The 55,649-nt window shown below is 61.2% G+C and carries 52 protein-coding genes (1 of these 52 running past the window's edge); 29 read left to right on the plus strand and 23 right to left on the minus strand.

Annotated features, from left to right (window positions below; genetic code table 11):
• The 4 genes from AC1RTQ_RS21125 to AC1RTQ_RS21140 all read left to right on the plus strand — a co-directional run.
• Nucleotides 1-105: hypothetical protein (locus tag AC1RTQ_RS21125; RefSeq protein ID WP_492878810.1), on the plus strand; the 105-nt coding region annotated here is incomplete at its 5' end.
• A gap of 322 nt (nt 106-427) precedes the next feature.
• Nucleotides 428-1,645: a porin gene (locus AC1RTQ_RS21130; protein WP_492878628.1), complete on the plus strand. Its 1,218-nt coding sequence runs from the start codon at nt 428-430 to the stop codon at nt 1,643-1,645.
• 202 nt (nt 1,646-1,847) lie between these two features.
• Entirely contained in the window at nt 1,848-3,134 is a 1,287-nt protein-coding gene (locus AC1RTQ_RS21135; RefSeq protein WP_492878630.1) for an MFS transporter, read from the plus strand.
• A 114-nt stretch (nt 3,135-3,248) separates the two neighbouring features.
• On the plus strand, nt 3,249-4,223 hold the full coding sequence (locus AC1RTQ_RS21140; RefSeq protein ID WP_492878632.1) for a Bug family tripartite tricarboxylate transporter substrate binding protein: 975 nt from the start codon (nt 3,249-3,251) through the stop codon (nt 4,221-4,223).
• A 97-nt stretch (nt 4,224-4,320) separates the two neighbouring features.
• Here AC1RTQ_RS21140 and AC1RTQ_RS21145 read toward each other — a convergent pair whose 3' ends face one another.
• Nucleotides 4,321-5,304 carry an AraC family transcriptional regulator gene (locus tag AC1RTQ_RS21145; protein WP_492878634.1) on the minus strand — a complete coding sequence of 328 codons (984 nt, stop codon included), beginning with the start codon at nt 5,302-5,304 and terminating at the stop codon, nt 4,321-4,323.
• Between the two features lie 145 nt (nt 5,305-5,449).
• Between AC1RTQ_RS21145 and AC1RTQ_RS21150 the strand changes: the two genes are divergently transcribed.
• The 3 genes from AC1RTQ_RS21150 (at nt 5,450) to kce (ending at nt 8,491) form a co-directional block, all read left to right on the plus strand.
• On the plus strand, nt 5,450-6,508 hold the full coding sequence (locus AC1RTQ_RS21150) for a beta-keto acid cleavage family enzyme (protein ID WP_492878637.1): 1,059 nt from the start codon (nt 5,450-5,452) through the stop codon (nt 6,506-6,508).
• A 196-nt stretch (nt 6,509-6,704) separates the two neighbouring features.
• The gene (locus AC1RTQ_RS21155) at nt 6,705-7,463 is read left to right on the plus strand and encodes an SDR family NAD(P)-dependent oxidoreductase (protein WP_492878640.1); all 759 of its coding nucleotides are present in this window, start codon (nt 6,705-6,707) and stop codon (nt 7,461-7,463) included.
• Nucleotides 7,464-7,555: 92 nt separating this feature from the next.
• Nucleotides 7,556-8,491, plus strand: coding sequence for a 3,5-dioxohexanoate:acetyl-CoA acetone transferase (gene kce / locus AC1RTQ_RS21160; protein ID WP_492878642.1), 936 nt, complete (start codon nt 7,556-7,558; stop codon nt 8,489-8,491).
• Nucleotides 8,492-9,230: 739 nt separating this feature from the next.
• Here kce and AC1RTQ_RS21165 read toward each other — a convergent pair.
• On the minus strand, nt 9,231-10,169 hold the full coding sequence (locus AC1RTQ_RS21165; RefSeq protein ID WP_492878644.1) for a LysR family transcriptional regulator: 939 nt from the start codon (nt 10,167-10,169) through the stop codon (nt 9,231-9,233).
• A 150-nt stretch (nt 10,170-10,319) separates the two neighbouring features.
• On the opposite strand from AC1RTQ_RS21165, the gene AC1RTQ_RS21170 reads away from it, so the two are divergent.
• Together AC1RTQ_RS21170 and AC1RTQ_RS21175 are read left to right on the plus strand one after the other, a co-directional pair.
• The gene (locus AC1RTQ_RS21170) at nt 10,320-10,784 is read left to right on the plus strand and encodes a (2Fe-2S)-binding protein (RefSeq protein ID WP_492878647.1); all 465 of its coding nucleotides are present in this window, start codon (nt 10,320-10,322) and stop codon (nt 10,782-10,784) included.
• 19 nt (nt 10,785-10,803) lie between these two features.
• Nucleotides 10,804-13,065, plus strand: coding sequence for a xanthine dehydrogenase family protein molybdopterin-binding subunit (locus AC1RTQ_RS21175; RefSeq protein ID WP_492878649.1), 2,262 nt, complete (start codon nt 10,804-10,806; stop codon nt 13,063-13,065).
• 18 nt (nt 13,066-13,083) lie between these two features.
• Here AC1RTQ_RS21175 and AC1RTQ_RS21180 read toward each other — a convergent pair whose 3' ends face one another.
• Nucleotides 13,084-15,471, minus strand: coding sequence for a DNA polymerase II (locus AC1RTQ_RS21180; protein WP_492878651.1), 2,388 nt, complete (start codon nt 15,469-15,471; stop codon nt 13,084-13,086).
• 457 nt (nt 15,472-15,928) lie between these two features.
• Here AC1RTQ_RS21180 and AC1RTQ_RS21185 point away from each other — a divergent pair, with 457 nt between their 5' ends.
• Nucleotides 15,929-16,189, plus strand: a complete 261-nt coding sequence (locus tag AC1RTQ_RS21185; protein WP_492878653.1) for a hypothetical protein — start codon at nt 15,929-15,931, stop codon at nt 16,187-16,189.
• 163 nt (nt 16,190-16,352) lie between these two features.
• Here the strand turns inward: AC1RTQ_RS21185 and AC1RTQ_RS21190 are convergent, their stop codons facing one another.
• Entirely contained in the window at nt 16,353-17,609 is a 1,257-nt protein-coding gene (locus AC1RTQ_RS21190) for a hydantoinase/carbamoylase family amidase (RefSeq protein WP_492878655.1), read from the minus strand.
• Nucleotides 17,606-18,277, minus strand: coding sequence for an orotate phosphoribosyltransferase (locus AC1RTQ_RS21195; protein WP_492878657.1), 672 nt, complete (start codon nt 18,275-18,277; stop codon nt 17,606-17,608). The genes AC1RTQ_RS21190 and AC1RTQ_RS21195 overlap by 4 nt, the downstream gene beginning before the upstream one ends.
• Before the next feature lie 177 nt (nt 18,278-18,454).
• On the opposite strand from AC1RTQ_RS21195, the gene AC1RTQ_RS21200 reads away from it, so the two are divergent.
• On the plus strand, nt 18,455-19,375 hold the full coding sequence (locus AC1RTQ_RS21200) for a LysR family transcriptional regulator (protein WP_302091110.1): 921 nt from the start codon (nt 18,455-18,457) through the stop codon (nt 19,373-19,375).
• Nucleotides 19,376-19,560: 185 nt separating this feature from the next.
• Here the strand turns inward: AC1RTQ_RS21200 and AC1RTQ_RS21205 are convergent, their stop codons facing one another.
• The 3 genes from AC1RTQ_RS21205 to AC1RTQ_RS21215 are packed head-to-tail and all read right to left on the minus strand — an operon-like array spanning nt 19,561 to nt 20,783.
• On the minus strand, nt 19,561-19,980 hold the full coding sequence (locus tag AC1RTQ_RS21205; RefSeq protein ID WP_492878658.1) for a DUF6691 family protein: 420 nt from the start codon (nt 19,978-19,980) through the stop codon (nt 19,561-19,563).
• An 18-nt stretch (nt 19,981-19,998) separates the two neighbouring features.
• Nucleotides 19,999-20,442, minus strand: a complete 444-nt coding sequence (locus tag AC1RTQ_RS21210) for a YeeE/YedE family protein (RefSeq protein ID WP_304349335.1) — start codon at nt 20,440-20,442, stop codon at nt 19,999-20,001.
• Entirely contained in the window at nt 20,439-20,783 is a 345-nt protein-coding gene (locus tag AC1RTQ_RS21215) for an ArsR/SmtB family transcription factor (RefSeq protein ID WP_492878661.1), read from the minus strand. The genes AC1RTQ_RS21210 and AC1RTQ_RS21215 overlap by 4 nt, the downstream gene beginning before the upstream one ends.
• A gap of 94 nt (nt 20,784-20,877) precedes the next feature.
• Here AC1RTQ_RS21215 and AC1RTQ_RS21220 point away from each other — a divergent pair, with 94 nt between their 5' ends.
• Nucleotides 20,878-21,783, plus strand: a complete 906-nt coding sequence (locus tag AC1RTQ_RS21220; protein ID WP_492878663.1) for an MBL fold metallo-hydrolase — start codon at nt 20,878-20,880, stop codon at nt 21,781-21,783.
• On the opposite strand, the gene AC1RTQ_RS21225 is transcribed toward AC1RTQ_RS21220, so the two are convergent.
• From AC1RTQ_RS21225 to AC1RTQ_RS21240, 4 genes are all read right to left on the minus strand, one after another.
• Nucleotides 21,784-23,271, minus strand: coding sequence for an MBL fold metallo-hydrolase (locus tag AC1RTQ_RS21225; protein ID WP_492878665.1), 1,488 nt, complete (start codon nt 23,269-23,271; stop codon nt 21,784-21,786).
• Between the two features lie 17 nt (nt 23,272-23,288).
• Nucleotides 23,289-24,686, minus strand: coding sequence for a DUF1254 domain-containing protein (locus tag AC1RTQ_RS21230; RefSeq protein WP_492878667.1), 1,398 nt, complete (start codon nt 24,684-24,686; stop codon nt 23,289-23,291).
• 124 nt (nt 24,687-24,810) lie between these two features.
• Nucleotides 24,811-26,196 (minus strand): DUF1329 domain-containing protein, encoded by a 1,386-nt coding sequence (locus AC1RTQ_RS21235; protein ID WP_492878669.1) that lies wholly within the window; start codon nt 26,194-26,196, stop codon nt 24,811-24,813.
• Nucleotides 26,197-26,616: 420 nt separating this feature from the next.
• Nucleotides 26,617-27,027, minus strand: a complete 411-nt coding sequence (locus AC1RTQ_RS21240) for a hypothetical protein (RefSeq protein WP_492878812.1) — start codon at nt 27,025-27,027, stop codon at nt 26,617-26,619.
• 328 nt (nt 27,028-27,355) lie between these two features.
• On the opposite strand from AC1RTQ_RS21240, the gene AC1RTQ_RS21245 reads away from it, so the two are divergent.
• The 4 genes from AC1RTQ_RS21245 (at nt 27,356) to AC1RTQ_RS21260 (ending at nt 30,529) form a co-directional block, all read left to right on the plus strand.
• Nucleotides 27,356-28,402, plus strand: a complete 1,047-nt coding sequence (locus AC1RTQ_RS21245) for a methionine ABC transporter ATP-binding protein (protein WP_492878671.1) — start codon at nt 27,356-27,358, stop codon at nt 28,400-28,402.
• A 5-nt stretch (nt 28,403-28,407) separates the two neighbouring features.
• Nucleotides 28,408-29,073, plus strand: a complete 666-nt coding sequence (locus AC1RTQ_RS21250) for a methionine ABC transporter permease (protein WP_003055731.1) — start codon at nt 28,408-28,410, stop codon at nt 29,071-29,073.
• A 143-nt stretch (nt 29,074-29,216) separates the two neighbouring features.
• A complete protein-coding gene (locus AC1RTQ_RS21255) occupies nt 29,217-29,525 on the plus strand; it encodes a single stranded DNA-binding domain-containing protein (protein WP_012838140.1) in 309 nt (102 codons plus the stop codon).
• A 203-nt stretch (nt 29,526-29,728) separates the two neighbouring features.
• Nucleotides 29,729-30,529: a MetQ/NlpA family ABC transporter substrate-binding protein gene (locus tag AC1RTQ_RS21260; RefSeq protein WP_492878674.1), complete on the plus strand. Its 801-nt coding sequence runs from the start codon at nt 29,729-29,731 to the stop codon at nt 30,527-30,529.
• Between the two features lie 302 nt (nt 30,530-30,831).
• Here AC1RTQ_RS21260 and AC1RTQ_RS21265 read toward each other — a convergent pair whose 3' ends face one another.
• From AC1RTQ_RS21265 to AC1RTQ_RS21295, 7 genes are all read right to left on the minus strand, one after another.
• Nucleotides 30,832-31,545, minus strand: coding sequence for a nitroreductase (locus AC1RTQ_RS21265; protein ID WP_492878676.1), 714 nt, complete (start codon nt 31,543-31,545; stop codon nt 30,832-30,834).
• A gap of 25 nt (nt 31,546-31,570) precedes the next feature.
• Nucleotides 31,571-32,794, minus strand: coding sequence for a thiolase family protein (locus AC1RTQ_RS21270; RefSeq protein WP_492878678.1), 1,224 nt, complete (start codon nt 32,792-32,794; stop codon nt 31,571-31,573).
• A gap of 5 nt (nt 32,795-32,799) precedes the next feature.
• Complete coding sequence (locus AC1RTQ_RS21275; protein ID WP_492878680.1) at nt 32,800-34,311, minus strand: AMP-binding protein; 1,512 nt, start codon at nt 34,309-34,311, stop codon at nt 32,800-32,802.
• Nucleotides 34,308-34,901, minus strand: a complete 594-nt coding sequence (locus tag AC1RTQ_RS21280) for a biotin transporter BioY (protein WP_302091097.1) — start codon at nt 34,899-34,901, stop codon at nt 34,308-34,310. The genes AC1RTQ_RS21275 and AC1RTQ_RS21280 overlap by 4 nt, the downstream gene beginning before the upstream one ends.
• A gap of 10 nt (nt 34,902-34,911) precedes the next feature.
• Nucleotides 34,912-35,505, minus strand: a complete 594-nt coding sequence (locus tag AC1RTQ_RS21285) for an energy-coupling factor transporter transmembrane component T family protein (RefSeq protein WP_492878682.1) — start codon at nt 35,503-35,505, stop codon at nt 34,912-34,914.
• Entirely contained in the window at nt 35,498-36,247 is a 750-nt protein-coding gene (locus tag AC1RTQ_RS21290; protein ID WP_492878684.1) for an energy-coupling factor ABC transporter ATP-binding protein, read from the minus strand. Before AC1RTQ_RS21290 ends, AC1RTQ_RS21285 begins: the two co-directional genes overlap by 8 nt.
• A 617-nt stretch (nt 36,248-36,864) precedes the next feature.
• A complete protein-coding gene (locus AC1RTQ_RS21295; protein ID WP_492878686.1) occupies nt 36,865-38,994 on the minus strand; it encodes a TonB-dependent receptor family protein in 2,130 nt (709 codons plus the stop codon).
• A 473-nt stretch (nt 38,995-39,467) separates the two neighbouring features.
• On the opposite strand from AC1RTQ_RS21295, the gene AC1RTQ_RS21300 reads away from it, so the two are divergent.
• From AC1RTQ_RS21300 to AC1RTQ_RS21325, 6 genes are all read left to right on the plus strand, one after another.
• Nucleotides 39,468-40,562 (plus strand): LuxE/PaaK family acyltransferase, encoded by a 1,095-nt coding sequence (locus AC1RTQ_RS21300; protein ID WP_492878688.1) that lies wholly within the window; start codon nt 39,468-39,470, stop codon nt 40,560-40,562.
• Nucleotides 40,559-42,025, plus strand: coding sequence for an acyl-CoA reductase (locus AC1RTQ_RS21305; protein WP_492878690.1), 1,467 nt, complete (start codon nt 40,559-40,561; stop codon nt 42,023-42,025). Before AC1RTQ_RS21300 ends, AC1RTQ_RS21305 begins: the two co-directional genes overlap by 4 nt.
• Before the next feature lie 25 nt (nt 42,026-42,050).
• Nucleotides 42,051-42,788 carry an ABC transporter ATP-binding protein gene (locus AC1RTQ_RS21310; protein WP_492878814.1) on the plus strand — a complete coding sequence of 246 codons (738 nt, stop codon included), beginning with the start codon at nt 42,051-42,053 and terminating at the stop codon, nt 42,786-42,788.
• Nucleotides 42,785-43,573, plus strand: a complete 789-nt coding sequence (locus tag AC1RTQ_RS21315) for an ABC transporter permease (protein WP_492878692.1) — start codon at nt 42,785-42,787, stop codon at nt 43,571-43,573. The genes AC1RTQ_RS21310 and AC1RTQ_RS21315 overlap by 4 nt, the downstream gene beginning before the upstream one ends.
• A gap of 22 nt (nt 43,574-43,595) precedes the next feature.
• Nucleotides 43,596-44,594, plus strand: a complete 999-nt coding sequence (locus AC1RTQ_RS21320; RefSeq protein WP_492878694.1) for an ABC transporter substrate-binding protein — start codon at nt 43,596-43,598, stop codon at nt 44,592-44,594.
• Nucleotides 44,595-44,779: 185 nt separating this feature from the next.
• Complete coding sequence (locus AC1RTQ_RS21325; RefSeq protein WP_492878816.1) at nt 44,780-45,559, plus strand: SDR family oxidoreductase; 780 nt, start codon at nt 44,780-44,782, stop codon at nt 45,557-45,559.
• Nucleotides 45,560-45,601: 42 nt separating this feature from the next.
• Here AC1RTQ_RS21325 and AC1RTQ_RS21330 read toward each other — a convergent pair whose 3' ends face one another.
• The gene (locus tag AC1RTQ_RS21330; protein ID WP_492878696.1) at nt 45,602-46,003 is read right to left on the minus strand and encodes a hypothetical protein; all 402 of its coding nucleotides are present in this window, start codon (nt 46,001-46,003) and stop codon (nt 45,602-45,604) included.
• A 231-nt stretch (nt 46,004-46,234) separates the two neighbouring features.
• Nucleotides 46,235-46,852 (minus strand): FMN-dependent NADH-azoreductase, encoded by a 618-nt coding sequence (locus tag AC1RTQ_RS21335; protein WP_302091087.1) that lies wholly within the window; start codon nt 46,850-46,852, stop codon nt 46,235-46,237.
• Between the two features lie 194 nt (nt 46,853-47,046).
• On the opposite strand from AC1RTQ_RS21335, the gene AC1RTQ_RS21340 reads away from it, so the two are divergent.
• The 7 genes from AC1RTQ_RS21340 (at nt 47,047) to AC1RTQ_RS21370 (ending at nt 53,826) form a co-directional block, all read left to right on the plus strand.
• A complete protein-coding gene (locus AC1RTQ_RS21340; RefSeq protein ID WP_492878698.1) occupies nt 47,047-47,988 on the plus strand; it encodes a LysR family transcriptional regulator in 942 nt (313 codons plus the stop codon).
• A 141-nt stretch (nt 47,989-48,129) separates the two neighbouring features.
• On the plus strand, nt 48,130-48,717 hold the full coding sequence (locus tag AC1RTQ_RS21345; protein WP_302091085.1) for an RBBP9/YdeN family alpha/beta hydrolase: 588 nt from the start codon (nt 48,130-48,132) through the stop codon (nt 48,715-48,717).
• Nucleotides 48,718-48,934: 217 nt separating this feature from the next.
• Nucleotides 48,935-49,936 carry a sulfate ABC transporter substrate-binding protein gene (locus AC1RTQ_RS21350; protein ID WP_034369780.1) on the plus strand — a complete coding sequence of 334 codons (1,002 nt, stop codon included), beginning with the start codon at nt 48,935-48,937 and terminating at the stop codon, nt 49,934-49,936.
• Nucleotides 49,937-50,093: 157 nt separating this feature from the next.
• The gene (gene cysT, locus AC1RTQ_RS21355; RefSeq protein ID WP_492878818.1) at nt 50,094-50,951 is read left to right on the plus strand and encodes a sulfate ABC transporter permease subunit CysT; all 858 of its coding nucleotides are present in this window, start codon (nt 50,094-50,096) and stop codon (nt 50,949-50,951) included.
• A 1-nt stretch (nt 50,952) separates the two neighbouring features.
• The gene (gene cysW, locus AC1RTQ_RS21360) at nt 50,953-51,993 is read left to right on the plus strand and encodes a sulfate ABC transporter permease subunit CysW (RefSeq protein WP_492878700.1); all 1,041 of its coding nucleotides are present in this window, start codon (nt 50,953-50,955) and stop codon (nt 51,991-51,993) included.
• A 29-nt stretch (nt 51,994-52,022) separates the two neighbouring features.
• Complete coding sequence (locus AC1RTQ_RS21365; protein ID WP_034369785.1) at nt 52,023-53,150, plus strand: sulfate/molybdate ABC transporter ATP-binding protein; 1,128 nt, start codon at nt 52,023-52,025, stop codon at nt 53,148-53,150.
• A gap of 175 nt (nt 53,151-53,325) precedes the next feature.
• Entirely contained in the window at nt 53,326-53,826 is a 501-nt protein-coding gene (locus AC1RTQ_RS21370; protein WP_437439072.1) for a disulfide bond formation protein B, read from the plus strand.
• 118 nt (nt 53,827-53,944) lie between these two features.
• Here the strand turns inward: AC1RTQ_RS21370 and AC1RTQ_RS21375 are convergent, their stop codons facing one another.
• Both AC1RTQ_RS21375 and AC1RTQ_RS21380 read right to left on the minus strand, forming a co-directional pair.
• Nucleotides 53,945-54,661, minus strand: coding sequence for a glutathione S-transferase (locus AC1RTQ_RS21375; RefSeq protein ID WP_492878702.1), 717 nt, complete (start codon nt 54,659-54,661; stop codon nt 53,945-53,947).
• Between the two features lie 138 nt (nt 54,662-54,799).
• A protein-coding gene (locus tag AC1RTQ_RS21380; RefSeq protein ID WP_492878704.1) for a LysR family transcriptional regulator crosses the window boundary here: on the minus strand, nt 54,800-55,649 show its 3' portion. 14 nt of this gene lie beyond the right edge of the window; the window shows 850 of its 864 coding nt (coding positions 15-864); its start codon lies off the right edge, out of view; the stop codon is at nt 54,800-54,802.

Raw genomic sequence — 55,649 nt, forward strand, 5'->3', positions numbered from 1 at the left:
ACCAAGGCGCTCTACGAGCTGCAGCGCACCGGCGGCCGCTATGCGCTGGTGACCATGTGCATCGGCGGCGGCCAGGGTATTGCAGCGATTTTTGAGCGTGTGTAAGTAAGTCCGCCGCTTAAGCGGTAACACCCAACGAAAAAGCCTGCCGGGTTCCATCCGGCAGGCTTTTTTCATTAGCGCGACCTGCTTGACGAGTAGGTATTTCAAGCTGCCAAGAAACCCGATTATCGGTATCCCCTAGCTGTCATGAATAGAGAAATCTATGGCGTCAGATGAGGAAAGTTATTGCGTTGGCGCAAGGACACTGCATTGCGTTGTGCGATAGCGCATGCGCATGACAAAAAACCTCGGATTTACAGACTCGCCACAGACGAAATCTGTAATAGACACAGCTAAAAAAACGAGAGAAATGGCAGGAGACAACTTGAAAATTTTGAACCGTCATCGACTTACCGCCATGCTGTCCTTGAGCATTGCGGCCCCTGTGTTTGCACAAAGCTCAGTAACGCTTTACGGCACTCTGGATACAGGCGTTTTGTATATGTCCAACTACAGCAGCGGTGTGGGCTATCTGCCATCGCCTGCCAATTCTGGCGCTGGATTTCGGGTCAAAGATGGCGGCTTGGGTGCCAGCCATTGGGGCGTGAAAGGCAGCGAAGATTTGGGTGGTGGTCTGCGCACAGTGTTCCAGTTGCAAGGCAACGTCAACAGCGTCAATGGCGGAACGGGCGGTGCCAACAGCAGCGGTCAGACTTCGTTTTTCAACCAAATGTCTACCGTGGGTTTGGCTGGCAATTTTGGTGAGCTGAAGATCGGTCGTCAGTTCTCACCCGCAGCTTGGGCTATGCAGCACACCGATGTGCGCGGTATGCGCTACTTTGGCTCAACGCTCACGGCCTTGGTCGGCATGAATAGCGCCAGCAAGGCTTGGATTGGTAACAATTCCAATACGGCTTACGGCACCATCTATAACGACAACGCCATTCGCTACACCACGCCCACTTTTGGCAATGTGACGCTGGACTTTTCCTACGCCTTTGGCGAAGGCGGTGGCAAGGCCAACTCGCAGCAAGCGGTGACGGCCTTGTACAGTGCCAATGGCCTCAAATTGTCTGCGCTGATCTACAACGGCTACGGAAACAACTACGGCACGGCCGTGGCGCTGGGCACAGCGGCAGCCGGTGGCAATCCAACAGCCGGTGCTGCGGTGGCTGGAAATATGGGCTTCTCGACCAAGGCAAACACCAACCGTCTGTACTCGGTTGGTGCGATGTACACCTTTGGCGCCTACACCGTCGGCGGCCAGTACTTCATGGCCCGTAACCCCGATAAGGTGCTTGTCCCCGGTGGTTCAGACAGTCTGGATATGTGGGACTTGGGCGCTGCGTGGAAAGTCTCGCCAGCGGTCAATTTGAGCGCGGCTTACTACCAGATTAAAGACAACCGCAACGAGGGTCACAAGTCCACGCAGTTTGTGATGGGCATGGAGTATTTCTTGTCCAAACGCTCGTGGTTGTATCTGCAAAGTGCTTGGGTGACTAACAAGGGTGGCAACATGGCCCTGAGTCCTATGTACGCGACCCCTGTAGCAGCTAATAAGAATGTTCGTGCTGTGATGGCCGGTATTCGACACAGCTTCTAAGCGTCGTTCACAGCCATTGTCGTGATGGCTGGTTTTTTTGAGCCATGGAGCCGTCTCGCTATCTGCAAAAGCCTAGCGAGACAGCTCCAGAACGTGGATAGGCTAGCGCCTAAAGCTGCAAATGATTACCGCAGAAAACAATAACTCGAATGCTCCGCAGGACTTCTGCGTTAGCCGGGGGCGTGCTTGGTTTGGCTTTGGAATGATTTTTTTACTGATGATGTGTGATTACATCGACAGACAAATCATCGTCTCGCTGTTTCCGCATCTGAAGGAAGAGTGGAATCTGTCCGATAAGCAACTAGGTGCGCTGGTGTCGGTGATCTCGATTGTGGTGGCACTGGGCAGTATTCCTGTGGCCATCATGGCAGACCGATTTGGTCGCGTGAAAAGCATTTTTGCGATGGCCACGATCTGGAGCATAGCCACCATCTCCTGCATGTTCACCCGCAATTACTCGCAACTGTTTGCCGCGCGTGCCGTGGTGGGTTTTGGTGAAACCGGTTACGGCTCGGTCGGTGCGGCGTTGATCAGCGCCTTGTTTCCCAAGCGTATGCATGCCACCTTGCTGGGTGCCTTTTTTGGTGCCAGCTCTATTGGCGCCGTGTTGGGCGTGGTGCTGGGCGGTGTGATTGCCGAGCATTGGGGCTGGCGCGCCGCGTTTGGTGCAGTGGGCTTTCCCGGCTTGGTGATGGCGCTGATGTTCTTGCTGGTGCCTGATTACAAGAACGTGATCGTGAAGATTGCGTCTAGGCTCAACAGCAAAGGCCCGGTGGCGCACCTTAAAAGCATGCTCAAAACTTTGAGCTGCGGCTCCACCCTGTGGGTGTTGTGCATTGCTGGCTCTTTTCAGATGGTTGTGGTGTCCACTATCTGGGCGTGGATGCCTAGCTTTTTGAATCGCTACCACGGCCTGAGCGTGGCCGATGCCGCCAAGCAAGCCGCCGTGTTGGTGCTGCTGGGCGCAGCAGGCGCTTTGTTCTGGGGCTGGGTGGCTGACCGCTTGGGTCGCTGCCGCCTGTCTTACAAACTGCTGCTGCTGTGCGCTATCACTGCGGTGGATGCGCTGCTGTTCATCTTTGGCTTTACCGCCCCCTTGTCTGCCCAAGTGCAGTATTACGTGGTGCTTGGCGGCGGCTTCTTGCTGACCTGCACCGTGGGCGTATCGGTCAGTGCCGTGATGGATGTGACGCATCCGGGCCTGCGTTCAACCGGCGCTGCAGTGCATGCGTTTGCCATCAATCTGTTTGGTCTGGCCGTGGGCCCGTTCCTGGGTGGCCTGCTCTCTGATCTCTGGAGCCTGAAGGCGGCGATGGCGGTGATTCCTTCGGTGGGCTTTCTGGCATCGATCTTCTACTGGAAGGCTTCGCGCACCTATGAGACGGATGCAGAGACCGCGGCACAGCTGGTCAAGGACGGAGAGGTGTCTGAAGCCGGAAGAAGCGCTTCCGGGCGGTCTGTGAATTTGTCAGAGATGCGCACGGCCTGAAGCAATGGTTTTCCTCCCGGAGTAACGGGAGCCGGGCAATCGCGCCGCGCAATGGCATCGCGCAACTGCGCCGAACAATTGAAGCAAGGTTACACAAGAAGCAAGGAACACTCTATGAATCTGAAGCGCATGGCGATTGTTTTTCCGATGACTCTGGCCGCTCTGTTTGGCGCAGGCAGCGCTCTGGCTTTTTCCGACAAGCCGGTCAAGCTGATCGTGCCAGCACCACCTGGCGGAACCATCGATGTCTTTGCACGCATCATCGGCGACCAGCTGGCGCAAGAGATCAAGCAACCTGTGCTGGTGGAAAACCGCCCCGGCGCGGGTGGCGCCCTGGCCGTGAAATACATGCTGTCGCAGCCTGCCGATGGCTCCACGCTGCTGGTGACGGTGACCAATACCTTCACCGAGGTGCCGCATGTGCTGAAAGTCGGGTTTGATGCCATGCATGACGTCAAACCCGTATCTCAGATGTCGCGTTCGCTGCTGGTTCTGATCTCCTCGCCTCAGTTCCCGGCCAAGGATGCCAAGGAGGCCATCAGCTACATCAAGGCACATCCAGGGCAAGTCTCGTTTGCCTCCTACAGCACCGGTACTGCATCGCACTATGCGGGAGCCATTCTCAATCAAAAGGCGGGCCTTGATATGCAGCACGTGGCCTTTCCCGGCTCCGCACCGGCACTGGCGCAGGTCATGGGCAACCAGATTCCGCTGATGTTCGATGGCTCGGTCACTTCCAAGCCTTTGATCCCCAGCGGCAAGGTGAAGCTGCTGGCGGTGGGCTACAAGAACCGCTGGTCCGAGTATCCCAACGTCCCGACGCTGGCCGAACTCGGTTATCCAGAGGTGGATTTCAGCAACTGGACGGGGGTGTTTGCATCCGCAAAAATGCCTCAACCGCTGATGGAGAAAATCCATGTATCCCTGCAAAAAATCAATGCCAATGCCACCGTGCAGGCACGTTACCTTGCCACGGGCTTTGAGCCTATTCAAAGGCAGCGCTCGCTGGATCAGCTGTCCACCGAGTTGCAGACCGAATTCAACCGCAATGCCGAGATCGTCAAGAATTTTGGCATCAAGCTCAACTAAGACTTTGGGACTCCTACATCAGATGCATGACAGGGGTGATAGCGGTTGAAGTAACACGGGCAAGGGGCTGACACAAGTGTCGGCCCCTTTTTTGCATTTATTCCTGATTTTCAGAACGGATCGATTTGTTCTTGCTCCTCCAGCGTGAAAACGCGCTCAGGCTGTTGAAGCCAAGCAATGGCGCAATATCGGTCAGCTTTCTGTCGCCATACAAGAGCAGGCGCTGGGCCTGTTCCTGGCGGATAGCGTCAAGCAATTGCATGAAATTGGCCCCCTGTGCAGCCAGCCGGCGGTGCACGGTGCGCCGGTCCACCCCTAGATGCATGGCGACCTGATCGGCACTGCAGCGGCCTGTGGGCAGCAAGGCCATGATGAGCTGCGCCACTTCATCCTTGTCCGACAGGGGGCTGCTGCCGAGGTTTTTGTCCATCAGCTGATGGACTTGTTGGCGCATGACCGGGTCCGCTGTGCGCAGCGGAGCGTCCATGTCGGCGGCTGTCAGCGCAATGCCGTTGTAGTCCTGCGAAAACCGCAGCTGACTGCCCAGAATGCTTCTGTGCCAGCGCAGATTGCTGGGTGCGGGGTGCATGAAGCTGATGTAACGCGGCTGCCACTCAGGCCCTAGCGCCAGGCACAGCGTGTGATAGAGCGCGCCCAGCGTCAGCTCGACCGATTGCCGTTGGGCACTGACCGAGGGCAGAAAGACCTGCTCGATGACCGCAACCTCTCCCAGCTCATGGATATGCGTCGTAAGGCTCTCGTTGTGCAGATAGAGATAGCGCGTCAGGGTGCCCAGCACCTGGCGCAGCGTGGGCTCGTCTCGCGCCAGCATGCCGACCATTCCGAACGAGGACAGGCGCCGCGTAACCGACAGGCGCAGGCCAAAGGCCTGCTCGCCCGAGCGCTCGCCTGACAGCTCCATCAGGCGCATGACGGAGGCCGCAGGGATACGGATTTCAGAGCTATCCAGGCAAGTGCGTGGCAGGCCCACGGCAGCCAGCATCTCCAGCGGGTCCAGGCCCACGCTGCGGGCCATGTCGGCGTAGTGCGCCAAGCTTGCGCTGCGCATGAGTGCGGTCATAGAGGTATTCCCTTAATGTCCCGGAATGATAAATCACTGTCCCAGATCGTCAAACATTGAAGAGCCTCTGGTTCTACATTGCTTCTCAGGCGCACGGCAAAAGCGGTGCATCTCTTTCCACAACGATTGAACCCAAAGGTCTCACATGAACTTTCTCGACGGCCATCTGATGCCCGAAAATCAGCAGCCTCTGATCATCACTGCGGCTCCTTATGCTCCCTCGTGGATGCCTGGCGATTTCCCCGGCGAGATCCCTGTCACGATGGAGGAGCAGATTCAAAAGGCCGTGGATTGCTACAACGCCGGCGCCCAGGTGCTGCACCTGCATGTGCGCGAGCTCGACGGCCGCGGCAGCAAGCGTTTGTCCAAGTTCAACGAGCTGATCGCCGGTGTGCGTGCACGTGTGCCGGACATGATCATTCAGGTGGGTGGCTCGATCAGCTTTGCCCCCGAGACCGATGGCGCGGCCGCCAAGTGGCTGTCCGACGATACCCGGCATATGCTGGCCGAGCTGGATCCTAAGCCCGATCAAGTGACGGTGACGATCAACACCTCGCAGATGAACATCCTGGAGCAGTTCGATGCACGCGATTACGCTGGCACCTCGATGGACGACCCTGCCGTGTTCAACGCCTACAAGGAAATGACCGTGCCCGCACAGCCGGGCTGGGCCGAGGAGCATATCCGCCGCCTGTCGGCCGCTGGCATCCAGAGCGCCTTCCAGTGCTACAACCTCAACAGCTTTGAATCGGTGGAGCGCCTGATGCGCCGCGGCATCTACAAGGGCCCGCTGGTCATGAACTGGGTGGCCATTGGCGGCGGCATGGATTCGCCCAGCGTCTACAGCCTGGCCAACTTCATGCGAGCCGTTCCCGATGGCGCCATCGTCACCGTGGAAAGCTCGGTGCTCAATGTGCTGCCCGTGAACCTGATGGGCATTGCCATGGGCCTGCATGTGCGCTGCGGCACCGAAGACAACTTGTGGAACCAGACACGCACCAAGAAGATGGGCACCGTGGAGCAGATCGAGCAGCTGGTGCGTATTGCCAAGGAATGCAGCCGCCCCGTGGCGACCGCCCAGCAAGCCCGCGAGATGTGCCAGGTCGGCGTGTTCTACGACACCGTCGAAGAGTCGCTGGAAAAGAACGGCTTTGCTCCCAATCGCAACGGCGGCCAGCAAGGCTATTTGCGCAAGGCTGCGTAAGCCGTATCAGCGGCGCTTGAAACCATACAAGCTCAGCTGGACATCGGGAATATCCAGAAAGTCGGTGTCCAGCCTGTCAAGCTAGCTGTCTTTCAAGACCAGTCCGCAGCTGTACGGATTGATTTTTTGATTAAAAAATCTTTTAGCGCCCTAGCTAAAAGCAATCATTGCTATTAAAAAAGAAGAGAGACAGAGCATGAACAAACAATTTGCAGACCAGGTTGTTCTGGTAACCGGAGCCACTGCCGGTATTGGCTACGCTACGGCGCTGGCCTTTGCCAGAGAGGGTGCTCGCCTGGTTGTCTCTGGCCGCAATGTGGCGGCCGGCAAAAAGCTCGAAGATACCTTGCTGAGCATGGGCGCAGAGGCTCTGTTTGTGCAGACCGACATCAGCGACGAAGCCCAGGTCACCCAGCTGATCGATGCCTGCGTGGCACGCTTTGGCCGCATCGACATCGCGGTCAACAGCGCCGGTCTGGAAGGCCAGCGCGGCTCTATCATGGCGCAGACGGTGGAGAGCTACACCGCAGCTTTCAATGCCAATGCGCTGGGCACCTTCCTGTGTCTCAAGCATGAGATGCGCGTGATGTCGGCTCAAAAAGCAGGCTCGATCGTGAACCTGTCCTCCACCATGGGCAGCCGCGGCAACCCCATGGCTCCTATGTATGTAGCAAGCAAGCACGCCATCGAAGGCCTGACCAAATCCGTGGCTCTTGAAGCCTGCCAGTACAACGTGCGCGTGAACGCCGTGGCCCCCGGCCCCATCGCCACCGAAATGCTGGACCGCATTGCCGGTGGCGCTCAGAACGTGGCCGCCGTGGCAACTACCATCCCAGCTGGCCGCGTGGGCCAGCCCGATGAAGTGGCCGATGCCATCATGTTCATGGCCTCGTCTCGCGCCAGTTACATCACCGGCCAGATCCTGCAAGTCAACGGTGGTAAGACGGCGATGTAAATCGCTGAGTACTGCAACTCTTGCTCCCCTGAAATCGCGCGCCCGCCATGACTGCGGGCGCTTTTCCCTAGACCAAGACAGGAAAGCTCAACATGGCCGCTCCGCAGAAAAAAGTGATCGTCACCTGTGCCATCACCGGTGGGATTCACACGCCGTCGATGTCCCCCTATCTGCCCATCACCCCCAAGCAGATTGAAGACGAAGCCGTGGCCGCTGCCGAGGCTGGCGCTTCCATCGTGCACTTGCATGCGCGCGATCCCGAAAATGGCCGCCCTTCGCAGGATCCGGCACTGTTTCGCCAGTTTCTGCCTCAGATTGCCCAGCGCTCTGACGCCATCATCAACCTGACCACTGGCGGTGCGCCCAATATGCTGGTGGAAGAGCGACTGCAACCGGCCCTGGCGCTCAAGCCCGAGGTCGCCTCGTTGAACATGGGTTCGATGAATTTTGGCCTGTACCCCATGCTGACTCGTCAGAAGAGCTTCAAGTATGACTGGGAGCAACCTTATCTTGAAGGCTCGGAGGACCGCGTCTTCCGTAACACCTTCAAGGAAATCCGCTACATCCTCGAATCCTGCGCGGACAACGGCACTCGCTTCGAGATCGAGTGCTATGACACCAGTCACCTCTACACGGCCGCGCATTTCATCGATCGCGGCATCCTGAAGCCACCGTTCTTCATCCAGTCCGTCTTTGGCCTGCTGGGCGGCATTGGCACCCATCCCGAAGATGTGTTGCATATGCGCCGCACTGCAGAGCGCCTGTTCGGCAATGACTACTACTGGTCGGTACTAGGCGCAGGGCGCAGCCAAATGCCGCTGGCCACTATGTCAGCTACGCAGGGCGGTAATGTGCGTGTTGGACTTGAGGATTCGTTGTGGGATGGCCCAGGCAAGTTGGCCACCAGCAATGCCACGCAGGTACAGCGCATTGTCAGAATGCTCAGCACACTCAATCTCGAAGTGGCTAGCTCCGCTGAAACCCGCGATATGTTGCAACTCAAGGGTAAGGATCAGGTCGCCTTCTGAGCGATAGAGTACGCGGTGCTAAATGGAGGCTCGATCTTTCGAGAGATTCGGGACCAAGTAGTTCATTGCGCCGGTTGTACAGCGTCTCGCGACATACGCCTGCGCCGTCAGAAATGGCCTTGGCTGCTCCTTGACGTGCGCACAGTGCAAGCACCGCAGCAGCGTGCTGAGCACGCTTTTGACCTGCGTGTCGTCACGGATCTTGGCCGTCCTATACGAGAGCCATGGCTGAATGGCAGGTCTTGAAAGTGCAGCAGTCACTTGGTCCGCGAACAGGCGAATGACCGGTGCCGGCGGCAACGGTCGTTGGGCCAACAAAACCGAACGGCAGCAGCCAGCCTGGACCTGCCCTTCGTTTCCTCACTCAGTCGGTCACGACCAGCAGACTGGTCAGCCTCAACCGGCACAGGCGGTCAATCCAACCGGAATACGCACGTCGCGCAGGATCTGCTCTTGCTTGGATTGAACGGCAGCCTGGGGTCTTCAGTGCTTGTTCCTGAGCTGTGATAGCGGACTTCAAGCAAATCATCGGGCCGGAGCTGGCATTCATTGTCGCCTGCTTGCCAGAAACCTGCGTTGACCGTTCGCTCGCGATGCGGACATGAGTAGCAACTATCGTTGCCACGCTACCGCAGGGGGATTTCCGTCCTTTGAAGAATATCCGGCGACGGGACATCAGACTTAAACGTATAAATGACGAGAAGTCACCGATTAAGAAATACACCAGAAAAAGCCACGGTCAGGGTCTCATGTGCCCGCGGGGTGTTTCGGACAAGCCATTGCGCTGCACATGCTGGACCAGAAAATCAAGAAATATCCGGGTCTTGAGAGGCAGGTGTGTGCGGTGGGGGTAATAGGCATAAAAGCCCGGGAAGCTTGCCCAATAGGGTTTCAGCACTTCAACCAACTGGCCTGTGTTGAATGCATCGGTCATGGATTCGCGCCAGCCGGTAATCACGCCGATGCCATCCAGGGCCGCGCGCATGGCAGTGTCGCTATGGTTGACTGTCAGTGGCCCGCTCACGGAGCGCTCGCTCAGTTTACCGTCGATATTGAATTCCCATTTGTAGACTGCACCGCTGCTGCTCATGCGGTAGTTGATGCATAGATGCTGCCCCAGCTCATCGGGGTGCTCGGGTGTGCCGTGCGTTCTGAGGTAAGCAGGAGATGCACCGAAACACATGGTCAGATCCTGTGTGAGTGGCACGGCAACCATATCGCCCTCCAGTGACTCTCCATTGCGTATGCCGACGTCAAATCCTTCTCGCACGATGTCCACAAAGCCGTCGTCATAGACCAGCTCGACGTGAATGTGCGGATGCAGTGCAAAGAACTCGGCGAGCATGGGCTCAACGAGCACCTGGCCTGCAGGATGAGAGATGGTGAGGCGCAGCGTGCCGCCTTCGACGCCCGCTTGGAGTTGAAGATCTTCGGTTGCTTCGCGCAGGTTGGTGAGAGCCGGGGAAATGCGCTCCAGATAGATTCTTCCGGCTTCTGTCAGGTTGAGGCTGCGCGTTGTTCGATCGAACAGGCGTACATCAAGACGGGTTTCCAGTTTCTTGATCGTCTGGGACAGTGCGGCCGGTGTGACCCCGATGGCGTGGGCGGCATAGGTCAGACTGCGATGCTGAGCTACCTGTTCAAAGGCAGCCAGATAGGCGAGTATTTCGGGCTTCATGGCTTCTATTTTTAAGTAAAACTTAATAACTTAAATAGATTGCTTGGCTTTTTCTTTTGCATTGCCTGGCGCACACTGCCTCTGCTTCGCGCGACGCATGTGCTCGTGCGGCAGCTCCTGTGTTGAAAAGCAAATAAGAAAGCACTCCCCATGCCTGTCAAATTCACTCTCAACGGCAAGCCCGCATCGGCCGATGTGGATCCTTCAACACCCATTCTCTGGACCTTGCGTGACACGCTGGGTATGACAGGGACCAAATTTGGTTGCGGCATGGCCATGTGTGGAGCATGCACTGTGCATCTGAATGGCCAGGCCATCCGTTCTTGCATTACGCCCATATCGGCGGCGCAAGGGCAAAAAATCGACACCATCGAAGCGCAGGCTGCCGACAAGGTGGGAAAGGCTGTCGAGGATGCGTGGGTTCGCAACGATGTGGCGCAATGCGGCTACTGCCAAAGTGGGCAAATCATGAGTGCGACGGCATTGCTCAAAAGCAATCGTCAACCCAGCGATGCAGATATCGATGCAGCCATGGCGGGCAATATCTGCCGCTGCGGAACTTATGCACGCATCCGTGCTGCCATCCACGATGCTGCCAAAAACCTGTCGGCCTAAGAGAGAAGGAGCACATCCCATGCCTATACCCAACCATTTTCTTGCAGACATGCCCAAAGGTCTGCGTGCGCTGGCGGCTGACACGATAGATGCAGGCGCCAAGCTCGAGCGACGCGATTTCCTCAAGCTGGCGACGGCCTCCGGTTTTGCATTGGGCGTATTTCCCCCCGCCGCACTGGCACAGGCGAAGGGTAACGAGCAGGTCTCGGCAAACGTACTCAAGCCCACCCAGCAGCCGTCGGCTTTTGTGAAGATTGATCGTGATGGCACGGTGACGGTAACGATCAACCGTCTGGAGTTCGGTCAAGGTGTGCAAACCGGCCTGCCCATGGTTCTGGCCGAAGAGCTGGACGCCGATTGGTCCAAGATGAATAGCGTGCACGGCAATGCCGATCCCGCTTATGTGGATCCAGTCATGGGAATGCATCTCACGGGCGGCTCCACTGCCATCAAGAACTCGTATGTCCAGTATCGTGAACTGGGGGCGCGTACCCGCTCCATGCTGCTGGCCACGGCTGCCAAACGCTGGGGTGTGGACCCTCAGTCCTTGCGCACTCAGGCAGGGCAGGTGATCGGGCCTCGAGGCAAGAAGCTGGGCTACGGCGAGTTGGCGGATGAGGCCATGAAGATGCCTGTTCCGCAGCAGGTGAGGCTCAAGGACGTCAAAGACTTTCGCATCATTGGTCATGCCACGGGGCGGCTTGACGCACGCACCAAGTCCAGCGGCAGACAGTCCTATGGCATTGACATGCATTTGCCGGGAATGTTGACCGCACTTGTGGCACATCCGCCAGTGTATGGAAGCAAGATTCAATCGGTGGACGATTCGGCAGCCAAAGCCATCAAGGGCGTGCGTGCGGTGCTTCGTGTGCCCAGCGTATGGGGTGGCGAGCTGGTTGCTGTGCTGGCCGATGGTTACTGGCCAGCCAAGCAGGGACGCGATGCCCTGAAAATTCAGTGGGACAGCAGCGCGGTTGGCAAAGTCGATTCTGCTCGGCAACTGGCGCAGTATCGTGAACTGGCCAAAAAGCCGGGCGCGCTCAAGTTTGATGCCGATGTTTCGGCACTCAACGGTGCTGTTCACAAAATCAGTGCCGAGTATGTATTCCCCTACCTTGCCCATACGCCGATGGAGCCGCTGAATTGCACAGTGCGTGTGACAGGTGCAGGCAAGGATGCCAAGGTTGAACTTTGGTTGGGCACACAGGCTCCGGGCTGGGAAGTTGCAACTGCGGCGCGCGTTCTTGGCGTGGCTCCTCAGAATGTTCGAGTCAATGTTCAGATGGCAGGGGGCGGTTTCGGTCGCCGTGCCAACCCGCGCAGTGACTACGTGGCCGAAGCCTGCGAAATTGCCAAGGCCGCTAGAACATCTGGTCTTGATGCCCCGGTGCGCATGGTCTGGAGTCGCGAGGACGATGTCAAAGGAGGCTATTACCGACCTATGCATGTGCATCGCGCCGAGATAGGTTTTGACGGTAGCGGAAAGGTGATCGCCTGGGACCATGTGATCGTAGGCCAGTCGCTTGCCAAAGGCACGGCGTTTGAAGGCTTCATGGTCAAGAACGGAGTGGACACCACGACGGTTGAAGGAATGAAAGAGCCGTACGACTTACCGATGCGACTGTCGGTGTATCACCCCGAACTCAATGCGCCGGTTCTCTGGTGGCGCAGCGTGGGCTCCACACATACCGCTTATGTGATGGAGACCTTGATGGACGAAATCGCCCGAGCGGTAAAGCAAGATCCTGTCGCATACAGGCTGCAACAGTTCGGCGACAGGCATCCGCGTCACAAGGCCGCGTTGCAACTGGCAGTCGAAAAGTCGGGCTACGGAAAGCGCCAACTGGCCGAAGGCAGAGCCTGGGGCGTGGCCGTCCATCAGTCTTTTGACTCGGTGGTTGCCTATGTGGTCGAAGCATCGATGAAGGACGGCGCTCCCAAGCTGCATGCGGTTACAGCTGGCGTGCATTGCAATCTGGCGGTGAACCCTCGAAGTGTCGAGGCTCAGGTGCAGGGTGGTGCCTTGATGGGTCTCGGCATGTGCTTGCCTGGAGCGGCCATCACATTCAAAGATGGGCAAGTGGAGCAAGGTAACTTCAATGATTACACTGTGGCCCGCTTGACCGATATGCCCGCGATCAGCGTGCATATCGTGCCGAGTGCTGATGCACCCACAGGTATGGGTGAGCCGGGTGTGCCGCCATTGGCCCCCGCTTTTGCCAACGCCATCGCCAAGCTGAGCGGCCATACGCCACGCGAGCTGCCTTTCCTGAAGGCGTGAGAGCATGAGCCTGGATCGCTAGAAAAGCTCCTGTTGAGAAGACGTCAGAGTGACGAAATCTGCTCCGAGGGGGATCAAGATCGAGTCGGCAATCGGTTTGATCTGTTTCGCCAGATAGTGCTCGTAGTCGATGCGTGAACGGCGGCTTTCCAAAGGCTCAGGACCATTCCTGGTCATGACGTATTGGATCCAGCCGCCGTTCTGGTACTGCCTGGGTCGCTCCATGCGATCGTTGTACTCATCGGCAATGCGAGCGGCTCGGACCTGTGGCGGCACATTGGCCACGTAGGCATCCAGGCGATGTCGCAGGCGCTTGCGGTAGATGAGCAGATCATCCTTCTTGCCCGCCAGCGTCGAATGGGCGTACTCGATGATGAACTCGCGGTAGGGGGCGCCTTGGAAGACGCGCGAGAGCAAGCCCTCCTGGAACTGCCGTGCCAGCGGTGTCCAGTCGCTTCGCGCCATTTCAAGGCCGCGGTAGATCATCGATTCGTTTCCGGCGGCATCTACACTCAAGCCGGCATAGCGCTTCTTGCTGCCGACGTCCGAGCCGCGAATGGTGGGCATGAAGAACTTCTTGTAGTACGTGTCGAACTCGATCTCAAGAAAGCTCTGCAGGCCTTGCTCTTGGTGCAGGGTTTGAGTCCACCACGCGTTGATGTCCTGGGCCAGCTTGGCGGCCACGGCATATGCCTCTGCGGTGGTATGGGTCCTCTTGAGCCAAATAAAGATGGAGTCCGTGTCTCCATAAATAACTTCGTATCCGCGCTCTTCGACCAGATCCCTTGTGAGCTTCACCATTTCGTGGCCACGTAAGGTAATGGCTGAGATCAAATCCGGATTGAAGAATCTGCATTCCGACGCGCCCAGCACCCCAGCGAACGAGTTCATCACCAGCTTGAGCGCTTGCGACAGTGGTTCGTTCCTGGCGCGTTTGGCCTCATCCCGGGCCTGCCAGAGGGTGGTCACGATTTCCGGAAGACAGTGTTTCTCGCGAGAAAATAGCGTGCCCCTCGGGCCTTTGATCAAAAGCTCGGAAGAGCCCGCATGTCGACCCTCTACCAAACCCACAGGGTCAACGAGGAAGGTGCGGATGATTGATGGATAGAGACTCTTGTAGTCCAGAACCACGACGGAGTCGTAGAAGCCAGGCTTGGAGTCCATGACGTAGCCGCCGGGGGAGGACTTTCCTTGAACATCGCCCACGTTGGGCGCGACATACCCCATGCGGTGCATGCGTGGCAAATAGTGATGGCTGAATGCAGCAATGGAGCCACCGAACTGGTCGAGCTGCAGGCCCGTGGTGTGGGCGCGCTCCATCGCAAACTGCAGCAGCTTCGCCTTTTCGAAGATTCGTAGCACCAGCTCGCAGTCGCGTATGTTGTAGGCTGCAAGAGCGGGCTTGTCTAGCTGGTAGCGCCGCTCGATTTCCGCCATCTTGTCGTACTCGTCTCTGATGTCTTTGCCTTCGCCCAGAAGCTCTTGCGCGACGTTCTCGAGGCTGAACGACGGGAAGCTCCAGGCGGCGGCCCTGAGCGCTTCGATCCCGTCAACGACAACTCGTCCTGGCATGGGCGCAAACAGGTAGCCTTGTTTGCCGGGATGAGTTCGCCATGCAATGGGCTTGCGCTCGCGCCCCAGGAGTAGCGGTGTTGCACATTCGTCTGCAGTTTTTTGCAGCACACGAAGGTCGAACTGAATGACATTCCATCCAATGATGACGTCCGGATCATTGCGTGCAAACCAGTCGTTGAGCTTGTCGATCATGGCTTTGCGTGTTGTGCAATGAATCAGCTCGAAACCAGGCGTCTTTACGGGTTTGGCAGGAGGCTCACCCAGCATGAAAACGACGCGCTTCACCATGCCATCCAATGCGATCGAATAAAGATCTTGGTGCTGACTGGTCTCGATGTCCAATGACACGACCTTCAGAATCGGCCGGAAATCGGGGGCAGGAACGAGCTTGCAGTTCACCAGCGCCGCATGTTCTGTCCGGCCGCCTTGCAGTGTGACGCCCGCCGTAATGAAGCGCTCCATCAAGTAGCGCTCATGTGGACGAACATCGGCTTCCAGCAGCGGGATGCCTAGTTGCTGGAGAGTGCGTGCAAGTCGCCGTAATTGACGGAAACTTTTGACATAGACACCCAAGACAGGCTCTTGCTGAAAACTCTTCAGGCCCAGTTCCCGCAATTGCACTCCAGTCAGGGACGAGAGTTGCGCTTCTACCGCTTCTCTGTGCCGGGCCTCAACGAAAGCCACAGATTTCTGAGCAGCCAGGAGGACCTTCAGGGGGCCGCTATCCGTTGCCAGCCAGTACTCGAGCTCGACGCCCGCAGGCGTGTCTCGCCAATTGCGAGTAAGGATGAAGCCCTGGCGTTCTGGAGATAGCACGAAAGATGAAGTCAAGCGAATGTGACCGTCTCGAACCGGAGTTCAAGGCCCTGGCGGTGTGTGATGACATGAGCTTGCAGAGCAAGCCACGGGCTTCGAAAGAGGTGTCCATGAAATGATACCCAGCAATCATGAGCACGTTTTTCCAACGGAGCCACGTCAACAGCAATCCAGGCGTTGTGCGGATCCAAAGCGGATGGAGCAAATAGATGGAGTGACGCCAATGTACCGGGAGGGCTGAAAGCCGTCATCAAGTGATTGCCAAGCGATGGCTGCTCATATCAATAGCAGGTATTGCGAGAGGCGTGGTCTGCAAGAGGCGTGGCCTGGAATTCTGCCCCACACCCGAAAACCATCACTTGCTCACTAAGTCGATTCGCCAAGAGTTCAATGCATGGTTCGGCAACGGGCGTCGACAGTGTATTTAGAGGGCCATTGCTGCACAATGAGCGCGCTCTAGTGCAAATTGCACATGGGCATCGATGCCCAGACCTTGCAGGTGCCGGCCCTTTTCGTCACCTCCAACAATGTCAGCGGTGCTGACGTAGTGGTTGGCGCAGATCCTGGTAAGGGCATCATCTGCTTAGCAGAACGGGCGATGGAGCCGATGACGCCGATGACGCTTATCGTCATGATGGAGAGCCGCATCACATCCATCATTCCCACGGAAAAGAATGCCTGGATGTCCAGATGCCTTTGCACATCGCAATGCGACGATTGCCGCTTGTCGTAGCGTCGGATGCAAGCCAAGGAGAAGCCGAAGAGGGTATCTCCGGTGCAGCTTGGTCGGGACCAAGCTGCATTTCATCAGCTAATCGGCTGAGAGGTTGATGTCGCGTGATTAGAGCGACGGTTCGGCAAGGCCCTCAATAGTGCCCGGCCGGACCGGGCAGGGTTCAGGCAATCAGCGCGCGGGTCAGTAGATCCACTCCTGCCAGGAAGTCGCCGATGTCCATGGCCTCATGCGGATTGTGAGAGCCATTCTCGTTGCGGATGAAGACCATGGCCGACGGCACGCCTGCATTGGCAAACACTGCTGCATCATGGCCGGCACCGCTTGCCATGCGCTCCAGCTTCATGTCTTGCCCAGCGGCTGCTTCCAGGCGGTTCAGCCAGCTTGCATCCATGGTGGCAGGCTCCGTGAACAGGCGCTCGTCGAACTCGAAACGCACGCCACGGGCGCGCTCTATGGCCTGGCACTCTTCGCGCATCAGGGTATAGAAGCGCTCCAGCGTCTGGGTGTCCTGGCTGCGTACCTCGAAGCTGAAGGCCACTTCGCCGGGAATGACGGAAACTGCATGCGATTGAGCCGAGGTGGAGCAGATGCCCGTGGTCATCACCATGTCCATGCCCATCTGCAGCAGCACGCGCCAGTGTTCGTCCATGCGCGACAGCAGCTCTGCAACCGCCAGCAATGCATCCTTGCGCAGCCAGCGCGGCACGGCACCCGAGTGGCCGGTTTCGCCGATGCAGCGGATCAGGTTGTGGCGGACGTTGCCGCGGATGCCTGTAACCAGGGCCACCGGCCAGCCCCGATTGACCATGACCGGACCCTGCTCTATGTGCAGCTCCAGATAGGCCGATACATTCGCGAGATCCAGCAGCGGCTCGGCGCGTTGAATGGCGTCGATATCGGCGCCGCAGCGCGACATGGCCTCGCCGAGCACGCCTGCGCCATCGCGGTGCGGGCGTTTCAAGGTAGCGGCGGGCAGCTTGCCCAGCAGGGACAGAGAGCCGAGGTAGGCCTTGCCGTACCAGGCGCTTTCCTCGCCGCGCAGGGCCAGAACGCGCAGTGGCGGAGCCTGTTCGTGGCGGCCGCGCAGCTGAAGCAGCATCAGCATGCCGGCGACAATGCCTGCCAGTCCGTCGAAGTTGCCGCCCTGCGGCACGGAGTCGGCATGCGAGCCGACCACGACGTAGGGTTGCGTCCGGGTCTCCTCTGGCAGGCTCAGCCACAGGTTGCCGGCTCGATCCCATTCATGACTCAGGCCCAGATCTGCGGCCCGGTCCTCAAGTATGCGCAGCGCGGCTGTCTCGCCTTCGCCATAGCTTTCACGGGTGACGCCAAGGCCGTCACGGGTGGCATCGCGAATTTCAGACAGCAGGGCTTGCGCCAGTGCGCTGGTATCCGTCATGGTGTTGCAGGCCATCATGCTCCGCTACCTCCATGTCGGATGGACCAGTCCACAGGCGAGGCCGAGAAGTCCGCCAGCGTGGCCTTTTGCTCGGCACTGAGCTGTCCGCTCGCCAGCAGCGCTTCATGCAGCTGATTCCAGGTCGCCAGTGCATGCAGGGACAAGGCGTGATCGGCCAGCGTGCCAGCCTGGGGGGCATACAGCGCATAGTCGAGCAGAACCAGCACGTCCTCGACCACGGGGCCGGCGCGGCGCAGGGCGGCAACCGTCCCGGCCTTGGAGCGACCATCGGTGGTGACGTCATCCACCAGCAGGACCTTGGCATCGGCAGGTAGGCGGCCTTCGAGCTGGGCTGTGATGTCCCAGCCGACAGGGCGCTTGCGCAAATAGAGCATGGGCAGCTCCAGTCGCTCGGCCAGCCATGCCGAAAAGGCAATGCCCGAACTTTCTGTTCCCACGATGGCATTGATGCCGCGGGCGGCAATCAGTGGCCGCATGCAGCGGGCTGCGATGTCCATGATTTCGCTGCGCAGAGTGACATCGGACATCAGGACCTGGGCATCCACATAGACCGGGCTGGCCCAGCCCGAGGTGTAGATGAACGGTTGATGCGAAGCAATACGTACAGCGCCGAGGCCGACCAGGGCCTGGGCAACGCGTGGCGCGTCGGAAGCGGAAAGAAGCATGAGCGTGTGTGTTTGCAAAGTGGGCATGTTAAGTAGGCAGGCCTGCGGCAAGAAGTGGCTAAAATTCCTCAAGCCGTTCCAAAACGTGATGGCTTGAGCTGCGCGTCTGGGTGTTGAGCGCTGCGTCCTGTCTGAAATTCCTGGCTGCGCTTCCGAGCGCCTGCTTGTCATCGCCCCATGTCCGACTTCACTTCGCCGCGTAGCTTTCTGCGCCAGATAGACCTTTCATCGCTGGATCTGTTCGTGCTGATCTGCGAGCACGGCAGTATTGCGCGGGCGGCCGAGCAGGGCGGCATGGTCGCCTCGGCGGTCAGCAAGCGTGTTGCCGAACTGGAATCCCTGGCCCGCACTCCCTTGCTGCTGCGCCATGCCCGCGGGGTACGCCCGACCCCTGCCGGAGAGTTGCTGCTCGAGCATGCGCGCACGATTCTTCTGGGTGTCGAACACCTGCGCGACGACCTTGGCGAATATGCGCGGGGCGTACGTGGGCTGGTGCGCCTCAGTGCCAATGCTTCGGCCGTGGAGCAGTTCTTGCCCGAGGATATTGCTGCCTTCGTGAAGCATCATCCCGACATCCGCATCGATCTGCGTCAGGCAACCAGTCGCTCGGTAGCGCGCGCCGTGCGCGATCACATGGCCGATCTGGGGGTCTGCAGTCCCAGTGATGAAGTCGAGGGGCTGGAGTCCATGCCGTACCGGCATGAACGTATGGTGCTGATCATGCCCAATGACCACGCTCTGGCCCGGCATCAGGAGCTGGCCTATGAAGAAGCCCTGGACTACGCCCAGATCGGTTTGCGCGACAGCAGCATCGTTCAGGAGGTGCTCAATCAGCAAGCCCGTGCCGGTCGACGCATGCTGCGCCAGCGCATCGAGGTCGACAGCCTCAGTGCCATGTGCCGAATGATCGAATGCGGGCTGGGTGTGGGCGTCATGCCCGAAGGCGCATACCAGAGACTGGGCGAGGCTCGCGCTTTGCATGCGGTGCCGCTGACCGATGCCTGGGCGGAGCGCAGCCTCAAGCTGTATGCCAATAGCTTTGCCGATCTGCCTGCACCGGCCAGACATTTTGCACAGGCACTGATGCCGAAGGAGTGAGGCAGAGCGGATTGCATGAAGCAATATGGGCGCTGCTTGCCTGTCTTGGCTGGGGTCACTTCAGCCGGTCAAGGCCGATGTCTGCTATTGCGTGCCTGCAAAGCTATGGGCAAGTGATGCAGGCAGCTTGCACGGCCCCAGCACGTCGATTTGTGGATGACTCCTGAGCGAATCGCCTCCAGGTCTCAGCTTTTCTTTGCAGCCCACAGATGCTGCGCCCACATGCCGGCCAGCATGGCGGCGACAAACAGCCAGACTTGCGGTGTGAGGGTCGCCAGATTCATCAGCGCCGGGCCGGGGCAAAAACCTGCCAGCCCCCAGCCTATGCCAAACAGGGCTGAGCCTGTCAGCAGCTTGCGATCAATGACGGTACTGGTGGGCAGTTGCATGGGCTCGCCCCACAAAGCGGTCTTGCGACGCTTGGCCCAGGTGAAGGCAATCAAGCCTACGGCGATGGCTCCGCCCATGACGAAACCCAGCGAAGGATCCCATCGACCGAAAAAATCCAGAAAGTTCTGCACCTTGGCGGGGTTGCCCATACCCGAAAGAATCAGACCCAGGCCAAATACCAATCCGCAGAGCAAGGCAGCAATATTGATGATCATGATGTTCTCCTTGCAAACTCAAGCAATGACATGGCGCATCACGAACACGGTGATGGCGCCCGTGGCGATAAACGTCACCGTAGCGGCCAGAGAGCGCGGCGACAGGCGTGACAGGCCGCACACGCCGTGGCCGCTGGTGCAGCCCGAGCTCATGCGCGTGCCGAAGCCCACCAGCAGGCCGGCGGCAATGATGACTGCCGGGCTGGAAGGCAGCTGCATGGCTGGCAGCGGGGCAAACAGCGACCAGACCAACGGCGCGGCAACCATGCCCACGATGAATGCCAGGCGCCAGCCCCACTGCTTGATGGAAGACCAGGTCGGCAATTGCAGCAAGGCCCCGACAATGCCGCTGATGCCGGCCACGCGACCCAGCAAGACAATGAGCAGGGCTGCGGACAGGCCGATCAGCAGGCCACCGGCCAGCGATGTCCAGGGCGTGAATTCACTCCATAAGATATTCATGTTGTCTCTCCTGTCTGGCAGAACAATTGATACAAGGTTTGCATCAGCTGAAGGGCGCGGGCATCGGCCAGCTGATACCAGATGAATTTGCCTTCGCGGCGGGTGGTGGCCAGACCCTCACGCCGCAAAATGCCCAGTTGCTGGGACAGGGTCGGCTGGGACACGCCTGTCAGTTGCTCCAGCTCGCCCACGGTGCGCTCTTGCAGGGAGAGCTGGCACAGCAGCAGCAGTCGGTCTTCATTGCCCAGCAGCTTGAGCATGGCCACAGCTTCACCTGCATGGGTTCGCATGGCATGCAAATCGAGCGTGGACTGTGCTTGGTCAAAGGTTGATGAGTTCACGGTTTCGCTTTTCAAAATATTTTCATATATTATATAAAAAAGTAAACTAGTTGGTGTGCTTCAGTGTTTCGGGTACATCGTTTTAGGAGTCGCCATGTCAACCAATGTGATGCATATCGAGCCGTTTTTTGATACAGCAACCGGCACTGTGAGCTATGTTCTGGCCGATACGATCAGTGGCCAGGCCGCAGTGATCGACCCGGTGCTGGATTTCGAGCCTAAATCCGGCACCCTGAGCAGCCGTTCCGCAGACAAGCTGATCGACTATGTGCGAGGCAATGGCTGGCAGCTGCAGTGGATTGTGGAAACCCACGCCCATGCGGATCATCTCTCCGCAGCCCAGCATATTCGTCACCACCTGGGCGGCAAGGTGGCGATCGGAGCCCATATCTGCGATGTGCAGGCCGTGTTTCGCAAGATCTATCACTTCGAGCGCAGCTTCTTGCCCGACGGCAGCCAGTTCGACCATCTGGTGCAGGATGGCGAACGTCTGCCGCTGGGGCAGCTGGAGTTGCTGGCCATGCATGTGCCCGGCCATACTCCTGCCGATATGGCCTACCGTGTGGAGGATGCCGTGTTTGTAGGCGATACCCTGTTCATGCCCGATGTGGGCACGGCACGTGCCGACTTTCCCGGCGGCGATGCGGCGACGCTCTATCGTTCGATTCGGCGCATTCTTGAACTACCTGAGCAGACCCGCATCTTTGTCTGCCACGATTACCCGCCGGCGGGGCGCAAGCCGTGTTGGCAGACCACGGTGCAGGCCCAGCGCAGCGGCAACATCCATGTGCATGATGGCATCAGCGAAGCTGAGTTCGTGCAGATGCGCACTGCCCGCGACGCCACGCTGGAGATGCCCACGCTGATTCTGCCCTCAGTGCAGGTCAATGTGCGTGCCGGCAAGCTGCCGCCTGCACAGGACGATGGCCGCACCTATATTCAGCTGCCCATCAATGCCTTTGCCAAGAATGGGCAGCTTCCGCAGGGCCTGCAGCAGTGATTAATGCACTGTGCTGCTCTGACTGACGCTGGGCTCGCGTGCGCTGTTCAGCTCATTGAGCTTGAGCTGCAGGCGCACCATGTGCTCGGCATAGACCAGCACTTCCTGCGTGGGCAGAGGCTTGGCGACACGGCGGGCATAGACGTTCAGCGCCCCCTGGGCCACCTCGGGGTCGTCGCTGTCTGCGTACCAGGCCCAGTCGGCCAGATGCGAGGCCAGCTCCGGGTTGCGGTCGGCCAAGGCTGTGGCACGCCGAATCACCTGCCTGGCACCGCCGGCCAGCTGCACGATTTCTTTGGCCTCATGGGCCAGGGGCGCTGGGCGCCAGTGCGATGGAATATCGTCCCACCAGCCGCTGTACTCGCTGACCACCATGCGGCCGATGTCCTTGGCAGACACATATAGCTCGCGTGCATCGCTTCGCCCGGCCAGCTCCGGCGGCAGTGCGACCTTGTCAATCACCAGATCACGGCGCTCGCCGCTGTTCAGGCCTGCCACCACCTGCCTGGAGATGCTGTCCAGCATCTGGGCCTGGGCGGGCAGTCGGTCCTGAATTTCCTCGTGCTTGGTGATGGCCGGGCCATGCGCCGGCAGCAGCAGCTCGGGCTTGAGTGCAGCCATGTCGCGCAGGGCCTGGGCCCACTCCTCGGGGTAGCGCTGGCGTCGCTTGCCGTTGCCTGCATTGGGCAGAAAACCCTGGAAATAATCCGCGCTGGCCACGATTTTCCGGCCTGGAACGGCAACCCATATCTGGTCTTCGGTCTCGCCGCGCGCATGGGTCAGCACAAAGTCTTCGCCGCCAATTTTGAGTGTGGTCTTGTCCCTGAAAGTCTGGGTGGGCCGAACTGCATCTGCCCAGGTGCGCGGCACGTCGGCTACGCTTTGCTGGTTGTTGCGCGCGATCAGACCGTTGCTGCGCATGTCCAGCTCCATCTGGGAGATGAAGCGCTGCTCGGTCACTACACGCGGCTTCTGGTCCATCAACGCCCAGGCGCCAAAGGCGTGGTCGGCATGAAAGTGCGTGAGGATGACGGTGTGCAGCGGCTTGTCGCTGAGCTTGCTCAGCGCCTCGGCCAAGGCCGGGCCTGCAGGTGCGTAGCCGCTATCGACCAAGACTAGGCCTTCGTCGGTCTCGAAGACCACCACATTGACGATGGGAAAACGCAGCAGCCAGGTGCGTGGAGCCACGGCCTCGACTTTGAGCCTGGCTCGGGCATCTGCAATGGCGTTCTGATCGGTTCGGCTGTACATGCTGTTGGCCACTGCATACGACAGCTCGGTGCCAAAGCCACCGCCTTCCATGATGGAGCTGACCATCTGCGGATTGGCCTTGAACACCTGGGCGCGGGCTGCAAGCACCGCGGGGCTTTTCGCTCCCGAGCCACCGCGGTCATCCTGATCGTGGGCGTTGGCCGTGCCTGTGCCGAACTGGCCCAGTGCCAGGGCCGCGGCAAAGGCGTATCGGGAGAGCAGGGATATTTTTTTCATGTTTGCCATCACTGCATTCATTGGGGACTGATTCGTTGAACCGGCTCCAGAATCCACGAAGGGTCCAGCACCTCGGGCCAGGGCTGGTAGGCCCGGGCCATCAGATAGAACAGGTTCTTCTCGGGCGTGGGCAGCCAGTTGGCGCGCTTTTCTGGGCCAGGGTCCGTGGGCTGCAACCAAATGTCCAGGCTGCCGTCGGCGTTGAACTTCATGCCCTTGGTGCGGTCGCCAATGGAGTAGCGGTTGATGGGGTTGTCCACCATGTACTGGCCTCCGGTCACGAATTCATAAAGAGAGATGGACCAGAAGGCATCTGAGGGCAGACGGCCTTGGGGCAGATGCAGGCGGTAAGCCTGTCCCTTGCCGAGCGCCTGATTGTTGCCGTCCACACTGGCAGCGAAATAGGTGGCCTCTGCGGCCTCCAGGCCCAGGATGCCGCCCGACATGGCTGCCGACTGGGCACGCATGGCGTAGTTTGTGCCAAAGCCGTCCGGCAGGCGATAGGGGGTCCAGCCGTTTCTGCGTCCAGGCTCAGCCGTCTTGCGGTCGGCATTCAGGCGATTTTTGAGTTCGTTTTTCTCGATCTCGGGTGCCAAAGCCCGCCAGCGCTGTTGCACGGACTCGGGCAGCTTGTCCCAGCTGCAGGCCTTGCCGCAGATGCCCACGCTGGCAAAGCGCTGCAGCAGTGCTTGCTCTGCGGCGGGCGGTGGGTTGCGCACCAGGGCCTCATTGCTCACATCGACAAAGCGGCCCCAGTCCTGGGCTTGCGGCTTGATCTTCGGGCTCTCCTCGTGGGACTTGAGCACAGGCTCCATGCGAAACCCATCCTGTACTGCATGGGCGGTCTTGAGGTCATCTTCACCGGTGACCAGCACGCGCAGATTCAGATAGACGTCCCGCGTGGGCGCGCGCACGATCTGGTCGACCTGCGGGATCTTGCCGCTCCAGCGCGGGCCGACCAGGGCCACCTTGCGTGCCTTGGTGCCGCCAATACGCCGGCCCACGTAGGAGAAGGTGTTGAGGTCTGCCCCGATCATGGCGATCACGTAGTAACGGCCATGGGTTTCGGGCAGGGACAGCACCAGGGGAGACTTTTCGAGATCCAGCCAGGCGGTGGAGTAGAAGGTGTCGCGAATCGGGCCGTTGGCCCAGCGGTCCTTGGGCGTGGCCAGGTGGCGCGAGTGGCGGAAGTGGTTGAGCGTGGTGGCGGTGGGCGAGTCCTTGACCTCCAGGGCTTCATGTCGCATTTTCATGAATTCCTGATAGGGGTAGGCATAGAGCATGGCCTCACGGATCAGGCTGTCCAGAGCCTGCTCTTCGGTGGCCGCGGGCGTCTGGGCATGGGCCATGCCCAGGCAAAGGCCCAATGCAGCAGCCGCCATGGCGCGCAGCCCGGCGCGGTTCAACTTTGACATGTGATGGAAATGGTGTGTTGGTGGTGATGGCCGGGGCCGGTGGCTTCTTCCAGCCCGGTCCGGTTCTTTCTGCGGCGAGCACCGCATACAGCGCGTGCTGGCCGCTCCTGGGGGAACAGGCCGCTCAGGTGCCGGCGTTGCGCGTGGCTTCAGGGGTGAACATGGAGGGATTCATGTCTCCCTTGTTGAGCACGGGGCCCTTGGGGCGTTCCTGGAACAGGTTGTAGGCCACGTAGCCGCCGCCAATCAGGTCGTGATAGAAGGCCGTGCCTGCATGCCAGGCGTTGGAGTCGAACGCGTAGTAGTAATTGATGAGGCCTTGCTGCCACAGATTGCCGCGTGCATCGTAGAAGTCGCTCATCACGGCGTGACCTGTGTCCTCATCAAGGAAAAGCACGCGCTTGCCATAGAGATGGCGATAGCCTTCCTTGAGCGTGGCTTCCAGCACCCAGACGCGGCGCAGTTCGTAGCGCATGTAGTCGGGGTTGGCATGACCGGGCTTGAGCAGGTCGGCGTACTTCACGGTATTGGCGTGAATCTTGTACGCGTTGGCGGGAATGTAGATTTCCTTCTTGCCCAGATTCTTCCAGTTGTAGCGCTCGGGCGAACCATTGAAGAGACGGTCGGAGTCAATCGTCATCTTGGCGCCCACACCGCCCCCGATGGGCTGGTCAAAACCGTACTCAGGAATCTGCCGCACCCGGCGTGTGCCCGGGTCATAGCTCCAGCCCAGGCGCTTGTCCTTGCCGAAGTTGACCGGCTCCCGGCTGACGCTGACCCCGCCTTTCTCGCGCTCGGGCAGCTTGACCGCATTCATGCCCTGGGACATGGTGCCTTCCAGCGGCTTGCCAGCCTGCTCGGGGGAGTGCAGCAGGCTCATGTTGCGGTTGTCGGCGCGGCCGAAGACGATGGAGCCATCCTGCATCACATAGGCGTTGTCACGCAGTGTGTGTTCAGTGAACGCGCGCAGCGGAAACAGGTTGTTGAAGGCCAGCTCCATGCCGGTCTTGGGGAAGGGGAAGGGGATTGCCCCTTTGACCGCATTGTCGGCACTCATTCCGTCGGCGTTGATCACGGCGTTCTGCGCATTGGTTTTGGCCGAGGCACAGGCAAAGTCCGGATAGCGGAAGTCGCGGTGGCCCGGATACACGGGAATGCTGAAGGTCTTGGGGTAGCGCGCAAACATGGCCTTCTGGCCCTCGGTCAGGTTGGCGGCGTACTGGGCCGCATTCTCGGCCGTGATGGAGAACAAGGGCTTTTCATTGGCATAGGGGTCCACCGGGTGCTGACCCGTATGCGGCGTGTACTGAATTCCAGGCGGAGTTCCCAGCCATTTGCCCGTGTACTCGGGCACGCCACTGGCAGTGCCGGCCTTTTCGGCACCGATACAGGTCAAGGACTTGCCCAGCTTTTCAATGTCTTCGGGGCTGCCTTTGGCGGCGGCTGCACCAGCCATGACGCCGGTCACGGTCAGTGCGATCAGGGCACGGTAGCTCAGGTTGCTTTCCATCACGAATCCTCAAAGATGTATGTGTGCAGCATTTGCACTATCGATCTGCCCGCGAATCGGGCCAAGGTCTAGTTCAAGTCAGCTAGCCGCTGGCTTGGCGCCTGTTGACGAATTCAATGTTCAAGCGAGCTTTGCGGCTCGCCATCGCTCGTTTGGACTAGCCACTAACGCCTAGCGAAGTCACCACAGAGACAGACTGCCGCTCCGGCCCCGCGCCGACTCGGGCAAGCAAGGGAAAACCTGTGGTGGATGACTTAGGGAAAACCAAGATGAAAATGCGCTTAAGGGAGGCCCGGCGTGATGCCTTTAAAAGCGAAAGGCCGCCATGGGCGGGGCGACGTAGACCGCAAGGACTAGCGCCGTCTGAAGACCCAGGTGGCGAAGTGCCTGCTTTGTTGTCAGGCCTTGCCGGTGCTTGGCTCAGCTGCCGGGCATGCCAAACAGGTCATGCGCATCCAGCAGGGCCCAGGCAATCTCGGGCCTGCGCTCCAGCCCCTTGCGGATCGCGGCGGGAATGCTCTGGCGCGTTTTGCGGCATAGACCGGGCATATCGCCGAGATCGATCTGGATGCCGCGCATGGTGCGCACCTCGTTGTTGCCGGGGGTGATGCGTATCTCCAGACCCAGGAGCGTGTGAATGCGCTGCTGCATATGCTCAAGATCGACCAGGCTGCTGATGCTCTCCAGGCGTTGCAGCAGCTTTTTCTCTTCCTCGCGCGTGAGCTGCAGAATGCGCAGATCCGACCCCGGCGTGCCAAGCAATTGCTCGCGCCGGCAGTCGCAGGCACCGGGCGGGCATTCAACACGGATGGGCAGGGGGGGCGGCTGCATAGGGCGGCAGAGAAAACCAGGGGCAGATGCCAGCATGCTAAGGCCTGCAAGGCCGTGCCGCCAGTGGGGACAGGCCCGGGCAAGGCCTGCGTTGGATGGCGTGCTGGCGGCGCCATAAGTGAATTCACTTGTCCCAGTTGCTCTCAGGTTTGCCTAGACTCAGGCATTATTGAGGGTTACTACTAAAAGTAGGCTGGCTTGATCTGCCGGCCTCTACCAGAACGAAGGCCTGCATTGCCCGCTGCTAGGCAGCGCTGCAGCTGGGATGGGATCAATCACTTTTTATAGCGTCAAGCGCATTATTCATGCGTGATTCGCAGTATTTTTCATGATAGAAATTCGGGATTTATCCCTGACATACCAAGGCCCCAAGGGCCCGGTGCACGCCTTGCGTGGCATCAATCTGGAAATCGCTTCGGGTGAGGTGTTCGGCATCATCGGCCGCTCCGGCGCGGGCAAAAGCTCTCTGGTGCGCTGCCTGAATCTGCTCAACCGCCCCTCGGACGGCAAGGTCATCGTCAACGGACGCGACCTCATGCAGCTGTCCGACGCCGAGCTGCGCGCCGCGCGCCGCGACATCGGCATGGTGTTCCAGCACTTCAACCTGCTGTCGTCCCGCACCGTGTATGACAACGTGGCCCTGCCGCTGGAGCTGGCCGGTATTTCCAAGGACGAGATCTACCAGCGCGTGACGCCGCTGCTGGAGCTGGTGGGCCTGGATTATCTGGCCGACCGCTATCCGGCCCAGATTTCCGGCGGCCAGAAACAGCGCGTGGGCATTGCCCGGGCGCTGGCCAGCAATCCCAAGGTGCTGCTCAGCGACGAAGCCACTTCGGCACTGGACCCCGAAACCACGCGCTCCATTCTGGATCTGCTGCGCAAGGTCAACCGCGAACTGGGCGTGACCGTGGTGCTGATCACCCACCAGATGCTGGTGATCAAGCAGATTGCCGACCGCGTGGCCGTGATCGACGGTGGCGAGATTGCCGAGCTGGGGCCCGTGATCGATGTCTTCACCCGCCCTCAGAAGGCGATCACCAAGAGCCTGATTGACGAAATCGTGCCCCAGCAACTGCCCGAGTCGGTGATGAAGCGCGTGAACCAGCTGGCCGCCCAGCTGCAGCCCGGCCAGCAAGGCCAGCTGCTGCGCCTGTCCTATGCGGGCGAGAGCGCCTATCAGCCGATTCTCTCGCACCTGATTCGCGAGCTGGGTCTGGATCTGTCGATTCTGCACGGGCAGATCGACGAGATCCAGGAGCAGACCTTTGGCTCGCTGGCGGTGTACGCCAGCGGCGAGGCCGCCAAGATTGATGCTGCCGTGGAGCACCTGCGTGCCAGCGGTGTGCAAGTGCAGATCGTGTCCAGCAAGGATTGAGAGCGATGTTTGAGAATTTTTCGGAAATGATGCTCCAGCTGCTGCTGGATTCCTTCTGGGAGACGCTGATCATGGTCGGCATCTCGGGCCTGATCGGCGGTCTGATCGGTATTCCGCTGGGCGTCTTCCTGCGCCTGACCGACCATGGCGGCATCTTGCAGAACGGCCCGGCCAACAAGGTTGTCGGCTGGATCGTGAATGCGCTGCGCTCCACCCCCTTCATCATCTTGCTGGTGGCCATCATTCCGCTGACGCGTCTGATCACGGGCTCCTCCATCGGCACCTGGGCGGCCGTGGTGCCGCTGACGATTGCGGCGGCACCTTTTGTGGCCCGTCTGGTGGAGACTGCCTTGCGCGAGGTCGATGGCGGCCTGATCGAAGCGGCCCAGTCCATGGGTGCGACCACCGGCCAGATCGTCTGGAAGGTGCTGCTGCCCGAGGCGCTGCCCGGCATCGTCGCGGGCCTGACCATCAGCTTCGTCAGCCTGACCGGCTACTCGGCCATGGCAGGTGCCATTGGCGGCGGCGGCCTGGGCGACCTGGGTATCCGCTACGGCTACCAGCGCTTCTTGCCCGACGTGATGCTGGTTGTGGTGATCATCCTGATCTTCTTTGTGCAGGCCATTCAAAGCCTGGGCGACTGGGCCGTGCGACGCCTGAGCCATCGCTGAGCAGCAGTAAACATTACCAAAAATTAAGAAAAGGGGTGCTGCCCGGAAACAGGCTGCCCCCTCTAAAATGCAAGTTCAAAATTTTTTGAAAGGCCGCTCTTGTTCAAAAGCGGCCATGATTTTTTCTGGGTAGATAACAGCAAATGATGGATGGTTTGATTACCGGCCGACTGACCGGCATCCCCGAGAGTCGCGTAGACCGCAACCGCCGCCCCTATATGGTGGCCCGCATGCGAGCCAATGCCGGCGATGGCTCCTCGATTCCCGTGAATATCGTCGCTTTTGACAATGCACCCTGCGCCGTGCTGCGCAGTCTCTCCGAAGGCGATGCGATTGCCCTGCGCGGCAGCTTCACGCCCAAGGTCTGGATCGACAGGCAGGACGAGTCCCACGCCGTGCTCGACGTGGTGGCCCAGCAGGTGCTGGCAGCACCCACGATGTCCGATCTTTGAGAGCCTGCGCATGCAGACAAGCCCGCCACCGTGAAGGAGCGGGCTTTTTTGTGGACGCCTGGGTTGTCGCATGCAACCCGTTGGGGCTTGCACTGCCAATCTGTAGTTTGCATCTGAGCAATCTGTCTAAGAAACAGCGCTCTGGCACATGAAACTGACGCTACAGTCTTAGCCACTCTCAATCTTTGGCACAAGGAATCTGCATGTTGAACAAGCGCTCGCTTTTGCGCACCACATTGGCTGTGGCTGCTACGGCCACCCTGGGCTTTGCCGCCCAGGCCCAGGACAAGACCATCAAGATCGGCGTGACCGCCGGCCCTCACGCGCAGATCATGGAAGTGGTCAAAAAGGTTGCTGCCAAGAACGGTCTGAACCTCAAGGTCATCGAGTTCGGCGACTATGTCCAGCCCAATGCGGCGCTGGCCGCCGGCGATCTGGATGCCAACAGCTACCAGCACCGCCCCTATCTGGATGCCCAGATCAAGGATCGTGGCTACAAGATCAGCTGGGTGGCCGACACGGTGAATTTCCCGATCGGCATCTACTCCAAGAAGATCAAGGCTTTGTCCGAGCTTCCCACCGGCGCCAAGTTCGGCCTTCCCAACGACCCCACCAATGGCGGCCGCGCGCTGCTGCTGCTGCAGTCGCAGGGTCTGATCAAGCTCAAGGAGGGCGCGGGCCTGAAGGCGACACCGCTGGATGTGGTGTCCAACCCCAAGAAGCTCAAGTTCGTCGAGCTGGATGCGGCCCAATTGCCACGTTCGCTGGACGACCTGGATGCCTCCACCGTCAACACCAATTTCGCTATCTCTGCCGGCCTGAATCCCAAGAAGGATGCGATTGCGCTGGAATCGGCCAAGAACCCCTATGTGAACATCATGGTGGTGCGCGATGCCGACAAGAGTCAGCCCTGGGTCGCCCAACTGATCAAGTCCTATCACTCCGACGAGGTGCGCCAGTTCATCGACAAGGAGTTCAAGGGCTCGGTCTTCCCGGCGTTTTGATGGCTACCCGCTGAGGCGCTGCGCGCCTTCCCCTGGCCAGGCGTCCCCCAAGGGGACGACAGCCTCGCTGTGCGGCAGCGCTTGCTTGTTGTCGCCTTGCCGGGGTAAGCTTGCTCTTGAGGCATTGAACGAAGCGCTGCACTTGCAGCGCTTTTTTATTGCTCTTTATTGCTCTTTATTGTTCTTTACTGCGCTTTGTTGCTATTTATTAAATAGCTGCTATCGCTTTATCCTATTGGATTTTAGATAGAAAACACCTTGAAATCTATTGCTGGATTGCGCTGACAGCTATTGTTTTTTTGCTATTCCATGGCCTGAAACCACTCGCCCAGCGGTGCACGCGTGGTCTGGGTCTGGTTGACGGGAGCGGTCTCGTCGGCCCAGCCCAGGGCCAGGCCGCAGACGATGTGCTTGTTCTCGGCCAGGCCCAGCACGCGGCGCACGGTGGCCGGGTACGAGGCCAGGGCTCCGATGGCGCAGCTGCCCAGGCCCATGGCGGCGGCTGCCAGTTGCAGGCCGTAGAGCGTCATGCCCAGATCCATGTAGCCGCCGGGGCCGTAATGGGCGTCGATGGTGACGACCAGCGCCACGGGCGCATCGAAGAAGCGGTAGTTGCGCGCAAACTGCGCTTCGCGTCCGGCGCGGTCGTCGCGTGCCACGCCCAGGGCTCCGTAAAGCGCCTGGGCCGAAGCCACCTGGCGCTTGCGCAGCTGCATGGGCATGGGGCGCGGAAAGTAGGCGTAATCCTCGCATTCGGGCACCTGGCTCTCAACGTCCTGCAGCAGGGCGGCAGTCAGTTGCTCGCGCAGCTTGCCGCGCACGGCGATCAACTGGCCCGGCTGCAGATTGCCGCCGCTGGGCGCCTGGCGCGCCGTCAGCAGCAACTGATGCAGCAGCGCATCAGGCACGGCATCGGGCAGGAAAGCACGTGTGGAGCGGCGTTGCTGCATCAGCGCCATGCCTGCCGGCAAGTCGATGCTTTCAAGTGTTGTAGCAGCTGAGCCTTTGCTGGACATGGGGTAGTAGCTATCAAAAATGAGTTCAAGGAGTGGCTTGCAGCCATTGCACCAGGGTTGCCGCGCCAATGCCGCCGGCTCCGGCAATGGCCGCCAGGCCGAGTGCGTCCCTGGGTGTCGATGACTGGGCCTGATACTCAAGCTGAGCCAGGCATCGCACCAGCGCAATCGCGCCTGAGGCACCGATCGGGTGGCCGCGCGCCAGGCCGCCGCCCGCGCTGTTGATCTGCTCGGGCGCAAGGCCCATGGCGGCGCAAAAGGCCAGGCCTTGCACGGCAAAGGCGTCATGCAGTTCGATGGCCGAAAGATCCTGGGCCAGCAACGGCGACTTGTGCGACCCGGCCAGCGCATCGCTGCCTCGGGCCAGCGCCATGCGCGCCGCCGCGATGGCGGCCAGCAGCGGTGTTTCTGGCGCAGCGCCCACGCTGGCGCTGGCCAGCCATTGTGCGCGTGGCTGCAGATTCCAGCGGGCGCAGGCCTCGGGCGTGGCCAGCAACAGCAGGGCCGCGCCATCGGCCTTGGCCGAAATGGTCAGGGGGCTGAGCGCATGGGCGGCGATATCGCCGGGACTGGCGTTCTGGCTGCAGCCCCGTGCCACCACCGGCATGCGCGCGGCGCGCGCGGGTTGGAGGGCACGCGGATAGGCGTCTGCCGCAAGCCCGGCCACGGGCACGATTTCCGGGGCGAGCTGTGCCTGGGCGGCCAGGGCCCGGCCGTGGCTGAGCAGCGCATACTGCTCCTGCTGGCTGCGGCTGAAGCCATGCGTGAGCGCATAGTCGGCAGCCGACTGCAGCATATCGGGGTCGCGCGCGGGATCGGGGGCAAATGGCGGGCGCTCGTAGCCCTGGGGTTGCTCGCCGGGGTGCAGCGGGCGGGTCTGGCGAATGGGGGCGCGGCTCCAGGCCTCGATGCCGCCTGCAATCACCACCTCCGCCTGACCCGATTGCAGCAGACCCACGGCCATGGCCACGGCATCCAGGCCCGAGCAGCACTGGGTATCGATGGTGTGCGCGGCGCAGCCATCGGGCAGGCCTGCGGCCAGTGCCAGCATGCGCGCCGGGTTGCCGCCAGCGCCCAGGGCGTTGCCGACGACGACCGCATCCACGGCATGGGCCGGCAAGCCGCTTTGCTGCAGCAGTGACAGCAGCAGCGGCTGGCCCAGCTCATGGGGACTGAGCCGGGCCAGGGCCGAGCCGATCGGCGCCACCGGGCTGCGGGCCCAGGCAATGATGGGGGTCTTGCTTGGCATGGGTCTTAACTCTGCCACGGCCGCAATGCGGGGTGCAGGGCCGGGGATATGGCCGCGTCCGCAGGCGCGGTCATCCGGGCGCGCAGGGCCAGGGCCAGCTGGCCGTGATCGGTCTTGCCGCTGGCTGTGTGCGGCCAGTGCTCGCAGATCCACCACTGGCGCGGCACCTTGAAGGCTTCGGTGCGCTCGCGCAGCCACTGGTTGAGCTCCAGGGCCGTTGGCACCTCGGTCTGCGGCCTCCATTGCAGCACCGCGTGTACCTGCAGGCCGCGCAGCGCATCGGCCTGGCCGTGCAGCGAGACCTGGGCAATCGCCGGGTGGCTGGCCAGCAGGTTTTCCACTTCTTCGGGAAACAGGTTCTTGCCCTGGGTGACGATCATGCGGCTTTGGCGGCCCGCCAGACACAGCATGCCGCGTTCGTCGATATGTCCCATGTCGCGCACGGACAGCCAATCGCCGTCGCGCAGCACGGCCGTGGCGTCATGGGCATCGCCCACGTAGTCCATGAACAGCATGGGACTGCGGATATAGATCAGGCCGTCGCTGGCGTGGCGGGTGCCATGCTCGGCCAGCGCATTCTCGGCGGCATCGCTGCCAGTGGGGCGAATGGACAGCTCCACATTGCTGAACGGCCTGCCCACGGCCTGCGGGCCGCTGGCTTTGTCGGCATCCATCCAGGCGACAAAACTGGCCTCGGAGGCCCCGTAGAACTCGATGATGCGGGCCTTGGGGAACAGGGCGCGCAGCGCCGGCGTGTGGGAGCGCATCCAGCGCGCGCCGCTGATGGTGATCAGCTCGACCTCGGGAATCGGTGCGAGCTGTCTATGCTCGGCCCATTGCAGCATCAGCAGCAACTGGCTGGGTACGGCGATGAGGCAGGGGGTATCGCCTCGCGCCAAGGTTGTGAGGCAACGCGAGGCCGAGAACTTCTCCTGCATGACGGCGCCGCAGCCATACCAGATGCCTTGCATGGCCCCGAACAGAAACAGCGAGTGCGAGATGCGCCCCGGTGCCAGCGTGCGCTGGGCCACGACGGGGCCGAAATCCTGCAGCCCGACGCGAAAGCTCTCCGTCCACGACAGATGGTGGCGCTTGAAGCCCTTGGGCAGGCCGGTGCTGCCCGAGGTAAAGCCGGTGTAGAAGGCTGCCGTCGGCGCTGCCGATTCCAGCTCGCAGGGCTGCTTGGGCAGCCAGCTTTCAATGCGCTGGCGCACGGCCGGTTGCCAGTCGGGGTCGGCGACCGCTGCGCAGCGGCCGCTGTGGATTACGGCCAGGAAGTCCACCAGTCGCTCCAGCGTGGAGCGGCCGGCGTCCAGCATCAGCATCTGCGGCGCGCGTTGGGCGACCAGGCGTGCCGAGCGCAGCTCGACCTCGGCATGCAGCCGGCCAAAGGTCCAGGAATCGGCCTCGCTTTGCAGGGCCACCACATCGGGCCGGTGCTGCGCCCAATGGGCCAGCGGGCCATGAACCAGCTGCCACAGGCCCTGCAGCGGCGCTGCAGCGGACGGCGCGTTCACTGGCGACCGCCAAAGCGCCAGTCAGGCATTCCGCGCGCGACGGTGTGGACGATGATGGCGCAGAGAATGCATTTGATGAAGTCGCCGGGTACAAAGGCCAGCGTCACGGCAAAGGCCTGACTCAGGCTCATCTTGGCGACCAGCATCAGGCCCAGCACGCCAAAGGCATGCAGGCACAGCAGACCGCCGATCAAGGAGGCGATGAAGGCGCTCAGCGCCGTGCGACGCGGCGTGCTTTGCGGTAGAGCGGCCATGATGGCGCCGGTCACGGCGGCGGCCAGCATATAGCCGATCAGATAGCCGGCAGACGGCGCCATGAAGACGCCGATGCCGCCGCGGCCGCCAGACAGCAGGGGCAGGCCCACGGCCACGGCTGCGAGAAACAGCGCCATGGACTGCAGGCCGCGCCAGGGACCGAGCATGACGCCTGCCAGCATCACTCCCAGCGACTGGATGGTGATGGGCACGCCGAACGGCAGGTCGATCTTGGGAATCAGGCCCATCACGGCCATCAGGGCGGCGAACAGAGATACCTGAGCCATGGAGCGTGCGCCGCCGCGCGATACGGTGTGAGAGGGAGTGGTAGTCATCAATGCTCTCCTAGAAACCCAGTCTTGCCCAGAGGGCGTCGGCTACACGGCGCGTGGCCTGCAGCATATGAATCGTCAGCGGTGCAATCAGGCGCAAACCGCCGCTTTTGCCGGTGCGCAGGCGGTATGCCTCGTCCAGCTTTGTCCACTGCACAAAGAAATGTTCGGTAAAGCGCAGCATGAGTGCAAGCTGCATGGCCACGCGCTCGGTGGGGATGCCCAGGCGGGCCAGCGGGGCCAGCAGCCATTCCAGCACTTCGACCAGATCGCTGGGGCGCGTGGTGATGGTCAGCACAATGCCCAGAGTCGAGGCGCAGACCAGCCGCAGACTGCTGAGGGCTGCCAGCACAGGGTTGCCCATGAAGACGTGAAAGCCCGCCACCAGCAGCGCTGCGACGATCACCGAGCGCATCAGCCGGCGCGCCACCTGGGTGGCCTGACCCAGCGATATCCAGAGAACCAGGCACGCCACGCCGCAGCCCGCCAGCACCCAGGGGTCGGTGATCAAGAACAAGAGCGTGCCGAACGCTGCCAGCAGCAAGAGCTTGAGGCCGGCCGACCAGCGATGCAGCCAGGTCGCAACTTCGCTGTAGAGACTACCCATGCAGGTCTCCGTGCGCGTTTTTCTTCAGCAACTGCTCCCGCACGGAGGTCTCGTAGGCGCTGCAGATGTCGCGGCCCGCTCCGTCGCCGCGCAGCCGGCCTTGCTCCAGCCAGATCACGCGTTCAAAGTCGCGCACATGATCGAGCACATGGGTGGAGACCAGCACCTGTTGCGGCGCGGCAGCGATATCCTGGGCAAGGCGGGCCTGACCGGGCAGGTCCAGGCTGGCGAAGGGCTCGTCCAGCAACAGCAGCTGGGGCGCGGCAATCAGCAGCGAGAGCCAGCACACCTGCTGGCGCTGGCCCTGGCTCAAGCTGCTGACGGCCCGCTCGGCCCAGTGGGCCAGGCCGCGTGCGGCCAGCAACTCGCGCGCCCTGGCTCTGGCCTGCTGCTTGTTCAGGCCCTGGGGGCGCAGGCCCAGGGCCAGCTCTTCCTCCACCGTGGGGAAGATGATCTGGTCGTCCGGGTTCTGGAACATCAGGCCGATCAGGCCGGGCTTGTGCTGGCGCGCCTGCAGCAAGGGCATGCCATCCACCAGTACCTGTCCGGCCTGGGGCAGCTCAAGTCCGCAAAGCAGGCGGAACAGGCTCGATTTGCCTGCGCCGTTGTTGCCGATCACGCCGATGCGCTTTTGCGTCAGGGCCAGGCTCAGGCCGTCAAACACCTGGGTCTGGCCACGCTGCAGCCGTATGTCGACCAGCTGCACGCCCTGTTGTGGTGGGCTTTGCAAACCGTCGCTCATGCGCCAGCTCCTGCTGCGGCAAGGGCAGGGCTGCAAGACGCCGGGCTGGAATGTGGATGGCAAGAAACGAAAAGGGCTGACATACGGGGAGAGTCTGAAACTGTGCCCCGGCTTCAAACATGCGAGGCAGCGTTGGTGGCGGATTCTAGCGCTGTGAATTTGCTTTCAAAAGACGGCCATCTGAGCTCTTTTTATGTGAATTTCCTATAAGAAATGATTTCTTTACCTGTGGCGGCTGTCTGTTGCCATTGGGGCCGCATTTCGTCGCAGTTGTGCGCCTGATGACAGCGTGTTGCAGAGTGAAGAGTTTTCGCGTGTCGTTCTTGCCTGCTTCAGGGGCTAACTTCGCTCAAACTGCACGAGCGCCTGCGTGAAGATTCGGGAGGTTGGCCGTGGATAGCCATGTTTTGACGTGGCTTGCACGGCAGATGAGCGCAAGCTGCGGCGGGCCGCTGCCGTGAGGCAGTCAAGCCGGCGCGAGATTGGCGGTTTTCGGGCTCAGACAGGCAGTTTGCAAGCACCAAAATTTTTCTGAAAAAATAGCTTTTGAGCCGTCCGGATATAAAAAAGCGGGCTCAGTGCCCGCTTTTTGCTGTCCGGCAATGCGGATGACCTGCCTAGAACTGGTAGCTGAGGCTGGCACCCGTCATCCATTGACGTCCAGGGGCCGGTTCGTAGTAGCGTCCGTTGCCTTCGTTGACGATGACCGAGCCCACATAGTTCTTGTCCGTCAGATTGTCGATGCGGGCAAAAGCACTGAGCTTCCACGCGCCCAGGCGCCGGGTGTAGCCCACGCTCAGGCTGGCCACGTTGTAGCTGGGGGCATAGACCTGGTTTTTGTCGTCGGCGGCAATACGGCCCACATGACGCCAGTCCAGGCCCACACGCCAGTCGGTGGCGGGAAGCCATTCCAGCCCCAGGTAGCCCAGATGTCTGGCCGTGCCGGCAATGCGGTTGCCTGCGGGAATGCAGTCCTGGCCTTTGCTGTCGCAATAGCCGCTGCGCAGGCTGGCGTCGAGCATGGTCAGCGCGCCGTTCAGGCGCAATTGGGGCATCAGCCAGGTGCTGGTGCTCAGCTCCATGCCGCGGCGGCGGGTTTTGCCTGCGTTCTGATAGGAGGTGCGGCCGTTGTCGTTGCTGGCCACCACGATTTCATTGTCGGTGCTGGTTTGGAACAGCGCGGCAGACCAGTCGCCGCGCAGTCCGGCCATATTGAAGCGCTGCTTGATGCCCAGCTCGGCACTGGTCGATACCGCAGGCTTGAGGCCGAAGTTCAGACCACCCACCAGATCGGGGCGGTACGAGATCTCGTTGAAGGTCGGTGTCTCCATGCCGCGACCCAGCGAGGCATAGATATTGGTGTCCTGATTGAGCTCGTGCTGCAGCGAAACCACCGGCAGCAGCTTGTGAAATCCGGCATTGCCGCTATCGTCTTTGTCGGCCAGGAAATGGTCGCGCGACTGGAACTGCACGTTGCTCCAGCGCAGACCGGCATCGAGCTTCCAGCGTGGCGCAAAGGCCCAGGAAGCCTGCAGATAGGGGTCAACGCTGGTGAGGGTATTGCGCTCGTCGCGCACCAGCGCGCCGACCACGCCCAGTTGGTTGCCCACAAAGTTCTTGTAGCCCTGGCGATCTTCCCTGACGGTATTGGCGGACAGGCCGGCAATCAGGCCCAGGCTGCCGCTGCCCAGCTCGTACTTGCCGCTCCAGCGCGCATCGATGCCGCCATAGTCGCGCTTGAGACCGATCACCCCGCCTCTGTAGCCGGTCTGTGATGCCTTGGGTGTGGACTGGAACTGCATCATTTCGCGCTGACCGGCATAGGCCATGAGGCGCAGCGCCTGGCCTGCGCCAAGCTCGCGCTCGTAGGTCAGGCCGGCCTGGGTCTGCTTCACGCTTTTGCGCGAGTTGTATGTCAGCGCATTTGGCGTGGTCATCTGCGGATTCTTGGCCCAGTTCGTTGGCTCTATGCCGCCCGGGTCTTTGGCATCGATGTCCACATGGTTGGCCACCAGGGTCAGCTGGCTGTATTCGTCGGGCTTGACGTCGATACGGGCGTTGAACAGGTTTTTGTCCGCTGCGCTCTGGGCCCGGTAGCCGTCGGTGAGAAAACGGCTGGCGCTGAGCACATAGCCAATCCCGTTGGCTTCGCCCTTGGCCTTGAGGCCCAGGCGCTTCTGGCCGTCGCTGCCCAGCGCAAAGCTGCTTTCCACCGAGGGCGTGCCCTCGCCGCGTTCGGTATAGGCATTGATCACGCCGCCCGAGGCGTTGCCGTAGAGCGCGGAGTAGGGGCCGCGCAGCACTTCCACGCGCTCCAGCGAGGCGATATCGATATTGTTGGTCTGGCCCTGGCCATCGGGCATGGTGGAGGGGATGCCGTCCACATAGATCTGTATGCCGCGCACGCCGAAGGTGGAGCGTGCGCCAAAGCCGCGAATGGACAGCTGCAGGTCTTGCGCGTAGTTCTGGCGGTTCTGCAGCTGCAGTCCCGGAGCTGCGCTCAGGGACTCCGAGAGATTGACCTGCAGATTGCGCTCGCGCATGCGCTCGCCGTCGAGCACGGTGACGGAGGCCGGGGTCTGCTCAAGCGCGGACTCCTGCAAGGTGCTGCGCACGGTGACTTCGGACAACTGGGGCAGGTCCGGCTGGGCGGCGGCTTGCTGGGCTGTTGCGGACTGTGCCGTCAGCAGCAGTCCGGCGGCGGCCACAGGCCAGCCTGCCAGATGACAAAGGCGCGAAAAATGCATGTGAATATCTCTGGGGCTTGGGGTGGGCATTCAGTGCCCTGGATGGCTTGCAAGCGTCTGCTAACGCAGTCCATCGCCGCGCCATGGCGCGCTTTCAGGCATGGCGTACCTGCGCCATTGTCGGCGCAGTGGCAGGTTGCGTCTCAGGCCGCTTGCGGTGCTGGGGCGATTGTATTTGGGCAGCCGTGTTTTGATGTTTTTGCCCGGGATGTCCTTCTTGCCCGTGCTGGAGCCTTACCCCAGGTTACAAGTGACGCGACTTTCATGCGCCGGCTCCGGCCCCTTGCAGCGATGCCGTTGGGGTAAGATGGCGCCGCGCTCCGGGGTGCACACCAGTGCTGAGATCTACACCCGCGAACTTGACCCGGTTCATACCGGCGGAAGAAGAGCTTGCAAGCTGACCTCAGGGCAGTGCGTTCTCGCATGGTCAGCAAGCCTTCGGAGCATGATGTCCCCGCTCTCGAAGGAATTTCATGGACAAGGCCGCTTCGCTGGTCGCCGATCTGCTTGCTTTCATCGCAATGGATGACTGCACCGACGACCAGTTCAATCAACTCGCCCTGCGCCTTTTCGCCTACCAGTACGAATGCAATGCGCCGTTTCGCAGCTTTTGCCAGCGACGCGGTGCCACGCTGCGCAATGTCAGGAGCTGGCGCGATGTTCCGGCCGTGCCCATCGATGCCTTCAAGGCCATGGAGCTGCGCAGCGAGCCGCCGTCGCCCGCCGAGCGCGTATTCATGACCAGCGGCACCACGGGGCGCGCCGCACGTGGACGTCATTTCCATCCGCAGCTCGATGTCTACGACCTGTCCATGAAGCGCTATTTCTCCAGGCGTTTCATGCAGGGTCTGGAGCGCATGCCCATGGGCATTCTGTTTCCCGATGAGCAGGCCATGCCCAATTCCTCGCTGGCCCACTATCTGGCGCTTGCCCGCTCCGAATTCGGCTCGGCAGGCAGCCGCTACTATCTGAGCTCGGAAGGGCTGGACATGCCGGCCCTGTGCGCCGCATTGGAAGAGTCCGAGCGCAGCGGCCAGCCCTTTGCCCTGCTGGGCGCGAGCTTCAGCCTGGTCCATGTGATGGATGCCCTGCGTGCGCAGGACCGCAGCTTTCGCCTGCCCGCAGGCAGCCGCGTGCTGGATACGGGCGGCTACAAGGGGCAGTCGCGCGAGCTGCCGCTTGAGCAGTTCTATGCCGAGCTTTCCCAGTTGCTGGGCGTGCCGCGCAGCCTGTGCATCAATATGTATGGCATGACCGAGCTGAGCACCCAGTTCTATGACGATGGCAATGCGGTGCTGCCTTCGGTCAAGTCCGGCCCGCACTGGATTCGCTCGCGCCTGGTCGAGCCGATCACAGGGCGGGATGTGGCCGCTGGTGAGCGCGGCATTCTGGTGCATTGCGATCTGGCCAACTACAACGCGGTGACCACCATCCTGACCGAGGATGTGGGCCTGTGGGCTGGCCCGCAGGAGAAAGACGGCTTTTTGCTGCTGGGGCGCGCCGAGGGCGCCGCAGCCAAGGGTTGCTCGCTGGCGGTTGAAGAGTTTGTGAAGGCTGCCAGCGCATGAGCGAGCAGCGCAAGGTGCAGCGTATCAGGGCTGGCTATCTGCCGGGCCTCGGTGACGATGAAGTGCAGTGGCAGACGCTGGACTTCAAGTCTCGGGACGGCCAGGTGCTGCAAGTCAGCGTTCCGCTGCTGACGGCGCCGCAGATGCAGGCTCTGGCCTGTCGTGTGCGCAAGGCTGCGGCCATTCATCTGCGTCCCATGCCGGTGGCCGAGATCATCGATGCCGTCGATCGTGCGATGGCTCGCCTGCTGGACCGTAACGACATCTACCGCCAGCAGGCCGAAGCCTGGCTGCCCGTGGTCAGCGGCTATGACGCCGATATGGTGCGGCTGGGGCTGACAGGATTTTTCAAGACCTTTCGTGCAGCTCAGCTCAAGCGCTTTGTGGCCGAGGATTTTGCCAACCCGGCGGTGCTCGATGGCTTTCAACCGGCAGCCAAGGGCGGGGCCGTACGTGCTTTCGGCCCGGATCTGCTGGTGCATAGCTGGGCTGGCAACGTGCCTGCGCTGTCACTGTGGAGTCTGGTCTGTGGCTTGCTGGTCAAGGCCCCAGCGATTGGCAAGCTGGCCAGTGCCGAGCCCTTGTTTGCGGGATGGTTTGCACGCCTGCTGGCCGAAGTCCACCCTCCGCTGGCTGAGTGCCTGGCCGTGGTGTGGTGGCGCGGTGCCGGTGGCGAGGAGGCCGACGCGCTCTACGCCCAGGCCGATACGGTGCTGGCCTATGGCGGCAACCAGACGCTGGATGCGCTGCGCCGTCGTCTGCCTGTGACGACCCGCTTTTTGCCCCATGGCCACAAGCTGGGCTTTGGCCTGATTGATGCGCAGGCGCTGGATACGCTCAAGGCTCCGGCCATGGCAAGGCTGGCAGCCTGGGACGTGATGCGCTATGACCAGCAGGGCTGCTATTCGCCCCATGTGTTCTATGTGCAGCGTGGGGCGCCGGTTTCGGCGCGTGCTTTTGCCGACTACCTGGCGGCCGAGCTTGCCAATCTGCAGCGACGTTTCGCACGCCGCGAGCTGGATCTGGAAGAAGGGGCGGCGCTTGCCCGCTGGCAGCAGAACATGGAGTGGGGCGGTGACGCACACCAGCTGCTGGGGCCTGTGGATGCGCCCTGGAGCGTTGCCTACAGCGAGAGTCTTCAGCCCCTGGCGCCGACCGCGCTGTACCGCACGATTGCCGTGGTGGCCGTGGACCGGCTCGATGCCGTGCTGCCCGTGGTGGCCGCTCAGCGCGACTATCTGCAGACCGCCGGCATTGCCGCCGGCCCCGAAGAGCTGTACCGCCTGGCCGGGCTGCTGGGCGCGGCTGGCGTCACGCGCATCAGCGCCATCGGCTCCATGAGCATGCCCGAGGCCGGCTGGCACCATGACGGGCGCTTCAACCTGCTGGATCTGGTGCGCATGACAGAGATCGAGCAGTCGGCAGAACTCGCGGCCCAGCCGCTGGCCGCTTATGCGGACTGAGGGAGTGGAGACAGCCGTGGCATTCATGGAGTTCAAGCAGGCCCGATTCAGCTACCCGGGACGAGCGCCCGTGGTGGATGGCGTGGACTGGCAGGTCGGGGCCGGAGAGTTTCACTGCCTGCTGGGGCGCAGCGGCTGCGGCAAGACCACGCTGCTCAAGCTGGCGGCAGGCCTGCTCAGGCCCCAGTCGGGGCATGTCTTGCTGCGCGGCAGCGAACTGGCAGCGCCGGGGCCGCAGCTGGGCTTCATGTTCCAGGCACCGACACTGCTGGACTGGCATACGGTGATCGACAACGTGCTGCTGCCCGTGTCGCTGCAGCGCAAACCCATGCAGCGGGATCAACAGGCGGCCATGCAGTTGCTGGAGCAGCTGGGTCTTGCCGCCCATACACGGCTTTACCCGGGCCAGCTCTCGGGCGGGCAGCAAAGTCGCGTGGCTCTGGCACGAGCCCTGATTCTGGAGCCACCGCTGCTGCTGCTCGACGAGCCTTTTGCGGCACTGGATGCCATCACGCGCTCCGAGCTGCAGGACGATTTGCTGCGCACCTGCCATAGGCATGGCACGACGGTGCTGTTTGTCACCCACGACATCAACGAGGCCGTCTATCTGGGCGACCGCATTGCACTCATGCATGGCGGCCGCATCGTGGACGGCTGGTCGATAGCACTGCCACAGCCGCGCCAGCAAAGCATGCGCCATGGTGCGGCGTTCAACGACTATTGCGCGCGCATTCGGGCATCCATGGACCGGGGTGGCGCATGAGCGGCTTGCTGAACAGAACACATTGGCTGTCTGCCTCGCTTTTGATAGCCGTTCTGGCACTGTGGGAGCTGGCTGCGAGGCAATTGGGCTTGTCGGCGCTGGTGTTGCCTGCGCCCTCGGCAGTGGCGCTGTCGCTGTGGTCGGGTCTGGCATCCGGCTATTTCTGGCCGCATCTCTGGGCGACCTTGCAGGCCTTGCTGCTGGGGCTGCTCGTCGGCAGTGCCGTGGGCCTGCTGGCCGGCATGGCTCTGGCCGAGTCCGAGTTGCTGGAGCGCGTGCTCAAGCCCTATGTGGTGGTCAGCCAGGTCGTGCCCAAGCTGGCCCTGGCGCCATTGTTTGTGCTGTGGTTCGGCTTCGGCATGCTGCCGACGGTGCTGATCACGGCGCTGATCTGCTTTTTCCCATTGATGGAAAACACACTGACAGGCCTGCGGCAGGTGGATGCGCAGCGCCTGCAGCTGTTTCGCATGCTGGGCGCTACACGTGTGCAGACCTTGCTGCGCCTGAAACTGCCGACCGGGCTGCCCGCGATTCTGGCCGGGCTGCGCGTGGCCGTGGTGCTGGCGCTGGTCGGAGCCGTGGTGGCCGAGTTCATGGGCGCCAGCCAGGGCCTGGGGGCGGTGGTCATTGCCGCCCAGGGAATGATGGACACCACGCTGATGTTTGCGGCGCTGGTGCTGATTGCCGCCATGGGCCTGCTGCTGTATCAGGCCTGCCTTGTTCTGGAGCGCCGCTTGCTGCGCGCCCATCACTTTTCAACCTCGCAGTCGGGCGATCGGGCCTGACTGCCTCTTCAAACCATTTGTCATGCACACCAGCAACCAGACTTCGTTCATCTCTCGCCGCAGCCTGCTCGGCGCCTGTGCAGGCCTGAGCGGCCTTGCCATGACCGGCACCAGCATGGCGGTTCCTTTGCAGGGCAAGATTCGCCTGGCCGGCTGGAGCAAGCCCATCAGCGAGATCACCAATATTCTGGTCGAGCCCGAAAAAGGCTTCTTCAAGGCGAACGGCGTGGAGCTGGCCTATCTGCCCGGTGCGGGTGGCGGCGATGCGATCCGCAATATCCTCAGCGGCCAGGCCGACGTGGCGTTTACCGACCCCGGCTCCTTCTTCATGGCTCTGGACAAGGGCGAGAAGCTGGTGGCGATCTACGATATCTATCCGCAGAACGTGTTCAACGTGGTCTCGCTCAAGTCCTCGGGTATTCGCAAGCCCGCAGACCTCAAGGGCAAGAAGATCGGTGTCTACAGCCTTGCCAGCGGCACGCGCCAGAACCTGCTGGTGATGCTGCATCAAGCGGGCCTCAAGGAGTCGGATGTGAGCATTGTCGTGACCGGTCTGCTGAACTTTGCTCCCTTGATGCAGGGGCAGGTTGATGCGACTGCCGCCACGGATACAGGCCTGGCGGTCGGGCTGCGCAAGGGCATAGGCGAAGTCAATGTGATGCAGGTCAGCGACCACCTCAATATGTCCAGCGACATGTTTGTGGTGCGTGAGGAGGTGTTCCAGCAGAAGAAGGACCTGCTCAAGGCATTCGTCAAGGGCTACCGCGAAAGCGCCGCCTGGATGATGGCCAATCCCGAGGAAGCCTCGGTGCTGGCCAGCAAATATGCCATCGACGGCACGCGTCGCGATATCAACCTGGATGTGATACGCCTGCGTAACGCCTCTTCCATGCCGACCGTCCAGGGCCAGCCGTTGGGCAGCTTCGATATGGCCGCGCTGCAAAAAGGCGCCGATACCTATCGTGCGCTGGGCATGGTGCAGCGTCAGATCAAGGTGGCGGATGTGGTTGTGCCGCTGTAAATCTCTCCCTGAGGCGTGTTGCCTAGGCGGCTCCGGGCCTTTCCCCTCTCTTTCTGGGGGAGGGGACGACAGCATTGCTGCGGGGTGGCGGGGCGGCGGGGCAGCCAAGGCCCTTGCTTGCTGCCTCTTGCTTGGGGCTTGCTAGTGTTTGAGCGGAAAGCGTGAATATGAGTCAGTCTTCTTCAATGGGCTTGAGCGGCAAGGTGGTGCTGGTGACGGGGGGCAGCCGCGGCATTGGCGCTGCGATTGCCCTGGCGTTTGCGCGCGAGGGGGCGATGGTGGCCATCAACTACCTGTCCAACGACGAGGCTGCAGCCCGCACGGTGGATGCCTGCCTGGCCGCGGGCAAAGACTCGGGCGGCGATGCCTGGGCGGTCAAGGCCGATGTGGGTTCGCCCGATGCGGTGCAGGGCATGGTGGACGGCATCGTGCGCGAAGCGGGGGGCATCGACATCGTGGTCAACAACGCCTTCATGCCCTACGCGTTCGATCCGGAACGCCGCAGCCGGTTTGACGATCTGCAATGGACGGACTATCAGGCCCAGTTCGACGGAGCCGTAGGCGCAAGCTTCAATGTTTGCCGTGCGGTGCTGCCGCTGATGCGCCAGCGAGCGCGCGGCAGCATTGTCAACATCGTCAGCAATCTGGTGGAGCAGCCTGTCGTCGCCTACCACGACTACACCACCTCCAAGGGGGCCTTGCTGGCCTTCAGCCGCAATCTGGCCAGCGAGCTCGGGCCAGTGGGCATCCGCGTCAACTGTGTGGCGCCCGGGCTGGTCTATCCCACGCAGGGCACACAGGGCAGCAAGGAGTCTTTCCGGGAATCGCTGATGGCGGCCACGCCGCTGAGGCGGCTGGCGAGGCCCGAAGATGTGGCAGGGCCGGTGCTGTTTCTGGCCTCAGAACTCAGCGGTTTCATGACCGGGCAACTGCTGCTGGTAGACGGCGGTCTGGTGATGCGCTGAGCTGCCGGGCAGTCAAGGCAAAGCCTGTCTGCCTGCTTGACCTTACTGCTTGGCAGATGACTGGGCGTGATCCATCGCATCGATGATGGCCACGCCGGTCTGCTGTACGCCCGGAGCGTTGAAGCCCGGGCCTGGTGTGACGGCAGGGTGGCTGAGCAGCTTCTCGGCCATGCTGGGCGCTGCGGCAGGCGCGCTGGCCTGTACGGGGGAGGGCGGGTTGGCGGCAGGCTTGGCAGTTGCTTGTTCGGTGGAGTCCAGATAGTCGTTATAGCGCTTGTAGGCCTGACGCTCGCTACGAATCTGCTCCTGCTGCTGCTGTGAATGCTTGAAGTACCGATAGGCGACCGTACCCAGAATCAGTGCTGCCACCAGAAATACGGCAATAGCGGTGACGACGAGGTTTTCGTCGGAGCGCTGAGGCGCTTGATGGATGGCGGTGGACATGGGGCGGGAAGCTGGCATCTGGGAAAGCACGTCCGAGTCAACCGGGACTCGGACCTGATAGGTATCAAACTGTTTTCAGAGTATCAAAAACAGCGGGTTCAGGCCTTCAGATCGGCATTTTCTTCGAGAACTTCAGTCGGAAATGTCTGAAACCTTGGTCGTGAGCAAGTTTGTTGCGCAAAAAAGCCGGCACGCCATGGGCGGTACCGGCTTTTGCAACTCTGTCAGCGATCAGGCAGCAACGGCCTGTGCCTGCTCGATCTGGGCCTTGGCAGCTTCCATGGCTGCAGCCTTGGCGTCGGGACCCATGGCCACACCTTCAGCACGAACAATGGTCACGTCGGTCACGCCCATGAAGCCGAAGATCACCTTCAGATAGCTTTCCTGGTGCTCCATGGCCTGGCCCGCTTCGCTGGTGGAGTAGGCGCCGCCGCGAGCGGAAGCGACGATGACCTTCTTGTCGCCGGCCAGACCCACGGGGCCGGTAGCGGTGTACTTGAACGTACGGCCAGCCTGGGCGATGCGGTCCAGCCAGGACTTCAGCTGCGAGGGGATGGTGAAGTTGTAGAAGGGGGCGCCCACGACGATCACGTCAGCGGCCAGGAACTGGCTGACCAGCGCTTCGGAGACAGCGTTTTCCTGACGTTCGACTTCGGTGGCAGCAGCCTGGCCGGTGCGAAAGCCCATAGACTGCGCGCTCAGGTGGCTGGGGGCGCTCACGGCCAGATCCAGGTAGTCCACCTTGGCTTCGGGGTTGGCCTGCTTGAGGCTGGCAACGATATCGGCAGTCAGTGCGCGGGTAACGGAATTGGAGCCAGTGATGGAAGAGTCGATGTGCAGGATTTGCATATTGGTACCTATACCTCTAAAAGTGAGTAAGAGAGCACTTCTTGCCCCGCCCGGATGCTGCGTTGCGGCAAAACAGTGATTCGTTTTGAATTGCAATGGGATAGATTGTAGATTTGTTTAGATTCGGCAATAAGTCTGCAAAAATGCGATAGATCGTTCCAAATATCAATTCAATCGAGTCCAAGGATATATGCATGGTGGATCTCAACGACATGCTGTACTTCGTCGAGGTGGTCGAGCGCGGCGGCTTTGCTGCGGCGGGGCGGGCGCTGGGTATTCCCAAGTCGCGCCTCTCGCGCCGTGTTGCCGAGTTGGAGGCCCATCTTGGGGTGCGCTTGCTGCAACGCACCACCCGCAAGCTGTCTCTGACGCAAGTGGGGGAGACCTTTTTGCGCCATGGCCAGGCCATGCGCGATGCCGCCCTGGCCGCCTCGGATGCCGTGGCCGAAGTCCAGACCGAGCCGCGCGGCACCATTCGTGTGACCTGTCCGGTGACACTCGCGCAGACGGTGCTGGGTGAGCTGATGCCCGAATTCCTCAAGCGCTGCCCGCTGGTGCAGGTGGAGATGCAAGTCACCAACCGCCCTGTCAATCTGGTCGAGGAGGGGGTGGATGTCGCCTTGCGCGTGCGCGCCACTTTGGAGGACAGCGGCTCCATGGTCGTCAAGCGACTCGACAGCTCACGCCAGATCCTGGTGGCCAGCCCCGATCTGCTGCAGCGCCAGGGCACGCCCAGGTCGCTGGAGGACTTGCAGTTGCTTGACAGCATGGCGATGGCGGCAGTCGACGGCCATTCCAGCCTGCTGCTTGTCGGGCCCGAAGGCAAGGAGCACCGGCTGCAGTTGCAGCCGCGCTATGTGGTCGACGATTTGCTGACGCTGAAGTTTGCCGCCCTGGCCGGCAGCGGCATGTGCTGGCTGCCTGACTATATGTGTCAGGACGAATTGATCCGGGGCACTCTGGTGCAGTTGCTGCCGCAATGGGCGCCTCCGCGCGGCATTGTGCATGCGGTGTTTCCCTCGCGGCGCGGGCTGGCGCCGGCAGTCCGGCATTTTCTGGACTTTCTCGGTGAGCGCATGCCGGGCAGCAGCATCTCTGCCGCGCAGAAGGCTGCATCTGCCTCGGCGCTGCATTAGCTTCTGCCCATAAGGTAACAACAAAACATTCGTTGGGATTTGTGCAGGCCCTGCCCACAATGACTGCCTTGTTATCAGATCAGGAGCGCGCCGGGCTTTTTCCCCTGGCTTGGCTGTCGCTCTGAGATTACAGGAGGCAGCATGACATCCCCATTTCGCATCGTGATCGTGCCAGGCTGGCGCAACTCCGGCCCCGGTCATTGGCAAAGCCTGTGGGCAGAGCAGCTGGAAGGCGCCATACGTGTACAGCAGCAGGACTGGCTGGTGCCGCACCGCGATGCCTGGGTTGGGGAGCTGGAAAAAGTCCTGCTTGCCGATGAGCGTCCTGCCGTCATCGTGGCTCACAGCCTGGGTTGCATCACGACCGCACATCTGGGCGAGGCCGCTGCAGCGCGTGTGCATGGTGCCTTGCTGGTGGCTCCGGCCGATCCCGAGCGCCGCGCCCAGCTGGCCGACTTCGCTCCCGTGCCCTATGCGCCGCTGCCCTATCGCAGCGTGCTGGTGGCCAGCAGCAATGATCCGTTCTGCCCCATTCGCCGTGCGGGCGCTTATGCCAGGGCCTGGGGCAGCGAGCTGGTGCGCTTGCAGAACGCCGGACATATCAATATCGAGTCTGGCTTCGGCGCCTGGCCGCTGGGGCTGGCACTGCTGCAGTCGCTGACCGAGCAGGGCGGCTGGAATGCCCGGACCTCCGACCGGCTCTTGCAGACAGCTGCATTGGCGGCTTGAAATCCTTGCTCAGGTGTCCGGTCGTGCTTTACTTTTGATAGCTGAAAGCGCTTGCTGATAAAGCGCTTTCAGCTTTTTTCGCGTTGGCTTTGCGTGCTGTTTTATTCTTTATATCGAATTTCAGAAAAACAAAGAAAAATATATTCTTTTGAGTTTTAAGGGGTCGTTCGCACAATGTCTACATCTATACACATTGCTCAAGAAAAGGCTGCGAACCATGCATTCCGTGAAGCTCAAGACATTGTTGGCATCCATCGCACTGGCAGCAGCAGGCGCTGCCTCTGCGCAAACTCAGCTGCTCAATGTCTCCTATGACGTGGCGCGCGAGTTCTACAAGGATTACAACGCTGCCTTTATCGCCCATTACAAGAAGACCAAGGGCGTGGACATCAAGGTGGACCAGTCCCATGGCGGCTCCAGTGCCCAGGCCCGCGCTGTCAATGACGGTCTGGCTGCCGATGTGGTGACCTTCAACACGACCACCGATGTGGATTTCCTGGCCCAGAACGGTGTGGTCGCCAAGGACTGGAACAAGAAGTTCCCGCATGATGCATCGCCCACTACATCGACCATGCTGTTTCTGGTGCGCAACGGCAACCCCAAGAACATCAAGGACTGGTCCGATCTGGTGCGTCCCGACGTGAAGGTCGTGGTGGTCAACCCCAAGACCGGCGGCAATGGTCGCTACGCCTATCTGGCCGCCTGGGGCTCGGTACGTGAGAAGGGCGGCACCGATGCGCAGGCGGCCGAATTCGTGCAAAAGCTCTACAAGAACGTGCCCGTGCTGGGCAAGGGCGGCCGCGATGCGACCAGCATCTTCTTGCAGCGCAACATCGGCGATGTGCTGATCACCTTCGAATCCGAAGTCGTGTCCGTGGACCGTGAATTCGGCCAGGGCAAGGTCGATGCCGTCTACCCCTCGGTGAGCATCGTGGCCGAGAACCCCGTGGCCGTTGTCGAGCGCACCGTGGCCAAGAAGGGAACCACCCAGCTGGCCACCGACTATCTGCAGTGGCTGTACTCTGACGAAGCCCAGGAAATCGCTGCCAAGCATGCGATTCGTCCGCGCTCCGAAGCGGTGCTCAAGAAGCACGCCGACCAGTTCAAGCCCATCAAGCAGTTCACCGTGGCCAAGTACTTCGGCTCGCTGAGCGAAGCGCAGAAGGTGCACTTCAATGATGGCGGCCAGTTCGACAAGCTGTATACCCCCGGTAAGTAACCGGCTCCCCCCGGGCCGCTTTGCGGCTTCCTCCTCTCTCGCTGCGCGGGAGAGGACAACATCCTCGCTGCGGGACGGCCCTTGCTCGATGTTTTTGAGCTGGGCCGTGCTTGATTGACCTTCAGTGAAATCCACACCCCCCGTTTCGTCTTTGAATATGTCCTCTGCTGCTCTAGCCCCCCGCAAGGCGCGTAGTGCCAAGCGAGTGTTGCCCGGTTTCGGGCTGACGCTGGGCTACACCATTTTCTATCTGAGCATCATCGTGCTCATCCCTCTGGTCGCCCTGCTGTTCAAGAGCTTCTCATTGACCTGGGAGCAGTTCTGGTCTGCGGTTTCTGCACCCGCGGTGGTCGCTTCCTACGAGCTGTCCTTCACCATGTCCTTTGTCGCGGCCTGCGTGAACGTGGTGTTCGGCATGCTGATTGCCTGGGTGCTGGTGCGCTACCAGTTCCCCGGCAAGAAGGTGGTGGACGCGCTGGTCGATCTGCCGTTTGCGCTGCCCACCGCCGTGGCCGGCATCTCGCTGTCGGCGCTGTATGCGGGTAACGGCTGGATCGGGCAGTACTTCGAGTCGCTGGGCATCCAGATGGCCTACAACCCCAAGGGCATCGCGATTGCGCTGATTTTCATCGGCCTGCCGTTTGTGGTGCGTACCGTACAGCCGGTGCTCGAAGACTTCGAGAAGGAGCTGGAAGAGGCTGCGACCAGCCTGGGTGCGTCGCGCTGGCAGATTTTCTACAAGGTCATCCTGCCGCATATCGGCCCGGCGCTGCTGACCGGCTTTGCCATGGCTTTTGCGCGCGCCGTGGGTGAATATGGCTCGGTGATCTTCATTGCCGGCAATATTCCCATGGTCTCGGAAATCACTCCGCTGATCATCATGGCCAAGCTCGATCAACATGATGTGGCCGGTGCCACGGCCGTGGCCGTGGTCATGCTGCTGATCTCTTTTGTATTGCTGCTGCTGATCAACGCACTGCAGGCATGGCAGCGCAAGGCGCAGGGAGGCCGCTGAGATGTCTTCGATTCACGCAGCCATTCAAGCGCTGTTCCCCAATCTGCTGCCCATCTGGGCACACCTCATCACCATCGTCGCGATTGCCCTGGTCGTGCTGGTCGCGCTTTACAAGATCACGGCCCCGCCCAAAAGCGCCAAGCTGGAGAAGATGACCACGACCGAGCCGCGCTGGGTGCGCTGGGTTCTGACCACGGTGGCCCTGCTTTTCATGCTGGTGTTCCTGATCCTGCCGCTGTTGTCCGTCTTCGGCGAGGCATTGCGCAAGGGCTGGGATGTCTACGTCACGGCGCTGGGCGAGCCCGATGCAATCTCTTCCATCAAGCTCACGCTGATCACAGCGCTGATTGCCGTGCCCTTGAATCTGGTCTTCGGTGTGGCGGCAGCGTGGTGTATTGCCAAGTACGAGTTCAAGGGCAAGGCATTTTTGACGACCTTGATCGACCTGCCGTTCTCCATCTCGCCCGTGGTCGCGGGTCTGATGTATGTGCTGGTCTTCGGTGCCAATGGCTGGCTGGGCCCCTGGCTGGCCGAGCATGAGATCCAGATCATCTTTGCCGTGCCCGGCATCGTGCTGGCCACCGTGTTCGTGACCTTCCCCTTCATCGCCCGTGAACTGATTCCGCTGATGCAGGCCCAGGGCAGTGACGAGGAGCAGGCCGCCATCGTGCTCGGAGCCTCGGGCTGGCAGACCTTCTGGAATGTCACCCTGCCCAATATCAAATGGGGTCTGGTCTATGGCGTGATTCTGTGCAATGCGCGCGCCATGGGCGAGTTCGGCGCCGTGTCCGTGGTTTCCGGCCATATCCGGGGTCAGACCAACACCATGCCTTTGCATGTGGAAGTGCTGTATGCCGACTATCAGGCGGCTGCCGCCTTTGCCGTGGCATCGCTGCTGGCGCTGCTGGCGCTGGTGACGCTGGTCATCAAGTCCCTCGCCGAATGGCGTGCCGAGCAGCAGGCCAAGGCCGCTGCCGAAGCACCGCCCGAGCGTCCAGCCCCGATCAGCCTCGCAACGAACCAAACCGCCAAGGCAGCCTGAGCTGCCGGGATCAGAACAAGAGATTCATCATGAGTATCGAAATTCGTAATGTCAGCAAGCAGTTCGGCGATTTTCAGGCCCTGCGCGATGTGAGTCTGGATATCAAATCTGGCGAGCTGATCGCCTTGCTCGGCCCCTCGGGCTGCGGCAAGACCACGCTGCTGCGCATCATCGCGGGTCTGGAGACGGCCGATGTGGGCAGCATCCACTTCAGCGGCGAAGACACGACCGATGTGCATGTGCGCGACCGCAACGTGGGCTTTGTGTTTCAGCACTATGCGCTGTTCCGCCACATGACCGTGTTCGAGAACGTGGCCTTCGGCCTGCGTGTCAAGCCGCGCAAGGAACGCCCCAGCGAGGCAGTGATCAAGGAAAAGGTCATGAAGCTGCTCAAGCTGGTGCAGCTGGACTGGATTGCCGAGCGCTACCCCTCGCAGCTCTCGGGCGGCCAGCGCCAGCGTATCGCGCTGGCACGAGCCCTGGCCGTCGAGCCCAAGGTGCTGCTGCTTGACGAGCCCTTTGGTGCGCTGGACGCCAAGGTGCGCAAAGAGCTGCGCCGCTGGCTGCGTCAGCTGCACGACGAGTTGCATGTGACCTCCATCTTCGTGACCCACGACCAGGAGGAGGCCCTGGAGGTGGCGGATCGTGTGGTGGTCATCAACCAGGGCAAGATCGAGCAGGAAGGTACGCCCCAGCAAGTCTGGGACAACCCGGCCACGCCGTTTGTCTATGGCTTCCTGGGCGATGTCAACCTGTTCAAGGGCCGCGCCAGCGACGGCCGGGTCTATCTGGACGAGGGCATGCAGCTCGACAGCAGCGATGCGCGCGGTGCCAAGGACAGCCAGGCTTTTGCTTATGTGCGACCCCATGACCTGGAGGTGGAGCGCTATTCCCCGGGCCAGAATCTCGATGCCCAGGGTCGCCCCACAGGCATCGTGGCCCAGCTTTCGCGGGCCATTGTGGTCGGCCCCATCGCCAGGCTGGAACTTATTCCCTCCGAGACCACACCAAATGCCAGCCATGCCGGGGAAGATGGGTTGATCGAAGCCCAGATTCCCGCACAGCAGTTCAAGGACATGGGCTTGCGCGAAGGTGAAACCCTGGTGGTGACGCCGCGCCGTGCCAAGGTGTTCCTGGATGAGGCGGCTGGAATTTGATACCCCCCTGAGGCGCCAAGCGCCTTCACCCTCTCTCGCTTTGTGGGAGGGTGACGACACCCCCGGTGCGCGGCAGCGCGCTTCCTGGGTGTCTCCTGCGAAAGGAGTCGTGCAGGTGCAGGGGGGCGTTATCCTTGCCTCAGGCATGATCCGTTAATTTCGCAGAAAGAGAATGATGCTTCAATGGTTTGAAACCGCGCCGCGGCGCGTCCTGGCGCTCATCAGCGTGGCCTGTGTGGCCATGCTGGCGTTTGGCCTTTACCTGCAGCATGTGGTGGGCCTGGAGCCTTGTCCCATGTGCATCGTGCAGCGCTATGCACTGATTTTGGTAGCTATCTTCACAGGCCTGGCAAGCCTTAGAGGGCAAAAAAGCTGGTGGATGAGCTTCGGCGTTCTGGCGCTGCTGTCCAGCGGTTTCGGCGCATTTGTGGCTGCACGCCAGAGCTGGTTGCAGTGGTATCCCCCCGAGTTTGCGACCTGCGGCCGTGACTTCTATGGAATGATCGAGCACTACTCCTTCAGCCGCTCCATTCCCATGATCTTCCAGGGCTCGGGTGACTGTGCGGCCATTGACTGGACCTTGCTGGGCGGCTCCATTGCCAACTGGTCGTTTGTCTGCTTTGTGGCGTTTTTCGTGATTTTGGCGGTGCTGCTGTTCAAGGGCGCGAAGCGCTAATTCCCGTTGACGGCAATGCCATCAAAAAACCCGGCAAGCGCAAGCTGCCGGGTTTTTTGATGGTTCTGACACGCTTGCCATAGCTGTCAATCAAGCGTTCGCAGCTATGGCTACGGCATCAGAGGCTTTCCACACTCTCGCCAACAAAGGTCGGCCCCTTGCTGCCCGACACCCAGCCCGGATAGGTTTCCATGACTTCGGCAAACAGGGCCGAGTCAATCCAGCGCTGCAGCCAATGCTGCAGATGAGGCCAGGGCTGCTCGTTCCACTGTGCTTCGTCAATGCGCGCGTACTGGCGCACAAAGGGGCGTAGTGCCATATCGGCCAGGCTGGGGTTCAGTCCGAACAGATAGCCGGTCTCCTCGAGCTGATCGTTCAGGGCCGACAGCCAGGTCAGCGCATCGGCCTGGGCCTGGTTCACGGCCTCGGCGTCATGGCGCTCGGGGTATTTGCAGCGGTCGAGAGCCTGTTTGAAGAAGCCGTCATTGCGCTCGATCAGAGCCAGCATGTCCTCCAGGCTGCCATGCGTGGGCTGCAGCCAGCCATCGGGGTCGTTGTCGCGCAGCGCATGCAGCATCACCTCCAGGCTCTGGTCAATCACTTTGCCGTCCTGCAGCACCAGCACGGGCACCGTGCCCTTGGGCGATGCGTCGAGCAGTGCCTGCGGCTTGTTGCGCAGATTGATTTCACGCAGTTCACAAGCCAGGCCCGCATGGGCCAGCGCCAGACGGGCGCGAATGGCATAGGGGCAGCGGCGGAAGGAGTACAGGACGGGCAGGGTGGCAGCGGCAGTCAAGGCAGGTGTCTGATGAGATGAATAAAACCAAAGCGCCATGGCGCTTGCTGGGCGTGTACTGTACCTGTTGCTCTGAAGCCATGCAGACCTGTGCGGCTTAGATGCGGTGGAGTGCTCACGGATTGATAGCTTGAAACTCTTGACCCGAAAAGGTTTGTTCGTTGCAGAACGCTTGTTTCAGTCGGTTTGCAGCTGGGTCATCAGCCACTGTCTGAAGGTCTGCAGGGCGGAGCTGGCCTGACGTGACTTGAGATAGGTCAGCCAGTAGGCGCCGGTGTCGACCTCATGGGCAAAAGGGCGCACCAGCCGACCCTGTTGCAGCATGTGCTCGAACATGCGCGCCGGCAGCAAGGCAACGCCTGCGCCCTGGGCGGCGGCCTCGGCCAGCGTCAGCGAAGAGTCGAACATGGCTCCACGCGCCAGCGGGGCAGTCTGGTCCAGGCCGGCAAACCAGCCTTCCCATTCCTGCGTGCGATAGGAACGCAGCAGGGTTTGCCGGGCCAGGTCGGCAGGCTCGCGCAGCTGTTGTGCCAGCACGGGGGTGCACATGGGAGACAGCGGCGCGCGCAGCAGCATCTGCGCGTGCGTGCCATGCCAGGCTCCGTCGCCAAAGCGCACGGCGGCGTCCAGTCCTTCGCCGGCCAGATCCACGCGATTGTTATTGGTCAGCAGCCTGAGGTCTATATAGGGATGCAACTGCTGGAACTGGCTCAGCCTGGGGATCAGCCAGCCGATGGCAAAAGTGCCGACCACGCCCACGTTCAGAATTTCACGCGGTCGTGGCTCAGCCACCTGCTGCAGCGATTGCTCTATGCGCTCGAAGCTCTGTGCCACCACTGGCCACAAAGCCTGGCCTTCGTCGGTCAGGGCCAGGCCGCGCGGCAGGCGGCGAAACAAAGGTTTGCCCAGGCGCTCTTCGAGATTGCGGATGTGCTGGCTGACGGCGGCCTGCGTCACATGCAACTCCTGTGCTGCGCGGGTCAGGCTCAGGTGACGTGCGGCCGCATCAAACATGCGCAAGGCGTTC

The sequence above is a fragment of the Comamonas sp. GW821-FHT11H03 genome (assembly GCF_058807955.1).

What these genes read in the sequence shown, in the direction of transcription:
- AC1RTQ_RS21135 (WP_492878630.1), top strand. Translation starts at nt 1,848, where the DNA reads ATGATTTTTTTACTGATGATGTGTGATTACATCGACAGACAAATCATC.
- AC1RTQ_RS21140 (WP_492878632.1), top strand. Translation starts at nt 3,249, where the DNA reads ATGAATCTGAAGCGCATGGCGATTGTTTTTCCGATGACTCTGGCCGCT.
- AC1RTQ_RS21145 (WP_492878634.1), bottom strand. Translation starts at nt 5,304, where the DNA reads ATGACCGCACTCATGCGCAGCGCAAGCTTGGCGCACTACGCCGACATG.
- AC1RTQ_RS21150 (WP_492878637.1), top strand. Translation starts at nt 5,450, where the DNA reads ATGAACTTTCTCGACGGCCATCTGATGCCCGAAAATCAGCAGCCTCTG.
- AC1RTQ_RS21155 (WP_492878640.1), top strand. Translation starts at nt 6,705, where the DNA reads ATGAACAAACAATTTGCAGACCAGGTTGTTCTGGTAACCGGAGCCACT.
- kce (WP_492878642.1), top strand. Translation starts at nt 7,556, where the DNA reads ATGGCCGCTCCGCAGAAAAAAGTGATCGTCACCTGTGCCATCACCGGT.
- AC1RTQ_RS21165 (WP_492878644.1), bottom strand. Translation starts at nt 10,169, where the DNA reads ATGAAGCCCGAAATACTCGCCTATCTGGCTGCCTTTGAACAGGTAGCT.
- AC1RTQ_RS21170 (WP_492878647.1), top strand. Translation starts at nt 10,320, where the DNA reads ATGCCTGTCAAATTCACTCTCAACGGCAAGCCCGCATCGGCCGATGTG.
- AC1RTQ_RS21175 (WP_492878649.1), top strand. Translation starts at nt 10,804, where the DNA reads ATGCCTATACCCAACCATTTTCTTGCAGACATGCCCAAAGGTCTGCGT.
- AC1RTQ_RS21185 (WP_492878653.1), top strand. Translation starts at nt 15,929, where the DNA reads ATGGGCATCGATGCCCAGACCTTGCAGGTGCCGGCCCTTTTCGTCACC.
- AC1RTQ_RS21190 (WP_492878655.1), bottom strand. Translation starts at nt 17,609, where the DNA reads ATGATGGCCTGCAACACCATGACGGATACCAGCGCACTGGCGCAAGCC.
- AC1RTQ_RS21195 (WP_492878657.1), bottom strand. Translation starts at nt 18,277, where the DNA reads ATGCTTCTTTCCGCTTCCGACGCGCCACGCGTTGCCCAGGCCCTGGTC.
- AC1RTQ_RS21200 (WP_302091110.1), top strand. Translation starts at nt 18,455, where the DNA reads ATGTCCGACTTCACTTCGCCGCGTAGCTTTCTGCGCCAGATAGACCTT.
- AC1RTQ_RS21205 (WP_492878658.1), bottom strand. Translation starts at nt 19,980, where the DNA reads ATGATCATCAATATTGCTGCCTTGCTCTGCGGATTGGTATTTGGCCTG.
- AC1RTQ_RS21210 (WP_304349335.1), bottom strand. Translation starts at nt 20,442, where the DNA reads ATGAATATCTTATGGAGTGAATTCACGCCCTGGACATCGCTGGCCGGT.
- AC1RTQ_RS21220 (WP_492878663.1), top strand. Translation starts at nt 20,878, where the DNA reads ATGTCAACCAATGTGATGCATATCGAGCCGTTTTTTGATACAGCAACC.
- AC1RTQ_RS21225 (WP_492878665.1), bottom strand. Translation starts at nt 23,271, where the DNA reads ATGAAAAAAATATCCCTGCTCTCCCGATACGCCTTTGCCGCGGCCCTG.
- AC1RTQ_RS21230 (WP_492878667.1), bottom strand. Translation starts at nt 24,686, where the DNA reads ATGTCAAAGTTGAACCGCGCCGGGCTGCGCGCCATGGCGGCTGCTGCA.
- AC1RTQ_RS21235 (WP_492878669.1), bottom strand. Translation starts at nt 26,196, where the DNA reads ATGGAAAGCAACCTGAGCTACCGTGCCCTGATCGCACTGACCGTGACC.
- AC1RTQ_RS21240 (WP_492878812.1), bottom strand. Translation starts at nt 27,027, where the DNA reads ATGCAGCCGCCCCCCCTGCCCATCCGTGTTGAATGCCCGCCCGGTGCC.
- AC1RTQ_RS21245 (WP_492878671.1), top strand. Translation starts at nt 27,356, where the DNA reads ATGATAGAAATTCGGGATTTATCCCTGACATACCAAGGCCCCAAGGGC.
- AC1RTQ_RS21250 (WP_003055731.1), top strand. Translation starts at nt 28,408, where the DNA reads ATGTTTGAGAATTTTTCGGAAATGATGCTCCAGCTGCTGCTGGATTCC.
- AC1RTQ_RS21255 (WP_012838140.1), top strand. Translation starts at nt 29,217, where the DNA reads ATGATGGATGGTTTGATTACCGGCCGACTGACCGGCATCCCCGAGAGT.
- AC1RTQ_RS21260 (WP_492878674.1), top strand. Translation starts at nt 29,729, where the DNA reads ATGTTGAACAAGCGCTCGCTTTTGCGCACCACATTGGCTGTGGCTGCT.
- AC1RTQ_RS21265 (WP_492878676.1), bottom strand. Translation starts at nt 31,545, where the DNA reads ATGTCCAGCAAAGGCTCAGCTGCTACAACACTTGAAAGCATCGACTTG.
- AC1RTQ_RS21270 (WP_492878678.1), bottom strand. Translation starts at nt 32,794, where the DNA reads ATGCCAAGCAAGACCCCCATCATTGCCTGGGCCCGCAGCCCGGTGGCG.
- AC1RTQ_RS21280 (WP_302091097.1), bottom strand. Translation starts at nt 34,901, where the DNA reads ATGACTACCACTCCCTCTCACACCGTATCGCGCGGCGGCGCACGCTCC.
- AC1RTQ_RS21285 (WP_492878682.1), bottom strand. Translation starts at nt 35,505, where the DNA reads ATGGGTAGTCTCTACAGCGAAGTTGCGACCTGGCTGCATCGCTGGTCG.
- AC1RTQ_RS21290 (WP_492878684.1), bottom strand. Translation starts at nt 36,247, where the DNA reads ATGAGCGACGGTTTGCAAAGCCCACCACAACAGGGCGTGCAGCTGGTC.
- AC1RTQ_RS21295 (WP_492878686.1), bottom strand. Translation starts at nt 38,994, where the DNA reads ATGCATTTTTCGCGCCTTTGTCATCTGGCAGGCTGGCCTGTGGCCGCC.
- AC1RTQ_RS21300 (WP_492878688.1), top strand. Translation starts at nt 39,468, where the DNA reads ATGGACAAGGCCGCTTCGCTGGTCGCCGATCTGCTTGCTTTCATCGCA.
- AC1RTQ_RS21305 (WP_492878690.1), top strand. Translation starts at nt 40,559, where the DNA reads ATGAGCGAGCAGCGCAAGGTGCAGCGTATCAGGGCTGGCTATCTGCCG.
- AC1RTQ_RS21310 (WP_492878814.1), top strand. Translation starts at nt 42,051, where the DNA reads ATGGAGTTCAAGCAGGCCCGATTCAGCTACCCGGGACGAGCGCCCGTG.
- AC1RTQ_RS21315 (WP_492878692.1), top strand. Translation starts at nt 42,785, where the DNA reads ATGAGCGGCTTGCTGAACAGAACACATTGGCTGTCTGCCTCGCTTTTG.
- AC1RTQ_RS21320 (WP_492878694.1), top strand. Translation starts at nt 43,596, where the DNA reads ATGCACACCAGCAACCAGACTTCGTTCATCTCTCGCCGCAGCCTGCTC.
- AC1RTQ_RS21325 (WP_492878816.1), top strand. Translation starts at nt 44,780, where the DNA reads ATGGGCTTGAGCGGCAAGGTGGTGCTGGTGACGGGGGGCAGCCGCGGC.
- AC1RTQ_RS21330 (WP_492878696.1), bottom strand. Translation starts at nt 46,003, where the DNA reads ATGTCCACCGCCATCCATCAAGCGCCTCAGCGCTCCGACGAAAACCTC.
- AC1RTQ_RS21335 (WP_302091087.1), bottom strand. Translation starts at nt 46,852, where the DNA reads ATGCAAATCCTGCACATCGACTCTTCCATCACTGGCTCCAATTCCGTT.
- AC1RTQ_RS21340 (WP_492878698.1), top strand. Translation starts at nt 47,047, where the DNA reads ATGGTGGATCTCAACGACATGCTGTACTTCGTCGAGGTGGTCGAGCGC.
- AC1RTQ_RS21345 (WP_302091085.1), top strand. Translation starts at nt 48,130, where the DNA reads ATGACATCCCCATTTCGCATCGTGATCGTGCCAGGCTGGCGCAACTCC.
- AC1RTQ_RS21350 (WP_034369780.1), top strand. Translation starts at nt 48,935, where the DNA reads ATGCATTCCGTGAAGCTCAAGACATTGTTGGCATCCATCGCACTGGCA.
- cysT (WP_492878818.1), top strand. Translation starts at nt 50,094, where the DNA reads ATGTCCTCTGCTGCTCTAGCCCCCCGCAAGGCGCGTAGTGCCAAGCGA.
- cysW (WP_492878700.1), top strand. Translation starts at nt 50,953, where the DNA reads ATGTCTTCGATTCACGCAGCCATTCAAGCGCTGTTCCCCAATCTGCTG.
- AC1RTQ_RS21365 (WP_034369785.1), top strand. Translation starts at nt 52,023, where the DNA reads ATGAGTATCGAAATTCGTAATGTCAGCAAGCAGTTCGGCGATTTTCAG.
- AC1RTQ_RS21370 (WP_437439072.1), top strand. Translation starts at nt 53,326, where the DNA reads ATGCTTCAATGGTTTGAAACCGCGCCGCGGCGCGTCCTGGCGCTCATC.
- AC1RTQ_RS21375 (WP_492878702.1), bottom strand. Translation starts at nt 54,661, where the DNA reads ATGGCGCTTTGGTTTTATTCATCTCATCAGACACCTGCCTTGACTGCC.